At 39.9% G+C, this 57671-nt stretch carries 54 protein-coding genes (1 of these 54 only partly in view); 14 read left to right on the top strand and 40 right to left on the bottom strand.

Annotated elements, in window-relative coordinates:
• The 4 genes from IO68_RS30350 to IO68_RS30335 form a co-directional block, all read right to left on the bottom strand.
• Positions 1–159: the start of an SWIM zinc finger family protein gene (locus IO68_RS30350; RefSeq protein ID WP_023014010.1), read on the bottom strand. 1173 nt of this gene lie to the left of the window's left edge; only the first 159 of its 1332 coding nucleotides appear in the window; it begins with the start codon at positions 157–159; the stop codon falls past the left edge of the window.
• A gap of 187 nt (positions 160–346) precedes the next feature.
• The gene (gene adk, locus IO68_RS30345) at positions 347–1000 is read right to left on the bottom strand and encodes an adenylate kinase (RefSeq protein WP_004880892.1); all 654 of its coding nucleotides are present in this window, start codon (positions 998–1000) and stop codon (positions 347–349) included.
• An 82-nt stretch (positions 1001–1082) separates the two neighbouring features.
• Positions 1083–2396 (bottom strand): hypothetical protein, encoded by a 1314-nt coding sequence (locus tag IO68_RS30340; protein ID WP_004880894.1) that lies wholly within the window; start codon positions 2394–2396, stop codon positions 1083–1085.
• Positions 2397–2454: 58 nt separating this feature from the next.
• Positions 2455–2973, bottom strand: coding sequence for a hypothetical protein (locus IO68_RS30335; protein WP_007483670.1), 519 nt, complete (start codon positions 2971–2973; stop codon positions 2455–2457).
• Positions 2974–3215: 242 nt separating this feature from the next.
• Here IO68_RS30335 and mrdA point away from each other — a divergent pair, with 242 nt between their 5' ends.
• A complete protein-coding gene (gene mrdA, locus IO68_RS30330) occupies positions 3216–5201 on the top strand; it encodes a penicillin-binding protein 2 (protein ID WP_031234908.1) in 1986 nt (661 codons plus the stop codon).
• Positions 5201–5749 (top strand): 16S rRNA (guanine(966)-N(2))-methyltransferase RsmD, encoded by a 549-nt coding sequence (gene rsmD / locus IO68_RS30325; RefSeq protein ID WP_007483661.1) that lies wholly within the window; start codon positions 5201–5203, stop codon positions 5747–5749. Before mrdA ends, rsmD begins: the two co-directional genes overlap by 1 nt.
• Here the strand turns inward: rsmD and IO68_RS0117145 are convergent.
• Positions 5746–6150, bottom strand: coding sequence for a hypothetical protein (locus IO68_RS0117145; RefSeq protein WP_004880903.1), 405 nt, complete (start codon positions 6148–6150; stop codon positions 5746–5748). The two genes, rsmD and IO68_RS0117145, sit on opposite strands and share 4 nt — an antisense overlap.
• Before the next feature lie 268 nt (positions 6151–6418).
• On the opposite strand from IO68_RS0117145, the gene IO68_RS30320 reads away from it, so the two are divergent.
• Together IO68_RS30320 and IO68_RS30315 are read left to right on the top strand one after the other, a co-directional pair.
• A complete protein-coding gene (locus tag IO68_RS30320; protein ID WP_023014008.1) occupies positions 6419–6778 on the top strand; it encodes a hypothetical protein in 360 nt (119 codons plus the stop codon).
• A gap of 27 nt (positions 6779–6805) precedes the next feature.
• Positions 6806–7444, top strand: a complete 639-nt coding sequence (locus tag IO68_RS30315; RefSeq protein ID WP_023014007.1) for a DUF2238 domain-containing protein — start codon at positions 6806–6808, stop codon at positions 7442–7444.
• Positions 7445–7458: 14 nt separating this feature from the next.
• Here the strand turns inward: IO68_RS30315 and blp2 are convergent, their stop codons facing one another.
• The 6 genes from blp2 to IO68_RS30285 form a co-directional block, all read right to left on the bottom strand.
• On the bottom strand, positions 7459–9645 hold the full coding sequence (gene blp2, locus IO68_RS30310) for an Ig-like repeat protein Blp2 (protein ID WP_023014006.1): 2187 nt from the start codon (positions 9643–9645) through the stop codon (positions 7459–7461).
• A 219-nt stretch (positions 9646–9864) separates the two neighbouring features.
• A complete protein-coding gene (sohB, locus tag IO68_RS30305) occupies positions 9865–10827 on the bottom strand; it encodes a protease SohB (RefSeq protein WP_004880912.1) in 963 nt (320 codons plus the stop codon).
• A gap of 147 nt (positions 10828–10974) precedes the next feature.
• Positions 10975–11889 carry a phosphate ABC transporter ATP-binding protein PstB gene (gene pstB / locus IO68_RS30300; protein WP_004880914.1) on the bottom strand — a complete coding sequence of 305 codons (915 nt, stop codon included), beginning with the start codon at positions 11887–11889 and terminating at the stop codon, positions 10975–10977.
• A 14-nt stretch (positions 11890–11903) separates the two neighbouring features.
• A complete protein-coding gene (pstA, locus tag IO68_RS30295) occupies positions 11904–13298 on the bottom strand; it encodes a phosphate ABC transporter permease PstA (RefSeq protein WP_023014005.1) in 1395 nt (464 codons plus the stop codon).
• Positions 13295–14674 carry a phosphate ABC transporter permease subunit PstC gene (gene pstC / locus IO68_RS30290; RefSeq protein WP_004880917.1) on the bottom strand — a complete coding sequence of 460 codons (1380 nt, stop codon included), beginning with the start codon at positions 14672–14674 and terminating at the stop codon, positions 13295–13297. Before pstC ends, pstA begins: the two co-directional genes overlap by 4 nt.
• Positions 14675–14775: 101 nt before the next feature.
• On the bottom strand, positions 14776–15807 hold the full coding sequence (locus IO68_RS30285) for a substrate-binding domain-containing protein (RefSeq protein WP_023014004.1): 1032 nt from the start codon (positions 15805–15807) through the stop codon (positions 14776–14778).
• A gap of 574 nt (positions 15808–16381) precedes the next feature.
• On the opposite strand from IO68_RS30285, the gene IO68_RS30280 reads away from it, so the two are divergent.
• Positions 16382–17434, top strand: coding sequence for an aromatic ring-hydroxylating oxygenase subunit alpha (locus IO68_RS30280; RefSeq protein ID WP_023014003.1), 1053 nt, complete (start codon positions 16382–16384; stop codon positions 17432–17434).
• A gap of 82 nt (positions 17435–17516) precedes the next feature.
• On the opposite strand, the gene IO68_RS30275 is transcribed toward IO68_RS30280, so the two are convergent.
• Entirely contained in the window at positions 17517–19049 is a 1533-nt protein-coding gene (locus tag IO68_RS30275; RefSeq protein ID WP_007483647.1) for a pyridoxal phosphate-dependent decarboxylase family protein, read from the bottom strand.
• Between the two features lie 2 nt (positions 19050–19051).
• Positions 19052–20422 (bottom strand): diaminobutyrate--2-oxoglutarate transaminase, encoded by a 1371-nt coding sequence (locus tag IO68_RS30270; RefSeq protein WP_004880925.1) that lies wholly within the window; start codon positions 20420–20422, stop codon positions 19052–19054.
• Positions 20423–20889: 467 nt separating this feature from the next.
• Between IO68_RS30270 and IO68_RS30265 the strand changes: the two genes are divergently transcribed.
• Positions 20890–21591: an SIMPL domain-containing protein gene (locus IO68_RS30265; protein WP_023014002.1), complete on the top strand. Its 702-nt coding sequence runs from the start codon at positions 20890–20892 to the stop codon at positions 21589–21591.
• 46 nt (positions 21592–21637) lie between these two features.
• Here IO68_RS30265 and IO68_RS30260 read toward each other — a convergent pair whose 3' ends face one another.
• Entirely contained in the window at positions 21638–22099 is a 462-nt protein-coding gene (locus IO68_RS30260) for a GFA family protein (RefSeq protein ID WP_023014001.1), read from the bottom strand.
• Positions 22096–22764 (bottom strand): TetR/AcrR family transcriptional regulator, encoded by a 669-nt coding sequence (locus IO68_RS30255; protein WP_023014000.1) that lies wholly within the window; start codon positions 22762–22764, stop codon positions 22096–22098. The genes IO68_RS30260 and IO68_RS30255 overlap by 4 nt, the downstream gene beginning before the upstream one ends.
• A gap of 109 nt (positions 22765–22873) precedes the next feature.
• Between IO68_RS30255 and IO68_RS30250 the strand changes: the two genes are divergently transcribed.
• Complete coding sequence (locus IO68_RS30250) at positions 22874–23338, top strand: hotdog fold domain-containing protein (RefSeq protein ID WP_023013999.1); 465 nt, start codon at positions 22874–22876, stop codon at positions 23336–23338.
• 45 nt (positions 23339–23383) lie between these two features.
• Here the strand turns inward: IO68_RS30250 and IO68_RS30245 are convergent, their stop codons facing one another.
• Positions 23384–24478, bottom strand: a complete 1095-nt coding sequence (locus IO68_RS30245; RefSeq protein ID WP_023013998.1) for a fatty acid desaturase family protein — start codon at positions 24476–24478, stop codon at positions 23384–23386.
• Between the two features lie 14 nt (positions 24479–24492).
• The gene (locus IO68_RS30240; protein ID WP_023013997.1) at positions 24493–25560 is read right to left on the bottom strand and encodes a ferredoxin reductase; all 1068 of its coding nucleotides are present in this window, start codon (positions 25558–25560) and stop codon (positions 24493–24495) included.
• 138 nt (positions 25561–25698) lie between these two features.
• On the opposite strand from IO68_RS30240, the gene fabR reads away from it, so the two are divergent.
• Positions 25699–26394 carry an HTH-type transcriptional repressor FabR gene (gene fabR, locus IO68_RS30235; protein WP_004880941.1) on the top strand — a complete coding sequence of 232 codons (696 nt, stop codon included), beginning with the start codon at positions 25699–25701 and terminating at the stop codon, positions 26392–26394.
• Between the two features lie 22 nt (positions 26395–26416).
• Here the strand turns inward: fabR and IO68_RS30230 are convergent, their stop codons facing one another.
• Entirely contained in the window at positions 26417–27550 is a 1134-nt protein-coding gene (locus IO68_RS30230; RefSeq protein WP_023013996.1) for a DUF389 domain-containing protein, read from the bottom strand.
• A 249-nt stretch (positions 27551–27799) separates the two neighbouring features.
• Between IO68_RS30230 and dps the strand changes: the two genes are divergently transcribed.
• Positions 27800–28297, top strand: coding sequence for a DNA starvation/stationary phase protection protein Dps (dps, locus tag IO68_RS30225; protein WP_004880945.1), 498 nt, complete (start codon positions 27800–27802; stop codon positions 28295–28297).
• 59 nt (positions 28298–28356) lie between these two features.
• On the opposite strand, the gene rapA is transcribed toward dps, so the two are convergent.
• The 10 genes from rapA to IO68_RS30180 all read right to left on the bottom strand — a co-directional run bounded on the left by rapA (position 28357) and on the right by IO68_RS30180 (position 40342).
• Positions 28357–31194, bottom strand: a complete 2838-nt coding sequence (gene rapA, locus IO68_RS30220) for an RNA polymerase-associated protein RapA (protein WP_023013995.1) — start codon at positions 31192–31194, stop codon at positions 28357–28359.
• 143 nt (positions 31195–31337) lie between these two features.
• Positions 31338–31982: an RluA family pseudouridine synthase gene (locus IO68_RS30215; protein ID WP_171068581.1), complete on the bottom strand. Its 645-nt coding sequence runs from the start codon at positions 31980–31982 to the stop codon at positions 31338–31340.
• A gap of 130 nt (positions 31983–32112) precedes the next feature.
• Positions 32113–32541: a GlcG/HbpS family heme-binding protein gene (locus IO68_RS30210; RefSeq protein WP_023013993.1), complete on the bottom strand. Its 429-nt coding sequence runs from the start codon at positions 32539–32541 to the stop codon at positions 32113–32115.
• Positions 32542–32888: 347 nt separating this feature from the next.
• Positions 32889–34187, bottom strand: a complete 1299-nt coding sequence (gene hemL, locus IO68_RS30205; protein WP_023013992.1) for a glutamate-1-semialdehyde 2,1-aminomutase — start codon at positions 34185–34187, stop codon at positions 32889–32891.
• A gap of 80 nt (positions 34188–34267) precedes the next feature.
• Positions 34268–34879, bottom strand: a complete 612-nt coding sequence (gene thiE, locus IO68_RS30200) for a thiamine phosphate synthase (RefSeq protein WP_023013991.1) — start codon at positions 34877–34879, stop codon at positions 34268–34270.
• Between the two features lie 212 nt (positions 34880–35091).
• Entirely contained in the window at positions 35092–35202 is a 111-nt protein-coding gene (locus tag IO68_RS33955; protein ID WP_161626788.1) for a hypothetical protein, read from the bottom strand.
• A gap of 117 nt (positions 35203–35319) precedes the next feature.
• Positions 35320–36435: an ABC transporter permease gene (locus IO68_RS30195; RefSeq protein ID WP_023013990.1), complete on the bottom strand. Its 1116-nt coding sequence runs from the start codon at positions 36433–36435 to the stop codon at positions 35320–35322.
• Between the two features lie 4 nt (positions 36436–36439).
• Complete coding sequence (locus tag IO68_RS30190; protein ID WP_023013989.1) at positions 36440–37561, bottom strand: ABC transporter permease; 1122 nt, start codon at positions 37559–37561, stop codon at positions 36440–36442.
• Positions 37558–39333 carry an ATP-binding cassette domain-containing protein gene (locus IO68_RS30185; RefSeq protein ID WP_023013988.1) on the bottom strand — a complete coding sequence of 592 codons (1776 nt, stop codon included), beginning with the start codon at positions 39331–39333 and terminating at the stop codon, positions 37558–37560. Before IO68_RS30185 ends, IO68_RS30190 begins: the two co-directional genes overlap by 4 nt.
• Positions 39334–39343: 10 nt before the next feature.
• The gene (locus IO68_RS30180) at positions 39344–40342 is read right to left on the bottom strand and encodes an HlyD family efflux transporter periplasmic adaptor subunit (RefSeq protein WP_023013987.1); all 999 of its coding nucleotides are present in this window, start codon (positions 40340–40342) and stop codon (positions 39344–39346) included.
• 106 nt (positions 40343–40448) lie between these two features.
• On the opposite strand from IO68_RS30180, the gene IO68_RS30175 reads away from it, so the two are divergent.
• Positions 40449–41081, top strand: coding sequence for a TetR/AcrR family transcriptional regulator (locus tag IO68_RS30175; protein ID WP_023013986.1), 633 nt, complete (start codon positions 40449–40451; stop codon positions 41079–41081).
• A gap of 62 nt (positions 41082–41143) precedes the next feature.
• Here IO68_RS30175 and IO68_RS30170 read toward each other — a convergent pair whose 3' ends face one another.
• The 4 genes from IO68_RS30170 to IO68_RS30155 form a co-directional block, all read right to left on the bottom strand.
• Positions 41144–41824: an SDR family NAD(P)-dependent oxidoreductase gene (locus tag IO68_RS30170; RefSeq protein WP_023013985.1), complete on the bottom strand. Its 681-nt coding sequence runs from the start codon at positions 41822–41824 to the stop codon at positions 41144–41146.
• A gap of 10 nt (positions 41825–41834) precedes the next feature.
• The gene (locus IO68_RS30165) at positions 41835–42593 is read right to left on the bottom strand and encodes an SDR family NAD(P)-dependent oxidoreductase (protein ID WP_023013984.1); all 759 of its coding nucleotides are present in this window, start codon (positions 42591–42593) and stop codon (positions 41835–41837) included.
• Between the two features lie 5 nt (positions 42594–42598).
• Positions 42599–43285, bottom strand: a complete 687-nt coding sequence (locus IO68_RS30160; protein ID WP_023013983.1) for a glutathione S-transferase family protein — start codon at positions 43283–43285, stop codon at positions 42599–42601.
• A 322-nt stretch (positions 43286–43607) separates the two neighbouring features.
• On the bottom strand, positions 43608–44639 hold the full coding sequence (locus tag IO68_RS30155) for a LysR family transcriptional regulator (protein ID WP_023013982.1): 1032 nt from the start codon (positions 44637–44639) through the stop codon (positions 43608–43610).
• Positions 44640–44835: 196 nt separating this feature from the next.
• Between IO68_RS30155 and IO68_RS30150 the strand changes: the two genes are divergently transcribed.
• From IO68_RS30150 to IO68_RS30140, 3 genes are read left to right on the top strand one after another with little or no spacing between them, the layout of a single operon-like run.
• Positions 44836–46059: an efflux RND transporter periplasmic adaptor subunit gene (locus IO68_RS30150; protein WP_023013981.1), complete on the top strand. Its 1224-nt coding sequence runs from the start codon at positions 44836–44838 to the stop codon at positions 46057–46059.
• A 6-nt stretch (positions 46060–46065) separates the two neighbouring features.
• Positions 46066–49245, top strand: a complete 3180-nt coding sequence (gene adeG / locus IO68_RS30145) for a multidrug efflux RND transporter permease subunit AdeG (protein ID WP_023013980.1) — start codon at positions 46066–46068, stop codon at positions 49243–49245.
• A 12-nt stretch (positions 49246–49257) separates the two neighbouring features.
• On the top strand, positions 49258–50727 hold the full coding sequence (locus IO68_RS30140) for an efflux transporter outer membrane subunit (protein ID WP_023013979.1): 1470 nt from the start codon (positions 49258–49260) through the stop codon (positions 50725–50727).
• Between the two features lie 191 nt (positions 50728–50918).
• On the opposite strand, the gene IO68_RS30135 is transcribed toward IO68_RS30140, so the two are convergent.
• Entirely contained in the window at positions 50919–51137 is a 219-nt protein-coding gene (locus IO68_RS30135; RefSeq protein WP_004880972.1) for a hypothetical protein, read from the bottom strand.
• Positions 51138–51933: 796 nt separating this feature from the next.
• On the opposite strand from IO68_RS30135, the gene IO68_RS30130 reads away from it, so the two are divergent.
• The gene (locus IO68_RS30130) at positions 51934–52848 is read left to right on the top strand and encodes a LysR substrate-binding domain-containing protein (protein ID WP_023013978.1); all 915 of its coding nucleotides are present in this window, start codon (positions 51934–51936) and stop codon (positions 52846–52848) included.
• 61 nt (positions 52849–52909) lie between these two features.
• On the opposite strand, the gene madM is transcribed toward IO68_RS30130, so the two are convergent.
• From madM to IO68_RS30095, 7 genes are read right to left on the bottom strand one after another with little or no spacing between them, the layout of a single operon-like run.
• Entirely contained in the window at positions 52910–53671 is a 762-nt protein-coding gene (madM, locus tag IO68_RS30125; protein WP_023013977.1) for a malonate transporter subunit MadM, read from the bottom strand.
• Positions 53672–53699: 28 nt separating this feature from the next.
• The gene (gene madL, locus IO68_RS30120; RefSeq protein WP_004880978.1) at positions 53700–54101 is read right to left on the bottom strand and encodes a malonate transporter subunit MadL; all 402 of its coding nucleotides are present in this window, start codon (positions 54099–54101) and stop codon (positions 53700–53702) included.
• Between the two features lie 47 nt (positions 54102–54148).
• Positions 54149–55078 carry a malonate decarboxylase subunit epsilon gene (gene mdcH / locus IO68_RS30115; RefSeq protein ID WP_023013976.1) on the bottom strand — a complete coding sequence of 310 codons (930 nt, stop codon included), beginning with the start codon at positions 55076–55078 and terminating at the stop codon, positions 54149–54151.
• Between the two features lie 12 nt (positions 55079–55090).
• Positions 55091–55696 carry a malonate decarboxylase holo-ACP synthase gene (locus IO68_RS30110; protein WP_031234906.1) on the bottom strand — a complete coding sequence of 202 codons (606 nt, stop codon included), beginning with the start codon at positions 55694–55696 and terminating at the stop codon, positions 55091–55093.
• Entirely contained in the window at positions 55687–56514 is an 828-nt protein-coding gene (gene mdcE, locus IO68_RS30105) for a biotin-independent malonate decarboxylase subunit gamma (RefSeq protein ID WP_023013974.1), read from the bottom strand. The genes IO68_RS30110 and mdcE overlap by 10 nt, the downstream gene beginning before the upstream one ends.
• Entirely contained in the window at positions 56511–57362 is an 852-nt protein-coding gene (locus IO68_RS30100) for a biotin-independent malonate decarboxylase subunit beta (RefSeq protein WP_023013973.1), read from the bottom strand. The genes mdcE and IO68_RS30100 overlap by 4 nt, the downstream gene beginning before the upstream one ends.
• Positions 57355–57654 carry a malonate decarboxylase subunit delta gene (locus tag IO68_RS30095; RefSeq protein ID WP_007481304.1) on the bottom strand — a complete coding sequence of 100 codons (300 nt, stop codon included), beginning with the start codon at positions 57652–57654 and terminating at the stop codon, positions 57355–57357. Before IO68_RS30095 ends, IO68_RS30100 begins: the two co-directional genes overlap by 8 nt.
• Positions 57655–57671: the final 17 nt, after the last annotated feature.

Below are 57671 nucleotides of genomic sequence, written 5' to 3'. Positions count from 1 at the left end.
ATAAATCGCACTCCCCTGAATTTCCCCCCAAATCCATTGATCAGTAGAACCTGAAATATTATTCCAAGCTTCGAACTTTGCCAGTTTTTTTGCAGATTTTGCCGAACTTGCATCAGGAGTAATCTGCTCTACTTGATCGAACTGAATCGTCAACAACATAAGCAACCCTTTAAAATAATTTTTTATTTTCAATATTTTGAAGTATGAGCATCACAAACTATAACGCTTTTTATTTTATCTGCATATACATCAATTAGCATAAGCGACAGATTTTGTCGTATGGAGTTACAGCTATAAAAAAAACCGCCTTGCTAAATACTCGGCGGTTTCTTTTTACAGCAATAGATTATTTATCTAAAATTGCAAATAAATCTTTTTGAACTTCATCAATCGCACGTAAGCCATTTAACTTATCGTAAGTTGGCGCATTTTCACCAGAAGCAGCACGACCTTGGTAGAATCCAACAAGTTGCTCAGTTTCGCTATGATAAGAACCTAAACGCTTACGGATTGTTTCTTCTTGATCATCAGGACGTTGTACAAGCTCTTCACCAGTCTCGTCATCTTTACCTTCCACTTTTGGTGGATTATAAACGATGTGATATACGCGACCAGATGCTGGATGTTGACGACGACCAGACAAACGTTGAACAATCTCTTCATCAGGAACATCAATTTCAATCACGTGATCAATTGAAATACCAGCTGATTCTAATGCTTCAGCTTGTGGAATCGTACGAGGGAAACCGTCAAAGATACAACCGTTTACGCAGTCTGGTTGAGCAATACGCTCTTTAACCAAACCGATAATTAATTCGTCTGATACTAAACCACCTGACTCCATGACGCTTTTCGCTTTTAAGCCGAGATCAGTACCTTCACGAATTGCAGCACGGAGCATATCACCGGTTGAAATTTGTGGGATATTGTAGCGCTTACAGATCAACTGAGCTTGAGTACCTTTGCCTGCCCCAGGTGGTCCGAGTAAAATAATGCGCATAAAGAACATCCTCATTTAAAAACAATAAATCTTTAATTGAGCAATATCATACAGACTTATTGCCCAACCAACATCAAATTAATTATAAGAAAGCTACAAATAAGTGGATTAAACCTGCAAAAAAGCCAGTTACCCCACCCAGTACAATTAAAATCCACTCATCCTCTTGGAACGCTGGTCGTAATAGGTTTTGGAACTCTTTCGGTGTTAGCTCACGGATACGGTCTCTAAACATTTGAAAGATCTTTTGCGCACGACTAGCATTCAAGGCTGGGTCACATACTGGCCCCATAGTAATTTCAATTGAACGATCAATCAAGTCGGTCTTGAGTCTAGCATATTCTCTAGGGCCCAATGATAGTTGCAATGATGTTCTAACCAGTGGAGTTTCCATAATTTCATTAATATGGCGCTTGACAATACGACGGGTTTTATCTTTTTTGCTGCCGTACATCATTTCAGTCATAATCGACTTCAATGTGATTAAGTCCTCTGTTACCACACTCGCAAATACATCCGAAACCTCTTCCTGACGCTTCATAAAAGCGCCTTGTACATTGTAAGTACCGATCTTTAGAACAGGTACAATCCAAGGGAATTTACGGTCTTTGGTTAAGCGGAATATTTGTGGATAACGGATATAATGCGGCTCGATTGGGTTAAATACCATCCAAATTGCAATCCAGTTGGTCAAGAAACCCCAAATCGATGCCCAAAATGGAACGGTCCAATGCCAAGGCACTACAAACCAAACAATCATTTGGAAAACACCAAAGAACATCCCAATCAATGCACTGATATGCCAAATAAAGTTAATTTCTTTTTGTCCAACTTTGAGGAACATTCGCACCATTAAACGGCGATCACCTTCCATTTGGCGAACAACCATTTCACGCATATCAACAAGTGACTCGACGTTCATGGTCAGCTCAGTCACAAGTTCTCTTAATGTATTTGGGAGTTGTTTATGTGCTTGAGCATAAATGCGGCGTTTAATCGAATAGGGTAAATTTTCCCATAGCACTGCATTACGGTCGATCATAACTTCATCAATTAAGTGCTCAAGTTCAAAACCAACTTGTTCACCAATGATCATCGCCATATCTTCTGGGTCCATTGCTTCTAAAAACTCTCGCAATGAACCAAGTTTAGTTAATGTATTATCAGTAATGATGCCTGAAATACGTCCAGCTTTACGTGGAACAATCCCTTGCCAACCTACAGGTAATGGTCCTAAATGGAATCCCCAAAAGTTAATTGGGTAAAACACCATTTTTAAAGCCATCCACACGTGAGCCCAAGTTACAAAGGCTGTCACAGGAATAATACTTAAGACCGCCAGATGGTCTGGTCGATTTAAAAAAATCTGCCACAATTCATTGACGTAATCAAACATGCATGACTCTCAAAATTATTAATACATTATGGCTAACAGGACAAAGAGCAAATATCTCCTATAGACCAAAACTTAAAGTGTAAGAAAACTGAATCGTTGGCTCTGTCTTTTCAATTACGTCGCCACGGCTATTCTTGAGTCGCTCACCAGCACCAATCCCAACACTAAAAGTGCTGATTCGCTCTGAGTTTAGCCATACAAAAGCTAAATCAACACCTGCTCCTAAACGTGCTTTTTCTTCACCATCAATCTGTTTACTTTCAATATGCCCTGCATAAGCACCAATGTAATAACCATTTTTGTCAGTGCCTGTTAAATAATATGGATAGCGAAAACCAACTTGACCACCAGCAGGATTATCATCATTTAAAAATGCACCAGCTTTTGCATAAGCAATACCATAAGGATTAACCCATTCTAAATTGGCATGTAGTAATTTTTTTGTAAAACCTGCACCAATATTCCAAGTCGAAACATTAGCATCTTTTAATTTTGGCTCTGGCATATATGGATTTTCATCCGCATGCACCAAACCATTACATGTTAAAACCGCTAGCAAAAGGTAAAGTTTTCTCATTATTCTCTCCATTTTCCTTAAGAGTGCGTATTGGACAATCCTATTTCAAACCGTTTGTGACTTTAACAGAATTATTTTGCTTCTAATATACAAGACCCTACAAATTTAATGTCTGCAAAGTCAAAAACTGTCGCAGCTTCATTTATATGAAGTATTGAAAAATCTACAGTATGATCATGCAACTTACGTTAAAATAAGTCACCCATACCCTCTTTCAATCTTGTAATTTAAGTCGACTCCGTATGAAACAGCACTTTCCTTTAAAAAACATGCAACAAGAAAAGCGCATTTATAGGGGTCGAATCTTTTTTGCAATTTTTCTAGTGATGACGTTTCTTCTTTTATTGATCTGTCGTTATGCATATTTACAGATTGTTCATTACGATGATTTTACAACGGCATCAGATAAGAACAGAATTCGCTTACAACCTCTTCCGCCTGCCCGTGGTTATATTTACGATCGTAATGGTATTTTACTTGCAGATAATTATCCTGTTTTTAGTGCAACATTAAGTCGTGCAGATGTCACCGATATTGATGGAACACTTTCTCGTCTAATTCCAATATTAAGTCTGACACAAGAAGACGTTGATCGTTTTAACAGCCGTGTTAAAACTGCTCGAAAAACTGAGCGTATCGCGATCAAGCTCAACCTGACTGAAAATGACATTGCAAAGTTCAGTGAAGTTAAATATGCCTTTCCTGGAGTCAAAATCGAAACACAGATGACTCGCTACTACCCTCACGGTGAGTTATTTGCGCATGTCATCGGTTATGTTGGTCGAATTAACGATAGAGAACTTAAAAAGATCGATAAGGATTTATATGCTGGAACTAACCTTATCGGCAAAATTGGTGCAGAAAAAAGCTATGAGGATTTACTGCACGGCACACCGGGCTATGAATCTGTCGAAGCCGATGCACATGGTAATGTGCTCAGAAACTTAGGACGTCAAGATCCTGTTCGCGGTAATGATCTCTATTTATCCATAGATTATGGCTTACAAACCATTGCGGCTAAACAATTAGCTGATCGTCGCGGCGCGATTGTTGCGATAGATCCCCGCACTGGAGAAATTTTAGCACTGGTTTCTAGTCCAAGTTTTAATCCCAATTTATTCGTAACGGGGATCAGTACCAAAGACTATAGCGCTCTGCGTGATAACTTAGATCAGCCACTTTATAACCGTGCAGTTCAAGGTTCTTATCCACCGGGTTCTACGATTAAGCCAATGTTCGGTCTAGGAGGGATTCACTATGGACTCGTCGATTGGAATACCGCTATTTCTGATCCCGGCTATTTCTCTCTTCCTGGGGATTCACATAAATTCCGTGACTGGAAAAAATCAGGACATGGTTCAGTCAACTTACATAAAGCTCAAGTCGTCTCTTGCGATACTTATTTCTATATCTTGTCCTATCGTATGGGCATAGAAAAAATGAATGAGTGGATGCGCCAATTTGGTTTTGGTGAGAAAACAGGGGTCGATCTACCTAGTGAAAGTTCAGGCTTATACCCAAGTCCACAATGGAAAATGCGTACTCGTAAAAGCAAATGGCTAAAAGGTGAAACAATTTCCGTCAGTATTGGACAGGGTGCATTTACAGCAACACCATTACAGCTCGCTATGGCAACTGCAATCACCGCGAACAAAGGATCACATGTCACACCGCATGTATTACGAGATACCAAAGGTGCAAAACAATTCACTGTGCATAATGCACCAGATGGAAAAATCCAATTTAATGGAACCGCACAAGATTGGATGAATATGCACGATGCCATGGTTGATGTCATTCAATCTGGTACAGGTCGTGGAATTAAAGGCGGTTTGCAATATTCAATTGCTGGTAAAACTGGTACGGCACAAGTTAAAAGTATTGCCCAAGGGAAACGTTATAACGAAGCAGCACTTTCTTCAAGACAATGGGACCATGGTCTATTTGTTGGATTTGCTCCAGCAGATAACCCTGAAATTGCAATCGCAGTCGTATGGGAAAATGGTAAACATGGTGGTTCAGCAGCTCAACTCGCACGTCCAATTTTTGATTACTGGCTTGTTACTCGTAAGAAAAATCCGATTCGCCCAGCAAATCATCAAGTCAGTGGCGGCCTGATGACAGCAGGGATTAAACCGGGTGAACTACCAAGTGGTGGAGCAGCATCTACAGTGCAAGCACAATCAACAACCACAGCTCCTTTACCTGCTGATGAGGTCACTGAATAATGAAAAATCAATTACGGATCATTGGTGGGGAATGGAAGCGTCGTACTTTACCTTTTGCGAATGTAGACGGTTTACGTCCAACGCCTGACCGTGTACGTGAGACATTATTTAATTGGCTCATGTGGGATATTCAAAATGCACAGGTTTTAGACCTTTGCACTGGCTCAGGTGCATTAGGTTTCGAAGCACTTTCTCGTGGAGCTGCCAAAGTTGTAATGATTGAACCCAATACGACTCAAGCAAAATTTTTAAAAGAGAATATTGCTTTATTAAAAGCAGAGAATTGTCAGCTACACCTAACAACAGCACAACAAGCGCTCAAGAAACTGAATCTTAGTTTCGACGTTGTCTTTCTTGATCCACCCTATAGTTTAGACTTATGGCAAGAACTTGCTGAGTTATCAGATCCGATGATTGCAAACCAAGCCTTCATTTACGTTGAAGCAGATCGAGAATTATCACAGCTCAAACTACCAGCATCTTGGCAAAAAATTAAAGAAACTAAAGCAGGTGTAGTTCGAGCAGGCTTATACCAAAAAATTACTTAGAAAATTCTTAGCCAAAACAGTCTAATGAGTTGCCCTCGATCAAACGGAAAGCTCGACAAATACTCATAGCCGATTCGGTTGCTTGAGTTAAGCTGATAGACAATACCGTAGCCCAGTGAGATCGAGAAATCATCCAAACTCAGATTTGAAGTATCACCTGTTAACATCTTATGGTTGAATTGATTGGTCTGGTACGCAGTATAGTTGTATACACGCCACCTCTCATCTTGAAAAAGCTGATTATGCAAAACTGAATAATCTGTTTTCATTTCAGGATATGCAGCATCAAACATTTCCTCAGAATCATCTTCAAATCCAGCAAAGAAATTATAGTTCTCCGCATTTGCAAACGTTGTTAGACAGGACAGTAAACAAAAAAAGAAAATGTGTTTAAATCGCATAATGGCGTTTATTGACAATCTTGACGATTAGCATAACTCTAAAACTCATTTTGCATCAATAAATTAATGATATATTTCAAACACTAATAGAAGATCATAATCTAATAAAGACGCTATTATTATCCCTTTACAAACACTGTTTAGATTTTGGGCATATAGCTTAACGTACTATTAAGTTTTCAATTGTTGTTCTGTTAGACATAAATACTTAATTTATAGCAGGATTTTAGATACAATGAGCCGATCTACAAACTCAACATAATTCCCCATGAAAGTTTTACTCCTATTGGTCACATGCCTCAGCCTAACAGCGTGTATTTTTGGTCAATCTAGTGAGGTCAAACGTGCTGAGAAAATTTTACAAAATTTTCAGTGCAACAATATCGAATCAAATCAGTTAGCCACGTCTTCGATCACCAATTTTCACCAACAAGCCCTTGCTGTGAATAAAGAAAAGGCCACGACATATATTGAACAATATAAAAATGGTGAAGATCTCTTTGACATCCCATTGGATGAAGTAGTACAACAAAAATATCAATTATATAAACAAGCTTGTCAGGCACTTGGCGGAGTCGCATCTGCTAAAGAACAAATTGTTATAGGTGCGTCTGACGAGAATAAATAGAGTGACAAACTCTATCTAGGACATTAAATGATAGAAAAAAAATTGAGCTTAAAACATTATATTGCTCTTATGCTCATTTTAGTTACCGCGATAATCGCAAGTATTAATCCTTTAGAATTCGATTCATATTTATTGCATCAAGCAGGTACAGTTTTCATGCTGATTGCATTGCTTGTCATCATGCGAAAAATTGGCATTAACTTTTATAGCTTTTGCTTATACCTGCTCTTTTTGTTTATTCATATTGTTGGCGCACACTACCTCTACTCTTATGTTCCCTACAATGAATGGTTCAATTCCCTTTTTCATTTTGACTTAAATCAAAGTATGGGATGGACTAGAAATATGTATGATCGTTTTGTCCATTTTGCATATGGATTTTTACTCTATCCCTTATTCTATCGTTGTTTTCAAGTTTGGTTTCCCACAGCTAAACTAGGAGCTTTATTGTTCTTGGTCATACAATTTGTTATGGCAACAAGCTTAATATATGAGTTCATTGAATGGTGGATTGCGATGGGATTATCGCCTGAAGATGCGGAAAATTATAATGGTCAACAAGGCGACATGTGGGATGCCCACAAAGATATGTTCCTTGCAACAGTTGGGGCAGTCCTGATTGGTTTCATCCAACTCAGCAAAGAAAAAACGCTTATTCAGAAATAAGCGTTTTTTCTTAGTTAAACAATTGAATGCTGTAGCAGCATAAGGTCATCCCAAGGATCAGATTGCACCACTTGAGTTTGCTCAAAATTCGTCAAATTAGTATTTATATTACCATCAGTTTGAGGAGTCGAGGATTCGGTAGAAACCAACTGATTAAGCAAGTCTTCAATTTCACTCGTATTAGAAGTCGAAGAAGTTAATAACTCATCGACAGTAACTGCTTGAGTTGTCTGTGTCGGCGTAGCTTCATATTGTGGACTCAGCAATCCATTGAGATCTACATGATCAACCAAACTCATTTGTTGTGCACTTTCAGTTCCAGCATCCATTTCATTACTCAGCAATGAACTCATTGTCGTCGGTGCAATCACATTAAAACTAAATGAGTTACTGATCTCACTGGTATTTCCTGATAAATCAGTCTGTGTAAAAGTCAACGTATGACTGCCTAATGCTAAATCATGGGTGATATTAAAACTCCATTTTCCATTGTCACCCACTGTGACTGTTCCGATTGGCTGTCCATTGTCATAGATTGTTAGTGTCGCTTTCGCCTCACCTAGACCAGTCAAGCTAGGTTTACTATCATCTGTTGAGCCGCCAGCCGAGATATTCCCTTTAACATCTCCAATATCATCCGTTACGGTCTGCAAAATAGGCTTGTTCGGTGCAATGGTATCTTTCGTTCCTAACACATCCGTAGATTCAGAACGATTACCTGACGCATCAATCACATACACTTTCCCAACGGTCTTATCCGTTAATGCAGCAGATAAGTCGATTGTAAATTTTCCATCTGCGCCTGCTGTTCCTGAACCAAGCACAGTTTTTCCATCTGCTGAGCGAATTTCAATTTTACTATTTGCTTCGGCTGTTCCAGTGATCGAGTCTCCATCCGCATTTAACTGCGCTACAGCTTTTTCTGGTGCAATCGTGTCTTTACCAGCTGTAATTTCTAATGGTTTAGACTGGTTACCTGCTGCATCTTCAAGGATAAGAGAGCCTTTGTGATCACCAGTTAATGCAGGTGAAATTGTGATTTGAAATTTCCCTTGTGCATCTGCAACACCACTTCCAATAATATTGCCATCAGCATCTTTGATTTGCACTTTTGCATTTGCCTCAGCTTTACCTAAAACTGATGTACCTGCTTGGTTTACTTCAATCAATGGCTGATCAGGGGCTAACGTATCTTTCCCAGCAAAAACTTTGGACGGATCAGATTTATTACCCGCCGCATCTTCCGCTACTACTGTTCCACCTTTATCGCTCGTTAATGGCGGTGATACTTTAATTGAATAAAGTCCCGAACTATTTGCATTAACAGAGCCTAATAATTTTCCATCTGCATCATAAACTGATATTTTAGCATTCGCTTCGGCCTTACCTGAGACAATCGTACCATCTGCATTTAATTGTGCACTTGGTGCATCAGGCGCGATCGTATCTTTTGTTCCCGTAACTACTGTTGCTTTAGATGTATTACCTGCACTATCAATCGCGATAACTGCGACTTTATTTCCATTCACCAAAGGGCTATCTAGTTTAATACTATAGTTGCCCTCATTATCCGCGTAACCACTCGCAATCACTTTCCCTGTGGTATCTTTGATCTCTACTTTAGCTTTAGCTTCTGTTTTACCTGTAATGGTTTGTGTATCGGCATCTAATACAGCGGTCGGGGTTGCAGGTGCAGTAATATCTGTCGATTTATCATTATTATTTTTATCGTTATCATCATCCTTCACTGCCCAGAGATAAATACCTTCAGCAGCTAAAGCAACCAAACCTGCTTTTACTAACTGCGATTTACTCACACCAAAATCATCACTGCTATCTGAATGCTCAGCAGCTTGAGGTGGAACTTCGGCTGAAGCAAATTGCGTTAATTCTGTGGCAGGAGAATAGCGAACAAATTTTCCTGCAGCGTCAAATTCAGCAATTGCATAAGAACCATCTTCTCGGGGAATTGCGAGCGTATGTTCCGTATTGTTCATTTCATTAAAGAAATCATTAATAATAATTTTCTCACCATTTTTCAGTGTAATGACAAGATCATTACCTTGCTTGATGATCGATTTTATATCGCCTTGCGCAACTCCGATTTGAACAATGGATGGTTGATTCAGTATCACACCTTGCATTTGTCCATCTTGTAAAACAGTAAAATTTTTCTTCGATGAAACGACAACTCTTGTCATTATTATGCTCACATATCAATTATAGTTTTAGATATTTTTCAATTAATGGAAAATATAAGTATTTAATCTCGCGATTAAAATAGCAAATGATAGATAGGACGACAATCCAGTTCATCGCAATTTTGTTAGCTTTATTTAATTTACTATTTGTTCAAATACTTTAATTATCGAAATAAAAAAAACCAGTCATATGACTGGTTTTAAATAACATACGATGAATTATAGTTTTGGATCACGTAGCTGAACCAAACTGCTATTTGCTTTGGTCAATCCATCTGTAATTTTCCCCAACACTGCTGGAATTAAATTCTCAGCCATTTGCGCAGCTTGTAAACCTAATTTCTCACCAAATGTCGGACGCTTACGCGTATTAATCACATAAACATCATGTTTTGGTAGCAAGCTAAGTATGTATTCATCCGAAGTTTGTAATTTATCAACCAAGTTGAGTTCGCGTGCATCTTCACCATACCAATGCTCACCTGTTGCAACTTTTGCTACTTCTAACTGTGGACGGTATTTTTCAACGAAGTGCTTAAATAAAGAATGCGTTTGTTGTAACTCTTCTTCAAATTTCGCTTTACCTTCAGGTGTATTTTCACCAAACATGGTGACTGTACGCTTATATTCGCCAGCAGTATAAAGTTCAAAGTCAACATTATGCTGTTTCAATAAACGATTGAAATTTGGAACCTGAGCCACGACGCCAATCGAACCAACAACAGCAAATGGCGCAGAAATGATTTCATTTGCAATACAAGCCATCATATAGCCACCGCTTGCAGCAACTTTATCAACACAAATCGTCACATTAAAGCCCGCATCTCGTAGACGAACTAACTGAGCAGCTGCAAGACCATAGCCATGTACCATTCCACCAGGACTTTCTAAACGAACCACAACACGGTCATGCCCCGCTTTTGCTGTCGCTAAAATTAAGGTAATTTCCTCACGAATCGTATCTACAGCGGAAGCTTGAACATCACCTTTAAAATCGAGAACATAGATTTTTTGATCATTCTTTTTACGAATTTTTGCTTCTTTCGCAAGCTGCTGAACAAGCTGTAATAGTTCCAAACGAGATGCTGTTGTTTGCGCGATTCTTTTTCTTTGTTCATTCACACGCGCATTTAAATGGCTAATACGAATCTCAGCAGGAAATTTAGGTAAATGGAATAACATAAAGTAAGTGCTCTATAAGTTCGGCTTTATTCGTCTAAGATGTGGTCTGCTCAATAAAAATTCAATAGAGATTTTGAAAAATAGATTCATTTTCATTTATACAATAAAAAAAAGAGCCCGAAGGCTCTTCTTATCACTGAAATAATCTTAGCCAAAACGACCTGTAATATACGCTTCAGTTAACTGATGATCTGGCTGAGTAAATACTTTCTCAGTTGAGTTCACTTCGATCAAATCACCTAAATGGAAGTAAGCGGTACGATCAGATACACGAGCTGCTTGTTGCATTGAGTGCGTGACGATTGCAATCGTATATTGCTCAGATAGTTCAGAAATTAATTCTTCAATCTTAGCTGTTGCAATTGGATCAAGCGCTGAACACGGCTCATCCATCAAAATCACTTCAGGACTTACTGCGATGGTACGCGCAATACACAAACGTTGCTGTTGACCACCTGAAAGACCTGTTCCCGGCTGACTTAGACGATCTTTCACTTCTTCCCATAGACCAGCTTTACGCAGACTGTTTTCTACGATTTCTTCTAAATCATATTTGTCACGCGCTAGACCATGAAGTTTAGGTCCATACGCAACGTTATCAAAAATTGATTTAGGGAATGGGTTTGGCTTCTGGAACACCATGCCCACTTGAGCACGTAACAATACAACGTCTAGGCTTGGATCATAGATGTCTTGATTATCTAAAGTTACTTTACCCGTCACACGACAAATATCAATCGTGTCATTCATACGGTTCAAGGTACGCAAGAATGTTGATTTACCACAACCTGACGGCCCGATAAATGCAATAACTTCATTCTGGTAAATATCAAGGTCAATCCCTTTGATTGCCTCAGTTTCACCGTAGTAAACATGAACATCTTGAGTGCTAATTTTTACTTCATTTGTTTTTGGCTTTTTGTTTGATGAAGCCGTTTCAAACTGAGAGACAAATGCAGTATTAGATTGCTGAACTTGCGCTTCAGATGAGGTAAATTCTGTTTGCTGTGGATTCACTGACTTATCCTTTTCTACGGCGTTCATAATATCAATCGTATTCATTGTACTCTCCTCTATTACCAACGCACTTCAAATTTCTTACGAAGCCAAATTGCAAGGCTGTTTAAACCAATCATTAACGCAAGTAACACAATAATCGCAGCTGCGGTACGCCCTTCAAAGAAGTTACGCAATTCATTACCTTGCCATAAATACACTTGTACAGGTAATGCAGTTGCTTGATCAAGTGGTGTCGTTGGAACACTTGCAACGAAAGCACTCATACCGATCAAAAGCAATGGTGCAGTTTCACCTAATGCCTGAGCAACACCAATAATTGCACCCGTTAAAATACCTGGTAAAGCTAAAGGTAAAACATGGTGGAAAACGGTTTGTACTTTTGATGCACCAAGACCTAAAGCAGCCTGACGAATCGAAGGTGGTACAGCTTTTAATGCGGCACGTGTCGTAATAATCACAGTTGGTAAGGTCATTAAGCTTAATACCAGACCACCGACTAAAGGTGCTGAAAGGGGTAACTGCATCCAACCAATAAAGATCGCCGCACCCAACAAACCAAATACAATCGAAGGAACAGCAGCCAAGTTGTTAATATTGACTTCAATAATATCCGTCATCACATTCTTTGCTGCAAATTCTTCAAGATAAATCGCACTTGCAACACCGATTGGAATCGAAATGATGATCACGATGAGCATCATGAACAATGACCCCATGAAAGCACCAGCCAAACCACTAATCGCAGGTGAACTACGAGAGTCTGGACTTACGAATAAGTTGGTATTGAAGGTATTCTTGATAATGCCTTCTGCTTTCAATTGATCTGCAATCTGACGAACTTCTGGATCTAACTGCTGTTGATCATCAGGTAATGAGCGATCAATATTGCCCGCTAACCATACATCAACATTTGCATCTGCTAAGAATTTAATGTCTTTCTTAGTTCCAATCAGAGATGGATCAGCCAACACCATATCACGTAGACGATATGACTCTGAGCTAGTGTACAAGCCGCTGAGATAATCACGTTGAGACTCCAATGCTTTGTCTTTTGAAACAATGCCATTTACGATCAACGCATCCCAATCAACCATACCCATTTCAGTTTGCCAAGCGATCATACGCTCTTCAAAATGCGCTGGAGTCTCACCTGCGGTTTGTTTAGGTTTCGCGCCTACATCAATAATTGTTGGATCGAAATATACTGGAACTGTGATACTGCTCTGCCAAAATGCAGGCAAGCCTTTTGATAAAATACTTCCAAACAACAATGCTACAAACGCAAGGCCAATCATGACTGCTGAAAAGCCAGCAATACGGAATGCCTTTTCTTTGCGATGACGCTTTGCCAAAGAACTTTGAATCTTACTTTTGCGCTGTTCACGTTGTTCAGCAGCAACTTGAGGATCAAATGAATTTGGATCCAAAGGAGATGTCTTTGATGAACTCATTCGTATTGCTCACGATATTTGCGCACGATGTACAGTGCAATAATGTTTAAACCCAAAGTAATGACAAACAGCGTTAAACCAAGGGCAAATGCAACCAACGCTTGAGGGCTGGCAAAGTCAGTATCACCTGTTAATTGCTTAACAATCGTGACCGTCACAGTCGACACCGCTTCTAATGGATTTGCGTGGAGTAATGGACTGTTACCCGCTGCGAGCACCACGATCATCGTCTCACCGATCGCACGAGAAGCTGCCAATAAGAATGCACCAACAATCCCTGGTAACGCTGCTGGAATGACAACCTGACGAATCGTTTCAGATTTTGTTGCACCTAAACCTAATGAACCATCACGTAAAGCACGCGGAACCTGTGTGATGATGTCATCTGATAACGAAGATACGAATGGGATAATCATAATACCCATCACGAAACCAGCAGTTAATGCACTGGTTGCATTGATATTTACACCAACCGTTTCACCCACCATTTTAAAGAATGGCCCGATGATCATTAAGGCAAAAACACCATAAACGATTGTAGGAATACCTGCGAGCACTTCAATTGTTGGTTTCGCCCAAGAGCGCAAACGAGGAGATGCATATTCAGCTAAATAAATTGCAATCATTAAGCCAACTGGCACAGCTACAAGTAGCGCGATACCACTTACCATTAAAGTACCCCAAATTAATGGTAGGATGCCGTAGCTTCCCTCTGCACTTCCTGTCGTACTAAAACCTGGATCCCACTCAGTTCCAAAGAAGAAGTCAACTGGACTTACAAATTTGAAAAAGTGCAATGCTTCGCTCAGCATTGAAAGAACAATACCGATCGTTGTAAGGATCGCAACGCCTGAACAAAGAATCAGACCTACATTAATTGCTTTTTCTACTTGATTACGTGCACGGTATTGCTGGCTCACATGACGTTTTGCCCAAACCAAACCAGCTAAAGCAACACTCACAACCACTGCAAATTTTGCAAATGACCCAATCGTTTGGAATTTTGCAAGTTGTTGAGCTGCCGCAACTTCATACGCTGCTGGTTGATCAGTCACCCCGAATCCAGAAGCAATCGCTTGGACACGATCAATTAAAACATCACGACCAGCTTCATCTAAATTTGCACTGATTGATGCTGGGATATTGTTAAAAATAATATGGTGTAAAACACTCGGTTCAACCAAGTTCCAAATCATCAAAATTAAAAAAGCAGGAATACCACACCACAAAGCAACTAACGCCCCGTAATACACTGGACGCGAATGTAGTGTTACTGAGTTATTTCCCTTACCTGCTAGGTTACGGCTTTTACTCAGCCCGATTTGATATGCAATTGCCACAAGGGCTAACAACACACCGATAAGTAGCAGATTCATGTAATCTCCACTGTTTTCTCAATTTTCATCATTTGAAAAAACTTAGCTAGACAAAAAGGCTGATGAACACACGTCTCACCAGCCTCCGTTTTCAAATAAACTTATTTAACTGATTTACCAGCTTTGAAATCAGCTAGGATTTTTGCACGCTCTTTATCGTTCATTGCAATCAAACCAGCTTTTTCTAATTTAGAACCTTTACCAGATACTTTCTTGTTCAAGAAGTATTCTACGTATTGTGGTAAACCTTTAATTGATTTTAAGTGCTCGCCTTTCACGTAGAAGAACAATGGACGAGAAACTGGGTATTGACCGCTCAAGATTGTCTTTTCAGAAGGTACAACGTTATTAACAGTTGCAACGCGTAGTTTGTCACGGTTCAAATCATAGAAACCCAGACCGAATACACCAACCGCACTTGGAGATGTTTTTAAACGAGCAAGAGTTTCTGTATAGTCACCCGCGATTTCGATTACACGACCATCTTTACGGAATGATGTACATGCTTTTTTCTGCGCGTCTTTGTCTAAACCTTTGATGTAATCATAAGCTTCACAACCTGCATCAACCATTTTCTCTTGGAATACTTCACGAGTACCATGGTTAGAAGCAGGAATTACTAAAGTAATTGGTTCGTTTGGTAAAGCTTTGTCAATTTGGTTCCAAGTTGTATATGGGTTTGGAACCATTTTACCGTTTGATGGTAATTCAGCAGCTAAAGCTGTAAATACGTGATATGGCTTTAATTTATAAGCAGCTTTTTTCACGTTAGATGCGAAAACGATCCCGTCGTAACCAATTTTGATTTCTTGGATTTTGTTTACGCCAGCTTTTTTACAAGCATCAATTTCTGATGATTTAATTGCACGAGATGCGTTTGCGATATCAATTGTGTTATCGCCAACACCTTGACAGAATTGCTTCAAACCACCTGAAGAACCGCCAGAACCAACAACTGGTGCTTTGAATTGTGGGAAAGTATTACCAAACTCTTCTGCAACAATACTTGCGTATGGTAATACAGTTGAAGAACCAGCAATTTGAATCGTATCACGAGCTGCGTTTGCAGTCGTTGCTACAGTTGCCCCAGTTACAGCTAATGCAATTGCGAGATTACGTGGATTTAAGCGCATTCTGTTTTCTCTCATTTATACAATTTGATTTACAACTCTTTTAAATTCAAGTGTTGTACTTTGGTTAACTGCATTTTGATTAGATAATATGACAAATAAGTTACAACTTTGTGACGCTTTGATGATAATTGATATACTGCATCAAATTTAATTAAATATTATTAAATATCAATATGTAAGATGAATGAAAATATTCTTCTAAATCCTGCAATCACCATTGAAATTGCAATATTTATTTGAATTATTACAGCTTACATTTGATTTTTTACAGAAAAACTCATCTTTGATGATAAAAAATTATAGTGAGTGGAATACTGATGATTTTTCCATCAACTTATAGTATGACATATTTATTAAAATGAACATCCATCCTCACGTAACATCGTTTTTTAGATGATTTGGGTATTTAAAAGAAGAATATAAGAGTATGAAAAACTAGCTTTTTATCAATGATATATCATTTAAGTTTTTTTAATTGTGTTCTAAAAATATCGATAGTTCATTCAGTTTATTGAAATTTCTTAGAACAGATGATTGATCTATATTTGATTTGAATAGATAGAAAGATCAGATCATGAATACCAAAACCATCGCAACATTTAATCCAGATTTGCCCGTTCATATGACATTTTCAGAGCATGATTGGCACTTGCTCGCTCAACACTGGTATCCAATTGCATTAGCCCGTGATATTTCAGAACAACCTACTGCCGCAATGTTGCTCGATATGCCGCTGGTCATCTATAAAATGGCCGATCAACTGGTTGTCGCCAAAGATGCTTGTCCTCATCGTGGAGTTCCTCTGAGTTTAGGGCATAATGATGGTAATGGTATTGTTTGTCGCTATCATGGTTTACGCTTTGGTGAAAATGGAAAATGCAACCGTATTCCAGCCCACCCTCAACACAAGATCTCTGAACGCTTTCATTTAAAAACTTATGCTGCACTAGAAAAATATGGGCTGATCTGGTGCAATCTCACAGCCGCATCTGATGCTTTAGCAAATATTCCTGAAATGCCTTACTGGGAACATGCTGATTTTCAGCAATTGGTTTGTCCGTCTGTTGATCTAAATTGTTTTGCAGGTCGACAACTTGAAGGATTCATTGATGTCGCACATTTTGCATGGGTACATCCTGATACTTTTGGGGATCCAGAGAATGTCGAAGTACCTGATTACACGACAACGGAAACAACATATGGTTTTGAAGCAGATTACATTAGTAGTGTCGGGCGTTATCCAATAGGTACAGATCAACGTGGCAAAGAAGGCTTTCAATGGTTGAGACATTTCGAAATCAGCCTACCTTTTACAGCCACGCTGACAATTCATTTTCCTAACGAGACTAAACAAGTAATTATGAATGCCGCATCGCCAGTATCTGCCCGACAAACACGTCTGTTTGCGCCGATCTGTCGTAATTATGATAAGGATTTACCAATTGAGGATGCTTATAAATTTAACCTAGAAATTTTTGAAGAAGACCGACTGATTGTTGAAACACAAAAACCTGAATATTTACCATTAGACTTATCCATGGAAGCTCATTTTCCAGCTGATCGCAGTTCAAGCATGTATCGAAAACTATTGCGAAAAATGGGATTCAGTCCCATTTTTGCAGCCTAATATAATTTTCTAAAAATTTATAAATAAAAAAGAGGTCTTTCAAAGACCTCTTTTTTTATTGTCATATCAAATTAAATTGCAATTAATCAATCGCAGGAACATAAGTACCAGCAACAATTGCATCTTTAATACGATCTGCTTCTGCTAGCACAAGCGCAAGCAAGTTTTGAACGTTTTCAAGTGTCGCAACTGGGCTTAAAGTCGTCATCTTCAATGATTGAACATTACCCACTTTTGTTACACCGATATTTGCTTCACCACGTGCAAATAATTCATCTGCAACGTTTTGGTTCAAGCTATCAATAAACTCTGTAGGATAACCTTCTGGCACCACACGGAACAACACTGAAGCGAATTGTGGTTCGATCAACAATTCGAGACCCGCAGTAGCTTTGATATAATCAGCAACTTCACGCGTTAACTTCACACCGTGATCAATCATTGAACCATAAAGCTCTTCGCCTAATGCTTCTACAGTCATCCACAATTTCAATGCATCAAAACGACGAGTCGTTTGCAATGATTTAGAAACTAGGTTTGGAACCCCGTGTTCTTCATCATAAGCAGAGTTAAGATATTCTGCTTCATAATGCATAAAGCGATAGTTTGCCTCGTCTTTCAATAAGAAAGCGCCACAGCTAATGCTTTGGAAATAATGCTTATGGAAATCCAGTGTAATCGAATCAGATAACTCAATACCATCTAGCATTGCACGATGATCATTTGAAAGAATCAGTGCACCGCCCCAAGCTGCATCAATGTGCATCCATGAACCATATTTATTGGTAATTTCACGGATTTTCTTGAGTGGATCAATCGCACCAGCATCTGTTGTACCTGCGGTCGCAACGACACAAGCAACAATTTTGCCCTCAGATTGAAGATGAGCCATGGTTTTTTCTAGCGCATCAACATCCATTTGAGCATTTTCGTTTACAGGTACTGTAACTACTGACTGGAAGCCCATGCCCATCATCGCCATGTTCTTTTGCACAGAAAAGTGTGCATTTTCAGAACAGATGACTTTGACGTTTCTCATTGCTTCAGCTGGAACACCATCACGCTGAACAGACCATGGTTTACCATTTTCGTCTTTCCAGTTTTTCGAGATGCACCAGTCACGAGCTAGTAACACACCCATTAAGTTCGACTGCGTACCGCCAGAGGTGAATACACCTGCTTGACCTGCACCATAACCCACTTTTTGACGAAGCCAATCGATGAGTTGAACTTCCATCAATGATCCAGCAGGGCTTTGGTCCCAAGAATCCATTGATTGGTTAGTCGCATTGATTAACACTTCCGCGATTTGGCTCATCACCATAGTTGGGCAGTGTAAATGTGCGAGTGAATGTGGATGATGTACTTTTAAGCTTTTGTTGAGAAAAAGCTCAACCATACGTTGTAATGATTGCTGTACACCTAGACCTTCTTTTGAAGGATTAAAAGAAATTGCTGCTCGCAAATCTTTAATGCTTCCGCCCGTATACATTTTGTCGTTTTGCAACCATGCTGAAACGGCATTCACCGCCTCGCCCATTGCTGACTGATAGTCAGCAATAGATTGAGCATCATTGCAGAGTAACGCTTTACGATGTTCTGCAAAATCAACCATGGTTAGCCTCGTACTGCTTTTAATGCTTCAGCAATCGCTTTCTTAAAGCGAGCAATGACTTCAACACATTCGTCTTGATTGATGATTAACGGGCAAAGTAAACGAATGACTGTACCGTTACGACCACCTTTCTCAAGCAATAATTTATTGTTGAAACATGCTGCCTGAATTGCTGCTGCTAACTGAGCATCAGCAGGATGAGAACCCATATGATCAGCAGGTTTACGCTCATCAATGATCTCAATCCCGATCATTAAACCGCGACCACGAACATTACCAATACATGGGAATTCTTGAGCAAGTTTTTTCAACTCAGCTTGTAAGAAATCACCACGCTCTTGTGCATTTTGAGCAAGGTTTTGTTCTTTGATAACTTGCAATGAAGCTAAGCCTGTACCCATTGCTAATTGGTTACCGCGGAATGTACCTGAATGTGTACCTGGCTGCCATGCATCAAACTTACGTTTAATACCTAATACTGCCAATGGTAAGCTACCGCCAACCGCTTTTGACATCACTACAACATCAGGCTCGATTCCAGCATGTTCAAAGGCAAACATTTTACCTGAACGCGCGAAACCAGCTTGAACTTCGTCCAAAATTAAAACGATGTTGTGCTTTTCAGTCACTTCACGGATTTTCTTCAACCATTTAACAGGCGCAGTAACAACACCACCTTCACCTTGAATTGCCTCAAGGATTACAGCAGCAGGTTTTGTTACACCGCTTTCAACATCTTCAATGAAGTTTTCAAAGAAGTAAGTTAAAGCATCAACACCAGCTTCACCACCTAAACCAAGTGGGCAACGGTATTCATGTGGGTATGGCATAAACTGTACGCCTGGCATTAAGCCATTTACCGCATTTTTTGCGTTAAGGTTGCCTGTCATAGACAAAGCGCCATGGGTCATACCATGGTAACCACCAGAAAAACTGATTACTGAACTACGGCCAGTATATGTTTTTGCAAGTTTAATTGCTGCTTCTGTACCATCTGCACCTGTTGGGCCACAGAATTGTAAGCAATACTCTTCTTTACCGCCTGGCAAATAAGCCAAAAGCGCTTCAGTAAACGCATCTTTTAAAGGTGTCGTTAAGTCTAAAGTATGTAGAGGCAAACCACTTGCCAATGTATCTTGAATACTTTGAATCACCGCAGGATGATTATGACCTAAAGCCAATGTCCCTGCCCCAGCTAAACAATCAAGGTACTGTGTACCTTCAACATCAGTAACCCAGCAGCCTTGTGCTTTCGCTATCGCTAACGGTAATTTACGTGGATAACTACGAACATTTGATTCCATCTGACTTTGGCGAGTCAAATAATATTCGTTAGTTGCATTTGCGGCAGGGTTTACGGAAGTAACGCTCATATCGAATTACCATCTCTGATATGGGTAAAAGAAATAAGTCTGGTGACTTGTGGTCGTTTGACTCGGTGCTTTTTAGATTCTAGTACAGACACAATGTTTTATATCTTTTAACTAGGTGCGAGATGATACCTAATTTTTAAAGAAAATAAACACTTTTTATGCCCCACATTCATCTAATATTATTGAAAAAATGTTTCTTTCAATGAACTATGATGAATTATCATCATACTATGTGACAAGCTTAAGAAAGTAAGCTTTTTTTATCTGGGTCTTGGTTTTTAGATAAATGGTCAAATAAATAAATATAACCATATAATTATTAATGTTTTTTATTTTAATTTTATGTTGCAAAACATAGATAATCTCTTACAAAGAAACCACAAAATATGCAGAAGTTCCCCATCAGTTCATTTTAGGATCAAAGCTGTAAAAATAATTTTTTTAATAGAAATTCTAAGGAAAATTTTATGCGTAATTTAGCACTCGCGACGTTGATGATTGGCGCAACCCTTAGCCCAAAACTTTTTGCTCAAGAGACCAACGATTTGAACTATAACGTTGTAAATATTCAGGCAGATGCTTCGCGCCAAGTTGCCAACGATGAAATGCAAGCTGTTTTATATATTGAGAAAAGTAATAAACAACCTGCTGAACTTTCTAATCAGATCAATCAGCTGATGAACCAAGCACAAGCGATTGCTCGTAAATATCCTCAAGTTAAGGTGGAAACAGGTGCTCAAAGCACATATCCAATTTATGACAATGACAGTAGAAAGCTAAAAGAATGGCGTGCTCGTGCAGAAATTCAACTTGAAAGTAAAGATTTCAAAGCAGCAAGCCAATTGGTCAGCGAATTGCAACAGAACTTCCAGACCCAATCTATCAACTTTACTGTATCTGACGAACAACGAAAGAAAGTTGAAAATGAATTGATGATTGAAGCTTCAAAAAACTTTCAACAACGCGCGCAAGCCATTACTCAGGCTTGGAATAAAGCACAATACAATTTGGTCAGCCTTAATTTAAATACCAGTAATTATTTCCCACAACCCATGATGCGTGGTGGTGTCGCTAAATTTGCAATGGCCGAGGCAGCACCTGCACAAGATATGGCAGCTGGTGAATCAAAAATCACTGTGAATGCGAATGGTTCTATTCAATTCAAATAAATACAATAATTTATCTAAAAAGCAGAAGACTGTTGTCTTCTGCTTTTTATTTATTCAACTCAAAGTAATCTTGGAACTCCGCACCCGTTGGCAGTTCATCAAATTCAAACGGCACGGTATGATTTTTAGACCAATTGGCTTGTGAGTTCGTGCAAAAGTTCAATTCTTTCTCAGGGACAAAATCTTGTTCAATCAAACCTAAAGGAATCCACATAATTTTTGGATTACTGCCTAACGCATTAGGTACAGGCGAACCACATTCTGTACAAAATGAACTGGTAAAGCCTGTTGCTTTGACATACGTCCGAATGAATTGCTGACCTTGTTGCCAACCAAACTGTTCTGACAAGATGAAGGTCGCCGTGTTCGAGGCTGCTCCACTCTGCTTACGGCATAAACTACAATAACAACGACAAATCGTTTTAATTTTAGGGATATGAAATTGAAATTTGATTGCCCCACATAGACAAACGCCATTAAATAGTTGCTTTTGCTCTAATGCTGTCATAACGTTTCACCCGAATGATGTTTCTCAATCGTTTTATATTGATTGCTTAAACCCTGCAAAGAATCCCACGCTGCTTGTGCCAACATTTCCCGATACGCTTTCGGATCAGCAACCACTTTTTTAGACAACCAAGCACGACAATAACTCTCAGATGCACCAATCACCAATGACATGATTAGCTCAATCGGTATATTTTTAAATGATTCAAAATCTAAATAGCGTGAAACATGAGCCATAATTTTTTGATTTCTTGTTTTATTTTTTTCGCTTAATACCTGTTTATACTCACTTTGCATGACACTGAAATGTGCTAATAATAAAAACTTTGCGAATTGCGGTTGCTCAGAGACCCAATCAACATAACTATAAATCAATGCAGAAATCACATCTTGTAATGATTTTGCCTCATCTAAATATTGCTCGCGTAAGCAAGCTTGATCATCTAAAGCAGCGAATACCAATGCTGCAATGATGCCTTCTTTATTTTTAAAATGATGATAAATCGCACCCACACTACTTTCCGATTTGTCCCGAATCATCTCAATACTGGTGGTATCCAAACCGAACTCAAGAAAACATGACAATGCATCCGACAAAATTTTCCTTTTGAGCAATGATCTTCGTTGAGGATATAAACGTTCTAATAATTGCTGAGCCATAAGCATAATAAATTTTAAATAGCCAACCGTCGGAACTATTGTGTATGACTTGATCATTATTTGTAAACAGAATTATATTCTGTATTAGAGTTTAATTCTATTTGTGAGAAATTTAATGGCTTCAACTTTAGAATTATGGAATAAAGTATCGGCGTTACCTGCTGGAAAGTGGATGTTCACTCGAATGCTCTGCTTAAAAGCACCTTATTTCAGTAGCATTTCCCCATTATTTGAAGAGCTAAAACCAAGCTCTTGTAAAATATCGATTAAGAAAAAGCGCTCAGTGCTCAATCACATCGGCACAGTTCATGCGATTGCAATGTGTAATATGGCAGAACTCGCAGGTGGAACAATGACAGAAGTGACTGTGCCTGAAACTCATCGCTGGATTCCGAAAGGGATGACCGTTGAATATTTAAAGAAAGCAGAAACAGACTTGATTGCTGTAGCAGCACCTGTTGAAAGTCATTATGACTGGGATAAGGCTGGAGAATATCTGGTGAATGTCGATGTACTTGATCAACTCAATGAAAAGGTTTTCCACGCAACAATCACAATGTGGATTTCTAAGAAAAAATAATAAAAATCCCCGAACATTTAGTCGGGGATTTTCACTATTCTGTCTTTACTTTTTAAATGGTAATGCATATTTAAAAATACGCCCGACCACTTCACCGAACTGTTTTACAAAACTGGCATTATTATAATGCAAACCATATTTCTCACAGACAGCTTGCACTTTAGGTGCAACTTGGCGATAACGACGTGCAGGAATATCAGGGAATAAATGATGTTCAATTTGATGACTTAAATGCCCTGTCAAAATATGAAATGCTTCCGAACCCGTCAAATTTGATGAACCGCGAATTTGACGCATATACCAATGTCCACGGCTTTCATCTTGTATTACCGATTTCGGGAATACTTCAACTTCTTTGGTAAAGTGACCACAGAAAATAATGCTGAAAGTCCACACATTACGAATGCCATTCGCCACTAAATTACCTGTAAATACAGGAAGTGCCGAAGGTCCAGCGATCAATGGGAAAAACACATAATCTTTAAAAAGTTGCTTTGCTATTTTCTTTTGGGCTGGCTGCCATTCACGCCTAAATTGCGCCATCGTTTTGCGTTTATACAGCACTTTACCCAATTCAAGATTTTGAATGGCAACGCCCCATTGGAATAGTAAGCTGAACGGTACGATATACATCGGTTGGATTAAAGTAAATTTGTTCCAACGTTGTTCTGGAAATAGACGAAATACCCCATAACCCACATCATCATCCATACCCTTTACATTGGTATAAGTATGATGCTTAAAGTTATGCGTTTGTCTCCAGTTGTCAGAAGTTCCGACGGTATCCCATTCATAGGTTTGACCATTAAACTTTGGATCATTCATCCAATCATACTGACCGTGCATGACATTATGCCCCAACTCCATGTTTTCCATGATTTTGGCGAAGCCTAATAACCCCGTACCTAATAACCATGCTGGTGGGAACCATCCAGCAAATAGCAAAGCACGGCCTAAAAAGCTGCTATAACGGATCGTAGAGTAGACACGGCGGATGTATTTTGCATCTTTTTTACCCAAGTCATCTAAAACATCTTGCTTGATCTGATCTAATTCACGAGCGAAAGCATCTAACTCTGCGGCAGTTAAATCACGATTTTTTGGATTTTTAAAAAATTCAATTTTAACAGGCATATTCATCGTTAATTTCTCTCTTATAGATCAATCACAAGATCTGATTGAGCTGAATTCACACAAATTTTTAATAACTGAGTGGGTTCTTGATTGGCAGCACCGTTCAATAAATTTCGTGTCGCACCTTGAGCTTTATTACATGCACATTTATTACAAATACCCATACGGCAACCATGATTTGGCTTGATACCTTGCTGTTCTAAACTTGATAAAATTGACTGTCCTTTCGGAATCGCAACTGTTTTATTCGATTTCGTCAATGTGACATTAATAAAGCCTGTATCAGTTAAATCTGCATCAAATTGGCTCAAACTAAAGGCTTCTGTTTGAATCTCAGCAGCATGGCTCAATAACGCTTCAGCTGTTACCGCAAACCCTGATGGGCCACATGCATAAACAGTTGTGTTATCTAAGTTTTCAAGTTGATCTACATACGCTTGATTCAAACGTTGATCTTGGGCTTGAGTATAGAAAACCTGATAGCTAAAATTAGGGAAATTTTCTGTAATTTCAGTCAAATAATCGATATAAGCAGCATCTTCATTGGTTTTAACCCAGTACATGAGTTTGACCGTTGTTGTTTGAAGTTGCTTTGACTGGCTCAAACCTTCAACTAGACTCAACATCGGTGTAATACCACTTCCCGCTGCAAGCAATAACAAATGAGGGGTTTGAATATATTGTTGCATATCCCCGTAAGGTTGACCCAAACGTAAAATATTTCCAACTTGACTCTGCTCGACCAACCATGAACTGACCACACCTTGGTCTACTTTTTTCACAGTTAAACACAAATGATCATGATCTAACTGCATCATGCTATAGGTGCGCTCATAATGGCGACCAGCAATCTCTACAGTGACAGGATGATGTTGCCCTGCTACGCCATGTTTAACATGCCGATTGCATTGCAAAATAAGACTAACCGTATCTTTTGCCACAATTTGTTTTTTTACGATTTTGGCAAGTGGCTGATTTACAGACCATAAAGGATTAATTTTCTGTAACCAAAAATTGGTGTCATGACTATTCATTACGCTTTGAGCTAATGAATTGAATAGAGAAATTCTCTTTTCGACTGCTTGCATGAGCGATAACTCTGATCGTTTTTTAATTATTATACATATGTATATATATTTGTATATACACTCGTATAAAAATTTACATTTCACAAGTTCATCGACTACAGCTATAATCCCGACTAGCTTACTTATTTTTTGAAAACAATGGTTCATTCTTCTTTTTTACCGCTCGGCTCAGACACATTAAATGAACAAGATGTCATCGCGATGAAAACACCTGTACGTTCAGTTGGCAGAAAAGCAACAATTACGAAAGAAGAGTTATTCCAAGCAACTTTGAATCTAATTGGTCCGCAAAAAAGCATTGCTTCATTGAGCTTACGTGAAATTGCACGTGAAGCTGGTATTGCCCCGAATAGCTTTTATCGTCATTTCAAAGATATTGATGAACTAGCCATTGCTTTGATTGATCGTTCTGGTTTAGTACTACGTAAAATTATTCGTGAAGCACGCTTACAGGCATCAATGCAGCAAAGTATTATCCGCAGCTCAGTTGAAGTATTTATTCAACAACTTGATGCGGATGAAGGAAATTTAAGTTTATTACTCCGTGAAGGCTACACAGGTTCGACCTCGTACAAAGCTGCGGTTGATCGTCAGCTTAATTTCTTTCAACAAGAACTCCAAGAAGATTTAATTCGTTTAGAACAAATGAATGATAGCAAAATTAGCCATGCTGACCTTGTTGCCAAAGCAATTACGCAACTCGTATTCAACATGGGCGCACGCGTTATTGATATTCCTTCTGAGCAACGCATGGAAGTCGCAGAACAAACCATGATCATGATTCGAATGATCTTAGAAGGTGCTCGTCATTTAGACGAGGCGAGCATTCGCTAATTTCTTCACTCTTTTAATATACTTACTGTGTGATTAAGCGCTTCGCCGCTTGATCACTCAAATTTAATGCTTGCTTATCCCCTGCCTGAATAATGTGTATCGGTATAAATCGAACCTGAACAATAGTGGGTTTCTTTTTAGTGTCTTTAGGCAAAACATCATTTAATTTTTGAATTTCAGCTGAACTTGGCACCGTATCCCCCTCGACCACCACACGGGCTAAGGTATATTGACTTTGAGCATCAAACTGTATTTTATCAATAATATTATTATTTTTATTTAGTGTTGAAATGATTGTGGTACGTGCTTTGGTTTCGTAAATTTGCTTTTGAATCATATGCAAAAAGTTTGCAGTTAAATACACACCGAGAACCAGCAGAAATAGTAAGCTCACAAAGTTTCGTTTAATAAATTCTATTACATTACTTTGTACCTCCTCATCTGATCCACGTCTAAAACCAGCAATCCATAACACCAAAGAAGAACTAATTTGAATCGCAATAATATTGGTAAATGCCAATAACATAGCATTCGCAGAGAGACGTAAATCCCAATGTGCAAGCAAAATACCACTTGCAACCAAAGGCGGAACAAGTGCTGTAGCAACTGCGACCCCAACCACGGCAACCGATAATCGTGGTGAAACTGATGCAAATGCTCCTGCAGCTCCCCCAGCCAGTGCAATCATTAGATCAATCACATTCGGTTGAGTACGGGATAGGATTTCATGTGTCAGTGGCATATTAAAATTAATAAGGCCCAATATCACTCCAATCCCAAAAATCATTGCCACACCAAGTGCTAAGGTCTTCAATGCCGTGACGAATAAGATCCAACGATTATCAATGAAAGAGAGTGCAATCCCCGAAATTGGACCAAGCATCATTGCTACAAGCATCGCACCAATCACCACAGCAGAAGAATCAGCGAGTAGACCATAACCTGCGATCACAGCAGCCAAAGCATTCATAATGAAAAATGTTTTGGTGGGTAATGCATCTGCCTGAATATTGAGACGTACGAGCTTATGATCTATCTTTTTAGAATTTTCACGTAATGCTTGCTTATAGCGTAACTTTTCTTTTAAAACCTCAATCTTCTCTTGTTCTGGATGATCATTAATAACAATGGTTGCTTTATCTTTTTCATTTTCCATTTGTTCTATCTCTTCATTTGAAAGTCAAATTGGCTACCATTTTATCGGTGCTATTTAACATTTATCTTAGATCAGTCTACTTTAACTTAAGATGCTGTAATCACTTCAAAAAAGGTATTTAAACTCACTATAATTTACAAAAGGCTTAACAATTCGAACACTCATCTGGCCACTCAAGGCTTACTCTAAATGTGAAATAAATAGTTTTTATTCACTGTGTTTCACAAACGATAACTGAATGAGGTAACTATGAATTCTTCAGCAGCGAAAAATTTAAAAGTATATACACGTAATAATTTAGATGATTCGATTAAAGAAGCGACTGTAAAAATATTAAATCAAATTCTTGCCAATCTTATCGATTTATCATTATTAACCAAACAAGCGCATTGGAACATGCGTGGTAGTAATTTCATCGCAGTACATGAAATGTTAGATATGTTCCGTACTTCGATTATTACTCACTTAGATAATGTCGCTGAACGTGCAGTACAAATCGGTGGTACAGCTTTGGGTACAACTCAGACAGTTTCTGAAACGTCGCATTTAAAGCCATATCCTGTGGCGATTCATGCAGTTCAAGATCATCTAAAAGAGCTTGCTGATCGTTATGGTGTCGTTGCGAATCATTTGCGCGATACGATTGATGAAATTAAAGATCCAATTTCGGAAGATATTATTCATGCAGCTTTAGAAGACCTTGATCAATATTTATGGTTCTTGGAAGCCAATATTGAGCAAAGCTAATTATTTTTAGCTAATAAAAAAGAGGACTCAATTGTCCTCTTTTTTTGTTTCTATCTCAGTTAAGGTTTAACTACAACCAAGACCTGAATCGCTTCTGGAGTCACAGACAAACTATCGAGTAAGCCTAGCCCTTCTTTTTGGAACTTCTGTAAACGCTCGATTTCATCTTGGCGAATACTTGGGTTAAATTGCTTGAGGTAAGCTAAACGGTCAATTTCATATTGCCATTTTCCACTGTAATGCTCTTTCGCTTGTTGCATTAACTCTGGCAATGATTCTTTTGCAATATCCAAAGCCTGTGCATAACGTGACTCAATTACTTCACGACGCGCTTTCACCACTTGGCGACAGCTATTGCCATCTAAATGATGCAAGTATGGACGCAAAATGCTTGGATCAATCTTCGCAGACAAGTCTTGACCATTTTCACTGAGTAATACACGGATCAATTGCTTTGGCAAACTTGCTGGTAAATTCAAAGCTTTTGGTGCAACTACATCAACCTTAAACCAAACCTCAAGTAAGACTGAACCCTGCTTCAATGCATTTGATTTCAGCAACGCAACATTGGTACTACCAAATGACTGTGTACGGATCATTTCCATCACACTTTCAATAAATGGGTGTTCCAAGGTCAAATACTGAGCATCTTCACGAATCTGTGCCTGATCACGATAGAAAGTCGCCGTCATGCCTTCTTCATCCAAAGTCAAACCTTGAACTTGCATTTGATCCGTTGGTTTGATGATCACTGTACCGTTACTTTGCTCATCAAAATCAATATTGGTTGATGACATGAAACGCTTCACAAACATTGGCAAAGTGGTGTTGTCATCATAATCTTCAAGCGCTTGAACAATGCCTTGCGCTACAACAGGACGGCAAGAGTTGTACTCAAGCAAACGATCACGACCTGCTTGTAATTCGGCTTCCAATGCTTGACGTTGTACATTCACTTCTTCAAGTAAATCTTCAAAGGTCTGACCTTGATCTGCGAGTAAGCAATCTTTCAGCTCAACAATAAAATTCTCTTGTAGCGTTTGTGCCGTTGGAGAAATATTGCTGAAAATATTGAGTGCTTCGTTATACCAACGGAACATACGCTCTTGCGCTGTACCCATGAGATAAGGCACATGAATTTGAATACGGTTTTCTTGACCGATACGATCCAAACGACCAATACGCTGTTCAAGTACGTCAGGGTTTGCAGGTAAATCAAATAAAATCAAATCACTGGCAAACTGGAAGTTACGTCCTTCCGAACCAATTTCCGAACAAAGAAGAATCTGTGCGCCATAGCTGTCTTCTGCAAAATATGCTGCAGCTTGGTCACGCTCTAATAAGCTCATGCCTTCGTGGAACATCGCGGTACGAATGCCCGCATGTAAACGCAAAACATTTTCCAGTGCTTCGACGACAGGACCACTACGTGCAATCAACAACACTTTTTTATGTTTTAAATCTTTACGCAGAACTTCCATCAACCAAGGCACACGCGGATCATTTTCCATCCACGCGCCATCAAGTTGACCTTCTTCTGGCCACATTTGCTCACGCATTTTGCCATCAAACGACCAGTCATCTGGTGCAGCTAAAGGTGCAGGTTGGCAATCACGACCAGGGAAACCTTGAATCGCTTCACGGGTATTACGGAACAAAATACGACCTGTACCATGACGATCCAATAATTCGTGAATCGCACGCATACGCTGTTCGGGCTGATCATCAATACGATGACCCAATAAGCCATCCAATGCAGTAAGATGCTCTTCTGTTAATGGATCATCAGACATCAACACTTCAGCAACTTTTGCTGTTTGTTGATATTGCTCCTCTTCATCAAGGAAACGATCTAAGCTACTAAAACGTTGCGGATCGAGTAAGCGTAAACGTGCAAAATGACTTTCTACACCTAACTGTTCAGGTGTTGCAGTGAGCAGCAACACACCTGCTGTCTGTTCTGCCAATTCTTCAACGAGGTCATAACGATCATTGCCGCCTTCTTCTTCACTCCACATCAAATGATGTGCTTCATCGACAACCAATAGATCAAAACCAGCTTCCATCGCCTGCTCACGCAAGTCATCATGGTCAACCATCAGGTCAACGCTAGCAATAATGCATTGTTCAGTCAAGAACGGATTCAAATCAGGATCATGTTCTTTGATCGAAGCACTACGGGTTAAATCAAACAATGAGAATTGCAGATTGAAACGGCGACGCATTTCAATCATCCACTGATATTGCAGTGAATCAGGCACTAAAATCAGAATACGTTCTGAACGTCCTGTTTTCAGTTGTTGATGAATGATCAAACCTGCTTCAATGGTTTTACCTAAGCCCACTTCATCGGCCAATAAAACACGTGGCGCAAAACGCTTGCCGACTTCATGCGCGATATAAAGCTGATGCGGAATTAAACCGACACGCGCACCCAGAAAACCACGTAAAGGACTAGTGTGCATTTGCGCCTGCAATAACATGGCTTCAATGCGGAGGTCATACCACTCTTTATAATCGACTTGGCTGGCCAACAGACGTTCTAAAGGTTTTGACAATTGGATTTGCGCACCGATACGAGTTTCATTCAGTGATTTGCGCTCTTGTTCGCCATTTTCCAGTGTACGAACTACATCATAACGAAGTACACCATGACGGTCTTCAATCGACTCAACAATCCACTTGACGCCTTCTTGGTCTTGTACTTCATCATTAACGTTAAAGATGATGCGAGATAAAGGCGCATTGTTTCGTGCATAGACACGAGTTTCATCACTTTTAGGGAATAAAATGCTGATAGAACGTTCATCGACATCAATAAGAACACCTAAACCAAGTTCAGTTTCTGTATCTGATAACCAACGTTGACCAATAGCAAACTGCTGCAATTTTTCCACCTTTATCTCAAGTTAGCCCACATATTGTATTCCTTAAATCAGATTAAATTTAAGGCATTTTATGTAGTTTTCAACAATGTATTTTGACACAAAGCACGATCAAATAGCGTGCATCACATCGTGTTTCATAAAAAAGTTTTAGACTAAAACGGCACGGCACAATCAAAGCTGAGTTGTGCACCAGTTTTAGGATGAGCGAAACTCAATTGTGTTGCATGTAAACACAATCGATCGTAAAGCTGCTGCTGTTCAGGTGTGGCATATAGGGTATCACCGAGAATCGGATGACCTAGATACTGCATATGCACACGAAGCTGATGTGAACGTCCTGTAATCGGAATCAATTTGACTCGAGTTACAGCTTGTCCTTGAATTTCTAGATGTTCGATCACTTGCCATTCTGTTAATGCAGGTTTGTGATGATTAGCATCAACGATATGTAATGGCGGGCGACTTGGATCATAAATCACAGGAATATCGACAGTGCCCTGACCTTCTAAATGTCCTGCAACCAAAGCTTGATAAATTTTTGAGGTTTGACGATCTTGGAATTGGCGTGAAATATTACTCTGTCCAAATTTAGACAAACCAAATACTAAGATGCCAGAGGTATCACGATCTAAACGATGAATTAGTAAAGTTTTTGGTTCTAGTTCTAATAAGCGATTGATTAAACAATCTTGTAAATCAGGTGTTTTCCCTGGTACGGTCAGTAAGCCTGCTGGTTTATGGATGACCATAAAATCTTCATCACGATGAATCAAATGTTCACTTAGAAAATCACTCAAGGTAGCCTTCCAACGACTGGATGAAAACAAGCGGGCAATCATAAAAAGCTTGGCGCTGAATTACAATGCATGACACGTATTTTTACTCTTTTTTTTCGTGTTTCTCTCGATATTTCATCCAGAATTGAATTTAAATGATGATATAGGTCTGTTGCTCTAGGAATCGTTGAATCGCATGCTGAGCAATTTCTGCATCTTGAAAAGATTGTACACCTGAAATACCAACAGCCCCTACTACCTGCCCTTGATAAACAATCGGCTCACCACCTTCTAACATGCCGTTTGCAGCATTTATGGTTAAAAAGCCAATTTTACCATCACGGATCATATCTTCTGATACTTTGGTTGCTCTACGGCTAACCGCAGCAGATTTCGCTTTTTCTTGACAAATCTCGGTCGATAATACCGATGCACCATCCATACGCTTCATCATCAGCAGCGTTCCACCTTCATCAACCACTGCAATACTGACATTAAAGCTATGTTCTGTTGCATATTGTGATGCTGCATCAACCAGAATTTCTACATCCGCAGCAGTTAAATAATGTTTAGTTTTCATCCGTTACTCCATTCCTATGAGTTTCTTATAAAAAGTTTGTTTAAAATTATATTATCAGCACTATCTTACAGCCTGCCTAAGCCCATATATCCACGCTTTGGAGCAGTTAAAGACAAACACAAAGATAGTGGATTATTCAAGCATATTTTACTCAATGGTACAGTAAAGATTCTTTATATTTATTGCTATTCTTAGCTTAGTTTTATCGTACAAATAAATGAGACTTCAGTAAGATTCCGTTGCGATCAAGCATTATTTTTAAACCTGTTAAGCTCTATATTCAGCTCAATTAAAATGCATCCATAAAAAAAGCCCGAATAAATCGGGCTTCTGTATGCATCATAGCATTATTTCATTTCTGCAAAAGTTTCTTTTGCTGCCTGAATAGTGTCTGCAATATCTTGATCTGAATGCATAGATGAAATAAATCCAGCTTCAAATGCTGATGGCGCAAGATAGACACCACGCTTTAACATGCCATGGAAGAATTTCTTAAATGCTTCAACATCACAGGCCAACATTGAATCAAAGCTGGTAATGTCCTCTTGATCGGTGAAATACAAGCCGAACATGCCACCCACTTGTTGAGTTTTAAATGGAATACCCGCTTCGTCTGCCGCAGCCTGTAAGCCTGCAAGTAATTTTGCGAGCTGTGCAGCCAGCTTGTCATAAAACTCTGGCTCACGTAAGTGTTTAAACATTGCAATACCCGCGCGCATAGCCAATGGGTTGCCTGACAATGTACCTGCTTGATAAACACCACCTAAAGGGGCGATGCATTCCATAATTTCACGTTTACCACCAAAGGCGCCGACTGGTAAGCCCGCACCAATGATTTTACCCAACGTGGTCAAGTCAGGTTTAACGTTATAGACCGATTGAGCACCACCTAAAGCGACACGGAAACCGGTCATCACTTCATCAATGATAAAGACCGACTTATATTCATCACAAGCATCACGGATCGCTTGCAAGAAACCGTCGATTGGCGTTACCAAGTTCATGTTGCCTGCAACAGGCTCAATGATCACGCCTGCAATTTCATGACCAAATTTGCTAAAGCATTCTTTCAATGCTTCGATGTTGTTATATGGCAGCGTTAAGGTATGCTTTGCAAAATCAGCAGGCACACCTTTTGAGGTTGGTTCTCCTTCCCCTAAAGTCAATAAGCCTGAACCTGCTTTCACTAATAATGAATCCGAATGACCGTGGTAGCAGCCTTCAAACTTTACAATCTTGTCACGACCTGTGTAACCACGAGCCAAACGAATCGCCGTCATGGTTGCTTCAGTACCTGAACTGGTCATACGCACCAATTCGATTGAAGGCATGATCTCGCAGATGGTATCTGCCAAAGTGGTTTCGTGTACCGTTGGCGCACCAAAGCTTAAGCCATCTTCCGCAGCAGTTTGTACTGCTTGAATAATATCTGGATGCGCGTGACCCAAAATCATTGGCCCCCATGAACCGACATAGTCCACATAGCGCTTACCATCAACATCCCACAAATACGCCCCTTTTGCCTTTTCAATAAAGACAGGCGTACCACCAACACCGTTAAATGCACGTACAGGTGAATTGACACCACCTGGAATATGTTTATTTGCTTGTTTAAATAGCTGTTCTTGCTTTGGAGATAAGCTCATAAGACTCAACCTAAAATCGAGGACGAGGAACGTTGTCGTTCCGAGAAACAATAAAAGTTCCGCAAAACGGATACATATAATTAGTCAAATAACGTTGCCCATGCAGTTACACGAGCAGGAATTTCGGCTGTTGATCGCCCTAATATATCACTAATTACCGCACAAAGGCTTGCACCAGCCTTAATCACCACTTGAGAATTTTCAACGGTCAAACCGCCAATCGCACAAATTGGTACAGAGAATTTTTGTTTGGCTTGTTTAATGACTTCGATGCCGACATTACCCGCCTCTGGTTTGGTTGAAGTGGCATAAACTGCACCAAAGGCTACATAAGTTGCACCATCAGCAATCGCCTTTTCAGCCAATTCCAGTGAGTTTAAGCAGGTACGACCAATAATCACACCTTTCGGTAAACGCGCAGCAGCATCACTTATTTCACCATCAGATTGTCCAAGATGTACACCTAAACTAAACTGTTCAGCCAAGTCTAAATCATCATTAATGACAAACGGGACTTGATGCTTTTCACAAAGTGCTTTGATCTGTTGCACTTCTAATGGCTGATCTAGTTTTGCTATTTTTTTACGGCGATACTGTAAAATGGCAATCTGCCCAGTCGATAACGCAACATCTAATTTTTCTAATAATAATTGTATTGGATCATCATTGGTGATGAGATAAAGACCGCGCATAAATCACTCGATAAAGATATTTTCGAGTGATACTTTAGTCAATCTGTTTATTGGAATCTATACTCAATTTATCCAATGTTCAGAATATCGACACGATATTTTTAGCACTCAAGCTCACTGTCTTTTCGCACACATTTGTTAATGACACATTTAATATCTTACGCTTTTTAAAGCCGCCTACGATTTTTCAATGAGAAACTAACCATTATAAATCAGAGAAAATACTCCCAAATGATATAACCCAAACCAAAACCCAAAAAGGCATAGAGTGTAATAATAAAAAAAACAAAGCTCGCATTATTTTTCTTTCTTAAAAAGCTCACTTTCACACCTCAACATAAAACTAGCTTATGTTTATTGTGCCCATTTCAATATCCAACCTGTAGGTACAGAATCTGATTAAAAAGCTATAACAGACAGCCAATCATTTTTCAAAAGACCTAAGACAGACGATTTCTAAACAGCCATGCAGCTAAAGGTAATGTGATTATCGCGAGTACAAACATCGGTACAAAATCCCACTTCACTTGTGAAAACGTTGCCCCCTCTAAATACACTCGCTGTACGAGATCAATTCCAAAACGCAGTGGGTTCGCATAAGTCGCAATCTCTAACGCATGTGGCATATTCTGAACTGGTGTCAACAAACCAGATAACAGCATTAATGGCATGATAATAAAGAATGTAAATAACATTGCTTGTTGCATATTCAGGGAAATTGCTGAAATAGATAGCCCAACGCCAACAACAGCAATATTAAAAAACAATAAGCCAAAATAAAGCAGAGTGAAGGAGCCATTCATTGGAATTTGAAACCAAAATAAAATGATGCAAAGAATAATAGTCGATTGCATCAAACCGACAAAAATAGGCGGTAAAGCCTTACCGATCATGATATGAATAGGTGTATAAGGCGTTACCAATAATTGATCAAAAGTTCCTTGTTCTCTTTCTCGTGCTACCGAAAGTGAGGATAGCAGTAATGTTTGCATCATACTTAATGCGGCAATTAACGATGGCATGATCCCCCATCGTGATTCCTGATTTGGGTTATACCAAGTTCGTACCTCTAAGCTGACTGATGCTTGCCCTAAGCGCTCCTGATTTACTTTTGCAACCACACTATTGATATAAGACCCGGCCATACCTGCCGTTGATGAATTTCGACCGTCTAAGATAACCTGTATCGGAGAAACTTCGCCTTGAGCCAGTTTGTCTTCAAAATCTGAAGGAATACTAATTACGGCCAAAGCAGTACGATCATCGACTACAGTTTTGATCTGAGTAGCATTATTGAGCGTGGCCGTTCGATTAAAAATACCCGAACCATCAAGATGAGATAATAATTGCTGTGAAACTTGTCCTTTGCTTTGATCTAAGACGGCATAGTCCACATGATTGACATCATAACTTGCAGCATAGCCAAACAATAAAGCCTGCATCAGCGCTGGCACAAATAAAATAATTCGATTTGCAGGATCACTAAAAATAGTGAGGAATTCTTTCTTCACTAAAACCAAGAGATAATTCAACCACACGACTATTTTTTGAATCATGTTATTACCTCAATCTCTTTTTTAATGACAAACACGATGCAAAGGTGAATAGCACAACATAGAGCATTAAAATTACACATTCTTTTGTCCACAAATGCCAATCATCACCACCTAGAAACAACGTTTTGATCAAGGTCATAAAGTGCGTTGCAGGAATAATTTGACTAATGAGCTGTACTAAAAAAGGTAAGTTTCGCGTATCAAATACAAATCCTGAGAGCATCATGGCAGGCATAAAACTTGCCAATAAAGCAATTTGGCTGGCTTGAAATTGGCTTTTAGAAGCGCCTGAAATCGTCAGTCCCATTAACAACGAAACCAATAAATATAAAAATGAAGCACTGATAATTGACGTCAATGAAGCTCGAATCGGCACATCAAAAATAAATGCCGCTGCCAATAAACACACGCCAATATCTATCATGCCAATCATGATATAAGGCGTTAATTTGGCAAGTACAATTTCTAGTGGTCGTACTGGTGTGACAAATAATGCCTCTAACGTTCCCCGATCTCTTTCTCTTGCGATTAATAAACCTGTTAAAAAAGCACCAATTAAAGTGAGGATCAGAACAATCAAACCTGGAACTAAAAACCAAGTGCTATTTGCAGATTCATTAAACCAAATCCTTTGTTCAACACTGATCACTCCATTTGAAACCTGCATATTTTGACGATCAGACTGGATCGCTTGGGCTGTTGTTAGGGCACCAGAAATATAGCCTTGCAAAGTTGAAGCAATACTGGTCGATCGCCCATTAGTAATGATTTGAATGGTCGCAGCTTGATTTGCACTGGCTTGAGCAAAGTCAGCAGGAACATTTACAATCGCATCAATATCAGCCCGTCCCATCGCTTGTTCAGCTTGGGCAAAACTTGTATAAGGCACTGCTGTTATATATCGCGTTCCATTCAAGCCTGAAATTAACTGATTACTTTGTGGCGTTACGTTCTGGACGACCACACCGACACGTCCGTTATTTAAATCGAAAGATAAGCCATAACCGAACAGTAAAATCAGGATAATCGGTAAAATCAGTCCTATCGCTAAACTACTTTTATCTCGTAATAATTGATGTGTTTCTTTTTTGATTAATGCCATCAAGCGAGCTACAGAGATACTCATTGTGTATGCTCCTGCTTACGAGAACGTGCTTGTTCCACAATAGACATAAATGCACGATTCATATCACTATGGCTCGTTTCACCTGCCATTTGCCGAACTTGTTTTGGTGAACCAAGTGCTAATAATTTTCCAGCATCTTGAATCGCAATTCGATCACAATATTCAGCCTCTTCCATAAAATGCGTTGTAATAATAATGGTAATCCCTTGATTGGCGAGCTCTCCTATGCTGTACCAAAAAGAACGCCTTGCCAAAGGGTCAATCCCACTAGTAGGCTCATCTAAAAAGATAATCTCAGGCTGATGCAATAAAGCCGCAGCCATCGACAAACGCTGTTTAAATCCATTCGGTAAATCACCACTTTTAGCATGTGGCTGTAATTGAAATTGATGCAGTGCTTTGTCTATTTGTTGGTTAAGCTTCTTTCCAGATAAACCATAAGCGCCACCAAAAAATTTTAGATTATCAAGTACCGTTAAATTGCTATATAAAGCGAATTTCTGAGAGACATAACCAATTTTTGCCCTCGCCTGTGCACGTGCTGTGCGTAAGTTCATTCCAGCAACTTCTAAAGTGCCACTACTTGCAGGCAATAAACCGCACAGCATTCTAAAAGTTGTTGTCTTCCCTGCGCCATTTGGCCCTAATAACCCAAAAATTTCACCACTTTGCACATCAAAGGATGTATTTGCAACTGCGGTAAAATCACCAAATTTTCGTACTAAGTCTTTGACGATAATTGCTGATTGCGGTGTTTCAGCTAACTGCTTTTGGGATTCAAGCAAAGCATTATCATTGCTATTTTTAACTTCAATTCTTTGTTGTTGAGCTTGATGTAAAAAGCTCATAAATGCATCTTCTAACTCAGGTTTTCTAGGTGTAACCACTGCATTTGAAGGTAAATACTCTATTGGCAATTCAGGATATGTAGGTTGAGTAATAAAACGGACAACATCGCCTTTAGGAACAGCATCTACAATATATTTATGATTATCTAATAACTGGGCTTGTAAGACCCTTGCTTTCATTTGTTTTGGTGGTTCAACCTGCCAAGTTTGGCCTCTGACTTTTTCACTAAGCTCAGATGGCGTACCTTGTTGTAAAATTTTACCTTCATACATCACATACACTTCTGAACAACGTTCTGCTTCATCCATATATGCCGTGCTAATGATGACACTTAAATTTTCTTCCTGAACCAACTGTTGGATAATGATCCATAGATCCCTTCTCGATAAAGGATCAACACCGACACTCGGCTCATCGAGTAATAACAGTTCTGGTGAGCGAACTAAGGTGCAAGCTAAACCTAATTTTTGCTTCATTCCACCTGAAAGTTTCCCTGCTGGGCGTTCAGTAAAATGGGTTAAATCGGTAATTTCTAATAAACGAGCAAATCGTTGTTTCCGCACAGCATGAGGTACGCCATGCAAATCTGCATACAAATCTAAATTTTCTTGAATACTTAAATCTTCATATAAACCAAACCGTTGTGGCATATAGCTGATTCGGTCTTGTACTGATTGAGGATCTTTAGCAACATCAATTCCAAGTACTTCCAAAGAACCTGAACTTGGCTGATACAAGCCTGCAACCAACCGCAAAAAAGTTGTTTTACCCGCACCATCGGTTCCAACCAATGCCGTAAGCTGTCCTGCTTTGACTGTAATATTTAAATCTTGGAGTGCATTTATGTCTTTCCCTTTTTTATTTTCAGACGGAAAGACTTGTGTTAAGTCACGCGCCACCACCACTTGAGACAAGGTATTCATTAGCGTTCACTCACTTGTCCTTGGCAATTTTAACGGTGACAGGCTGCCCCATTTTTAATTGATCATTTGGATCATTTACATAAACTCGAACCTCATACACCAAGGTTGTTCGGATGTCTTCTGTTTGCACTGTTTTAGGGGTAAATTCTGCAACAGATGAGATATAGCCAATTTTTCCGTGGATGGGTTGATCGGGCTTAGAATCACGAATGATTTGGGCAACTGATCCCATTTTAATCCAGTCTAAATCTTTTTCATTTACATACACTCTCACCCACTTCGGATCAGTCAGCGCCAAGGTATACACTGCTTTCTGAGGGTTAGTCATATCTCCCGCTTCTTGCAACCTAGCACGCACCACTGCATCTACTGGTGAGCGCAACTCACTTTGTGTAAGTTGGTATTTGATTAAATCTAAATTTGCTTGTGTTGCCTGATATTGCGCCTTAGTCGCAGCACGATCTTCAGCACGCGCTCCTTTTTTTAGTAATGCTAAATTCGCTTCACGCTCTTTCACTGAAGCTGCTGCTGTAGCTTGATTACTCTGTGCAAAATCTAGTTCTTGTTTGCTAATCGCTTGGCCAGAGGTACTTTTATTCAAAATCTGTAAGCGCTGATAATCTTTATTTGCTTTGTCTAGTTGGGCTTGGGCTGATACCAGCTGGGCTTTTGCCTGTGTAATTTGTTCAGGTCGAGTTCCTACTTCTTGCTCAATCATTGCCTGCTTTTGTACATTCAACTGCGCTTCCGCTTGCTGTTCTTGAATCTTCAAAGCATCTGTTTTTAATTCTGCCAATACTTGCCCTTTTTTAACTTTATCTCCCTCTTGCACTGATAAGGACTGGATTCTTCCTGTTTGTTCAAAAGCGAGTGAAATCTGGCGAATATCGACATTTCCATAGAGTGTGAGTTCCTGTTCAGTATTTTTATCTTTATTAAAGAACCAAAGCACAACTGCTAAGAGAACAATGATACTGACCACAGCAACAGCAATAACTTTCTTGTTCATGGAATCAGACCTTTTTTATTAAAGTTTAAATTCAATTTAAATTTAAACTATATCAATTTAAGGAAAAAAGATATACTTAAAATTAAAGTTTGATTCAGAGTAAAAAATGTCTAGAGCTAGGCGCAGTGATGGTGATATTACCAAATCAAAAATTCTTGAGGCAGCAGGTCAATTAATTGCCCAAAATGGTTTTGCTCAGACAACAAACAAAGAAATTGCCAAATTGGCAGAGGTCGATTTAGCTGCGATTAACTATCATTTTGCTGGTCGTGATGGTTTATATAGCGCTGTGTTGGCTGAAGCACATACACATTATATCAACGAACAACAGTTATTGGCGCTCGTGGATAGCCCTCTCCCTCCGACACGAAAACTTGAAACATTTTTTGCAACGCTGGTGAGTAAGCTCGTTGAAAAAGATGTCTGGCATAGTAAAGTTTTTATTCGCGAATTATTTTCCCCTACATCGCATCTGCAAGCATTTATGCAAAGTGATGGTGCTAGAAAGTTTCAAGCCGTCCGAAAAATTATTAGTCAGGTTTCAGGGCTAGATGAAAATCACCCAGCGCTATTACCTTGTGTTCTAAATGTCGTTGCGCCATGTATGATGCTACTGATCGTCGGAAGTAATCTCCCTGCACCCATACAAGATATTTCAAAAATGAATGCTCAACAATTGGTTAAACACCTGATGACCTTTTCCTTAGCAGGTTTAGAAGCGATTAAACAACAGCAGTAAATTCAAGCGAATGTAGCAAAAACAAACTGATTTAAAGCTTAAAATATTTTAGCTATAAGATGCTATATCCCTAAACTCAATTCCTGACTCCACGTTGAATTCGGTTGCTGATGCAAATGCAAACAAGCTTTTTTAACCGAATTCACGAAATCTTCGCGATGACCTTGCCATTGCTCTAGCATGCAATAACACACATGAATTCCCTTGGGATGAAACTCTCTTGCTAATGACTGAGAAAGTGCTCGAATCGCAGCAAATGAACTCTGGCTGAGAGGATCATAATATGCCGAAGTCTGAGGCTGTGAACCTAGAAAAATCATAGTTCCGCGTTGTTGCATCAACATTTCACGCACTACACCTTGAGATAAACTTACAGCACTCAAGCCATTATTGTTCCATTCATGCTCAGCTTCTTGAGATAACAAAGTATCCATTTCACGAGCATGACTAAAGCAGGCTTGGAAAATACACAATTCAATTTGATGCTTTGAACTTGTGATATGCGAAAGTAGTTTCTTTAATGCATGCGAATCAATCAAATTTATGCGGACTACGGTCAATTGATTGTGCAATTTTTCAATATGAATTTTTTCTTGATTTAAATCATTCACAACGTGATAAACATGCAAAGCATCGATCAGATTTGTCTCAGCAAAACTTTGGCTGAGCTGTTGAATGTCACTGCCAACAACTAGCATACAACCTGTTGCTTTCTTGCCCCATCGAAATAGTTTATTGCTCATGATGATCATCCTAAAATTTTTCTTGATGTGGCCTAAGATCCAACTCATGCGTCCATAGATCAGCCGTCTGTTGATAGAGCATCCAATAATTTTCAGCAATTGCATCAATATCCAAACCACCAGTCCCACGCGTCATTCGAGCCAAACGACCTAAACCGAACAGTGCTTTATTGACCCGATCCCCATCCACCATGCCATCAATCACAACATGAGCAATATGAATATTTTGAGCTTTATACTGCTGAGCAAGGTTCAAAGCATAAGCTCTCAAAGCAGATTTACCCATAGTAAAAGCAGCAAAAAATGGCTTACCACGCAACGAGGCACTTGCACCCGTAAAGATTAATGTGCCCGCTTGTTGTTGCTGAAAAATTTTTAAACTACTCTGCGAAACCCAAAATGCTGATAAAAAAGTTGAATGCCACATTTTGCTAAAAAATTTCAATGATGACTGCAAGAAAATTGAAGGTACATTTCCACCCACATTATGAATCACTGCGACCAACTGCTCTTGGCTAAGCGAAATCGATTGAAACAATTGTTGTACCTGTATTGGATCTTCAGCATCTAAACAGTAAGCCATGGCGTCACCATGATTATTTTTGATCTCGATAGCTATCTGCTCTGCTTTCTCCAGTGTGCGACCCACAACATAGACTTTTAAACCTTCTTGAGCAAAACGGCGGCTCACTGCAGCTCCAATACCTTGCGATGCACCGACACCAACCACCACAACACATTGCTGTCTTTCTGAAAGAGAAATGGTCATAGCGATTACTCAGCTTGCTTGTCATACCAAGCTTTAATTGCAGGTCGGCTTAATATTTCTTTACCAAACTGACGGCTCGTGCGAATCACTTCGCCTAACTGTGAGACCACAGCAATATCTGCAATTGTTTGGCTATCCCCAACTAACCAACCTGTCGCTGAAAGCACCTGTTCGATTCGATCTAAGTGCCGTCTAAATTCTGCATGAACATCTTCAGCTTTCATTCGACCAGTGCCCTGAAAAAACAATTGAGTTTTGAGTTCCGCTAAAATAAAGCCTTTAACCATCACTCGTTCATAAGCTGGACGACCTTCGCTACTGATCCGAATAGCCTCCGCCAAAGCCTCTGAATCATTGACACGCAAATAGACCTCATAAAAATACAAGGATTCATCAGCCCAATCTTCCCATAATTCAACCAAAGCTCTTTGTGTCGGATCTTTGGGATAAAGTAAAGCTTGGTCGGGAAAAGCCTCATCTAAGTAGCGCGCAATCCGAGTACTATCTTGGATGCGTTGCTGATGAATATCTACCACAGGAACTTTGCCAACCTTACTCAGCAATGGCACTTTTGCCCCTAAAATTCCATTGTAGTTTATGGTCTCAAAATCAATTCCTTTGAAGCGAAGCATTCTCGCTGCTTTTTGGCAAAACGGCGAAATTTCCCATTGATGCAGAACAACTGAACTCATTTCTTGTTTCTCTTTTATATCTATTTAAATAATAAATTTGATGGATTTTTGATTAGCCAATAACTAGCTCACTCCATCTCCTCACTATTTCCCATAAATGCTTTACATCTTAAATGATGGGAAGCTAGTCAGTCTCAAAAAAGAACTAACTAAGCAAGGTAGCGATGAATCAGAAAACTGTCAATCAATTGACTAAGCTTAAATCTAAAGTTGTCCTGAAATGACAGCATTTACCCCTAAAAGATAAATGAAGAAATTGATCAATATAATTATTGAGCTTTAGAATAATATCGATAAAAAACAATGTGACATTGTTTTTAAATTAAGTTTTCAATGCTCTCGCTTCTGCAATATTATGCTGCTCCACTAAAGTACGAATCGTATATTCGTGATTAGTCTTTTGATCACATGCAAATTTACATTTCTGATCGAGTGGCATCGCACTGCCCCCCAATAACGGACAGGCAGCAAATAACTCTGCAACCCAATCAACAAAGACTCTAACCTTGTGTGATAAATGGCGGCTTTGTAAATATACCGCTGAAATCGGCATCGGCGCAGGTGTCCACTGCGGGAGTACTTCTGTTAATGCTCCAGACTCTAAATGATCAGTAAGCATATAACGAGGCCCCTGAATCACTCCAAATCCTTGTAACGCCAAATCAATATAGGCATCTCCATCATTGACCGACACGTTCCCATTGACACTGACACTTTTAATCAAATCATCAACCATGAAATCCCAGTCAAAATTACGACCTGTACGGCTTGAAAAGAAATGAATCGCTTGATGATTTTTCTGTAAATCCTCAATCGAGGTCGGAATACCCTTTTTATTTAAATAACAAGGTGATGCAGCTGTTGCACATTGGAAAGTTCCGATACGTCTTGCGATTAAACTAGAGTCTTGCAACTCACCAACTCGAATTGCACAATCGACAGCTTCGCCGACCAAATCAACTGGACGATCATTCAACCCAATCACAAGATCAATGTCAGGATAACGTGCATGGAACTCACGTAGTCGAGGAATCAAGATCAGTCGTCCAATCGAGACAGGAACATCAATCCTTAATCGTCCGCGTGGCCCTCTCTCAGCATCATTAAAAGAAGATTCAACATCTTCAACATCCGCTAAGATTCTCACGGTACGGTCATAATACACAGCACCATCTGGGGTTAAACTCAGCTTACGCGTTGTTCGATTAAGCAAGCGAACTTGTAAATGTTTTTCTAAAGATTGAATCGTTGTGGTCACAGAAGCTCGTGGCAAACCCAGCGTATCGGCAGCCAAACTAAAACTGTTGGTTTCAACAACTTTATTAAAAACTTTCATCGCATGAAATAAATCCACAAGCCCACTCCCAATCCAATAATCTAAACAATTATCTAACGATTATTATAAAAATACGAATAGTGTTATCAAATTTAATGTATTTATTCATTATTGACAAACTTTTATGCTCCTTTCATTCCATAAATCCTGTTTCTCCCATACAGACCATAACTAAAAGTCTGAAAACAGGGATCCAAATAACTAGGAGCACCTCATGTCACTTTCTCGCAAACAGCTGACGCTGTCTGCTGTCATTATTGCCATTTTTGCTACAGGTGGCAGTTTTCTTCTCTTTCAAGAAAATGCAGATGCAAAAGCTACCCCAGCAGCGAATTCTCAACCCGCAACCACAGTAGATGTAGCCACAGTTGTCAATAAAACCATTACCGATTGGCAAGAATACTCGGGACGTTTAGAGGCGATTGATCAAGTCGATATACGCCCACAAATTTCAGGTAAACTGATTGCTGTCCACTTCAAAGATGGCAGCTTGGTTAATAAAGGCGATTTGCTATTTAGCATTGATCCTCGACCATTTGAAGCAGAACTCAACCGCGCCAAAGCTCAACTTGCCTCTGCCGAGGCACAAGTAACGTATAGCTCCGCAAACCTCAGCCGTAACCAACGCTTAATCGAAAGCAATGCCATTGCTCGTCAAGAGCTTGATCAAGCTCAAAATGAAGCCCGCTCAGCAAATGCGAACTTACAAGCGGCCAGAGCTGCCGTAGAATCTGCTCGATTAAATCTGGAATATACCCGAATTACTGCACCTGTCAGTGGTCGAATCTCTAGAGCAGAAGTGACGGTTGGAAACGTAGTTTCAGCTGGAAATGGTGCACAAGTGTTAACTCGACTCGTCTCTGTTTCGCGCTTATATGCCTCTTTTGATGTAGATGAGCAAACCTACCTAAAATATATCAGTAACCAAAGAAACTCAGCTCAAGTACCAGTGTATATGGGACTTGCAAATGAATCTGGTTTTTCTCACGAAGGTTATATCAGCTCCATCGACAATAACCTTGATAGCACTTCGGGCACTATCCGTGTTCGTGCTACTTTTGAAAATCCTACAGGCATTATGCTCCCAGGGCTTTACGCTCGTATTCGTCTTGGTGGAGGACAACCTCGCTCAGCCATTCTCATCAATCCGACTGCAATTGGCGTAGATCAAGACAAGCGCTTTGTGGTTGTGGTAGATGCCAAAAATCAAACTGCATATCGTGAAGTTAAACTGGGTGCTCAACAAGATGGCTTACAAATCGTTGATGGCGGTTTAAAAGCTGGCGAACGTATCGTGGTCAATGGTCTACAACGAATTCGTCCCGGAGATCCAATTACACCACACCTTGTTGCTATGCCAAACGCGCAAATTATTGCAGAGAATAGCTCCTCACAACCTCAGCCTGCAGACAAAAACTCAACTTCGGCCAAAGGTTAATCCAATATGAATATATCTAAGTTTTTCATTGATCGGCCGATCTTTGCTGGCGTGCTGTCAGTATTGATTTTGCTGGCGGGTCTACTTTCTGTCTTTAAGCTTCCAATTTCCGAATATCCCGAAGTTGTGCCACCCTCAGTTGTGGTACGTGCCCAATATCCAGGGGCAAACCCTAAAGTGATTGCAGAGACCGTGGCTTCTCCGTTAGAAGAATCTATTAACGGCGTTGAAGACATGCTGTACATGCAGTCTCAAGCAAACAGTGACGGCAATCTAACGATTACAGTGAACTTCAAACTAGGTGTTGATCCTGATAAAGCACAACAACTGGTACAGAACCGTGTTTCGCAAGCGTTGCCCCGTCTCCCAGAAGATGTGCAACGTTTAGGTGTTACAACACTAAAAAGCTCTCCCACTTTAACCATGGTTGTGCATCTAACATCTCCAGATAACCGCTACGATATGACCTATCTGAGGAACTATGCAGTCCTCAACGTCAAAGATCGTTTGGCTCGTTTGCAGGGTGTTGGCGAAGTTGGGCTGTTTGGTTCTGGCGATTATGCGATGCGAGTTTGGCTAGATCCACAGAAAGTCGCTCAACGAAATCTCACCGCCACTGAAGTCGTCAATGCAATTCGTGAACAAAACATTCAAGTTGCAGCGGGAACTATCGGGGCTGCACCCAATGATTCACCCTTGCAACTTTCTGTGAATGCTCAAGGTCGTTTAAGTACTGAACAAGAGTTCTCCGATATTATTTTAAAAACAGCTGCTGATGGTGCTGTGACCAAACTCGGCGATGTCGCACGCGTTGAACTTGCAGCATCTCAATATGGCTTACGTTCATTACTGGACAATAAACAAGCAGTCGCAATTCCAATTTTCCAAGCACCGGGTGCTAATGCCTTACAAGTTTCTGATCAAGTGCGCAGCACCATGCAGGAACTTTCTAAAGATTTTCCATCCTCGATTAAATACGACATTGTGTACGATCCAACCCAGTTCGTACGTGCCAGTATCAAGGCTGTTATTCATACCTTACTTGAAGCGATTGCTCTGGTTGTCGTGGTTGTAATCCTATTTCTACAAACATGGCGAGCATCCATCATTCCTTTACTTGCCGTACCTGTTTCGATTATTGGTACATTTGCACTGATGCTGGCGTTTGGTTATTCCATCAATGCACTTTCGCTATTCGGGATGGTTCTCGCTATCGGGATCGTGGTCGATGATGCGATCGTCGTGGTGGAAAATGTTGAGAGGAATATTGAAGCAGGATTAAGCCCAAGAGATGCGACTTATCGTGCCATGCGTGAAGTGAGCGGCCCGATTATTGCGATTGCCCTGACTCTTGTTGCCGTATTCGTCCCTCTTGCATTCATGACAGGTTTAACAGGTCAGTTTTATAAGCAATTCGCAATGACGATTGCTATTTCAACTGTCATTTCAGCATTCAACTCACTTACCCTTTCGCCTGCCTTAGCTGCAATGTTGCTGAAAGGTCATGATGCCAAACCTGATGCATTAACACGTTTTATGAATCGTGTCTTTGGACGCTTCTTTGCATTATTCAATCGTGTATTCTCTCGTGCTTCGGACAAATACGGTCGAGGCGTGAACCGCGTCATTTCCCATAAAGCTTCAGCAATGGGTGTCTATGCTGCATTACTTGGTCTGACCATTGGGATTTCATATATCGTTCCCGGAGGATTTGTTCCTGCTCAAGATAAACAATACCTGATTAGTTTTGCCCAATTACCAAATGGCGCTTCACTCGACCGCACTGAAACTGTGATCCGAAAAATGAGTGATGCCGCGCTCAAACAACCCGGCGTCGAAAGTGCCGTGGCATTCCCCGGTTTATCCATCAATGGCTTTACCAACAGCTCAAGTGCAGGGATCGTCTTTGTCACCTTAAAACCATTTGATGAACGTAAAGGCGCTGATCTTTCAGCCAATGCGATTGCTGGTGCATTAAATCAAAAATATGCTGCGATTCAAGATGCTTATATCGCGGTATTCCCACCACCACCTGTGATGGGCTTAGGTACGATGGGTGGCTTTAAACTACAACTTGAGGATCGTGGTGCATTAGGTTACTCGGCCCTAAATGATGCAGCGCAATCCTTTATGAAAGCAGCACAATCCGCACCCGAATTAGGGCCAATGTTCTCGAGTTATCAGATCAATGTCCCACAATTAAATGTAGATTTAGATCGTGTTAAAGCCAAACAACAAGGTGTTGCAATCACCGATGTATTTAATACCATGCAAATCTACTTGGGTTCGCAATACGTCAATGATTTCAACCGTTTTGGTCGTGTCTATCAAGTGCGTGCTCAAGCGGATGCACCGTTCCGTGCCAATCCAGAAGACATTTCACAGCTCAAAACACGAAATGATGCTGGGCAAATGGTTCCACTCTCTTCATTGGTGAAAGTCACACAAACCTACGGTCCAGAAATGGTCGTGCGATATAACGGCTACACTGCGGCAGATATTAACGGCGGTCCTGCGCCGGGATATTCTTCAAGCCAAGCAGAGGCCGCTGTTGAACGCATTGCAGCAGAAACCTTGCCGCGTGGGGTAAAATTTGAATGGACAGATTTAACCTATCAAAAAATCTTAGCGGGTAATGCAGGATTGTGGGTATTTCCAATCAGTGTCTTACTCGTGTTCTTGGTTTTAGCTGCACAATACGAAAGCCTTACCCTTCCTTTGGCTGTTATTTTGATTGTTCCAATGGGTATATTGGCAGCACTGGCTGGAGTCTGGTTCACGGGTGGCGATAACAACATCTTTACCCAAATTGGACTCATGGTGCTCGTCGGGCTGGCCTGTAAAAATGCGATATTAATTGTCGAGTTTGCCCGTGAACTAGAAATGCAAGGTGCTACGGCATTTAAAGCAGCTGTTGAAGCAAGTCGTTTACGTTTACGCCCAATTTTGATGACCTCGATTGCCTTCATTATGGGTGTAATTCCACTCGTAACATCGACAGGTGCTGGTTCAGAAATGCGCCATGCCATGGGTGTAGCGGTATTCTTTGGCATGATCGGGGTCACGTTGTTCGGTCTATTCCTCACCCCAGCATTTTATGTCCTGATTCGTACATTGAATAGCAAACATAAATTGCATTCTGCTGCGGTACACGAAGCACCTTTACATAATCCGAATCATCAATAAGGAGGACATTTGATGAAAGCATCTACGCCAAAATGGTTATTGTCCTCACTGATAGGAAGCCTGCTGCTCGCAGGCTGCTCCCTTGCGCCTGAATACCAACCAGCACAAGTGATTATTCCTATCAAATTTAAAGAAGCAAATTCAGCACTTGAAAACGAACAATGGAAGATTGCTCAACCCGCCGATGAACACATTCGAGGTGAATGGTGGCGTGTCTTTAATGATCCTCAACTGAATGGACTTGAACAGCAAGCTATTTCAGGTAATCAGAATCTAAAAAGAGCGGCAGCAAATATTCAATCATCGCGTGCACTAAGATCAGCAGCACAAGCCGAGCGCTTACCGAGTATTGGTGCAGGTTTTGGACCGACACGCCAGAAACCATCTCCTGCATCATTAGAACTGGATGCGGATGCACAAACCTCAGCACGTACTCTATGGCGAGCACAAGCAAACGTTTCATACGAATTAGATTTATTCGGACGGATCGCAAGTAGTGTGAATGCTGCAACAGCAGATGTTCAGCAACAAGAAGCGTTGTATCACTCTGCTCTACTTGCACTTCAAGCAGATGTTGCTCAAACCTATTTTTTGATTCGACAATTGGATACCGAGCAAGTGATTTATCAGCAGAATATCCAACTGCTCACTGAAACACGCGATTTAATGCAACTTCGTTATCGCAATGGCTTAGTCAGTGAATTGGACTTTTCTCGTGCCCAAACCGAATTATCAACTGCGCAAAGTGACGCATTAAATATTACGCGTAGTCGAGCGACAGCTGAACATGCACTCGCAGTATTGTTGGGTAAAACACCAGCGGAATTCAGTTTAACAACTCAATCTGTTAATTCGGATCTCGTTGTTTTGCCTGCTGGACTTCCATCCTCTCTGCTTGAACGTCGTCCTGACATCGCTGCGGCAGAACGAGCTATGGCAGCAAATAATGCACGTATTGGTATTGCCCGCGCTGCATTTTTCCCCAAATTAGATCTCACAGGTGCACTCGGATACGAGTCAGCAAGTTTAGGGAACTTAGGGAACTGGTCAAGCCGAACCTTTTTATTAGGTCCTGTTGCGGGCACGATTTTATCTTTGCCTTTGTTTGATGGTGGACAACGTAAGGCTGGCGTTGCTCAAGCGCGTGCAGCTTATGAAGAAAGTATTGCTGGTTATCGGCAAACCGTCTTAAATGCATTTCGTGAAGTTGAAAATGGCTTGTCTGATCAACGCATCCTAGATCAACAAATACAGGCTCAACATTTAGCACTAAAATCGAGTAAGCATGCCAATCAACTGGCACATTTACGTTATCGTGAAGGTGCTGTGAGCTATTTAGATGTGATTGATTCCGATCGAAATCTATTACAACAGCAACAACGCGCTGCACAACTGAATGGAAATCGTATGCTTGCAAGCGTAGATTTAATCCGTGCTTTAGGCGGTGGTTGGGAATCTGTACCTGCTAAAACAGCTTTATAATCTTTTTAATCGATGGCACTAGATAAGTTTTAGACTCGTCTAGTGCTTTTTTATAAAACGTCCTACTTGAACGACGAAAACCCCACAACAATTATAGTTATGGAATTTCTTTTAAATTACTCAAAATAAATGTATCAAATCGATTGTGCAAAACCGACAACAAACCCAAAAGTCAGTTCTTTACACTCAAATTAATTTGAATGAACGATATCAATAAAACGATAGATACGGCCATCTTTTGGATTTTCATAGAGCAATTCCATATTCGGTCGCAAAATCTCACCTTCAATTTCAATATGCTCAATGCGTTTAAATAAAGGAATCTCTAGATCATTTACCTTGCTAATTAAAGCAATTGCAACATTTTCGGTTTCAAACTGATCCTTTACTTTGATTTGTATATTTTTCATTGAAAAAACTTCCATTTTAAAAATTTGAAAAACACAGCTGAACTAAGGTTTAAATGAAAAAAGTGACAATAAAGTGAAAATAAAAGCAGCTGTGCGATGTAAGGTTAAGTTGATTCCATAAAGGAGTCTTGTGCTAAATTTTGCAAAGAAAATATGGCAAATTACAGCTAAACTTGTCGACAAAATGGTTGTAACAAAAAATATTAACCATAATTTATATATTAAAAACATAATCTTAAACAAGAACTCGCGAGTTCAACACATGATGTCAACCTTTTTTAAAATGCATACTAGATCACATATTTATATAAATTTTTCAATTATATGTCTCTGTTTTTCATTCTAAAAACTTATAGATTTTTTAAATTCTTATTTGATTGTAGTGGCTAAAAGTATCTCAATCACTTTTTAGATGTTCACAATAGTAAGACTGAGATTAAGTGATAAATATAAAAAAAGCCACATCTGGAGAATGTGGCCAAGGGTATTGCTTTGCTTGCTACGGTGTTTGCCGTATCTTTAAATTAATGTACGAAACTTAAAGAAATCTGAATTTTTAAAGTTTTTGATTTTAATGAGCGGTTTAACTCATTTATATGCCATCATCAAGCAGCCGATTAATCATCAATACACGCTAAAACCCTGAATATTAAGGCATCTAATTTTTTGACAGATTTTAGTCTAACATGGGACATTGAGTTAAATTTTACCCTTAATATGAACTGAAGCTTAGAAACGTTTAAATACACCGAACTATTTTTCAATTCATACATCATCTGGTACAGGCATTATTGATATGGAAATCGATGAAGATTTAACTTTACGGAAAATTCAAATATTCCTCGCATTTATGCGTTATGGCAACCTTTCAAAAACAGCCGCCGAAATGCAAATCAGTAACGTCAGCGTACATAAAGCATTGCACTCTTTAGAAAATAGTCTGCGGTGTCCTTTATTCAAAAATGAAGGACGGAATTTAATTCCCCTAAAAAGTGCATATGTTTTACAAGAGAACTCACAAAAAATTGTTCAAGACATTGTTACCGCTGTAAATAAAACCAGAGAAGCAGCAGGTTTCGCAGCAAAAGTATTGCATTTAGGTTCGTTATATTCACTTACGGTCAATACCATTCCCAACGTGATTAGTGGTCTGAAGTTGAGGCGTGGTGAGTTGGATATTCAACTCTTGCTAAGCTCTAATCTTGATTTAGTTAAAAAATTAAAAACGACTGAATTAGATGCCATTATCGTTGCTTTAAATGAAACAACATCTGATGCTGATTTTGAAAGTTTAGCAATGTTTCAAGATGATATTTATTTAGCTGTGAATAAGAACTCTCCGCTTGCAAGTCTCGAAGAAATCGACCTAAGCACTTTAAAAGATGAAACGTTTTTAACCCTATCCAAAGGCTTTGCAACACGTCATGACAGTGACGTCGTATTTGAAAAAGCAGGCATAGATCCTAAAGTCTTTTTACAGGTTAGCGACATTTTCACCTTAATCAGTATGGTGAGTACAGGAGTGGGTTTAGCCTTATTGCCCGGTCGTATCTCAACCATTTATGAAAGCTCAGTCAAGTTGATTCCTTTACAAGCACCGTATCAAATCAAACAAGAAATTGGCTTGGTCTTTTTAAAGAGTAAGGAGCGAGATCCTAACCTATTGGCATTAATTGCTGAATGTCGAATGTTCGCAAGACAATACCTATAAATATTGAGGGGAGATGATTCTGTCTGAATCACCTCCCCTCATCGATTAAATCAAAATTTGTTTAACTAAAAATCGCATTTACAGTCAAGAAGAATATAGACGGTCCGAGCAAACATCCAAGTCCTGTATAAAATGTTGCAACCAATGCACCATAAGGAACTAATCTAACATCTGTACCCGCCAAACCTGCTGCTGTGCCGCTGGTAGTACCCGCCAACCCTCCAAAGACCATCGCAGAACGCGGACTTTTGAGATACATAAACTTTGCAAGCAAGGGTGTGCCAATCATAAAAAATACTGATTTAATTAGACCAATCGCGATAGATAATGCAATCACATCTGAACTCGCTCCAATAGCCGAACCCGTAATTGGCCCAACGATATAGGTCATCGCACCCGCACCAATCGTCGTCATAGACACAGGATCTTTGTATCCCAAGAACCAAGCAACCACAACGCCGATTGCAAATGGCACAACACATCCTAAAAGCAAGGCAACTAATCCAACTTTACCCGCCTTTTTTACCTCTTTAACATCAACCTCGAAAGCTGTTGAAGCAATCGCGAGATCACGAATCATTGCCCCACCCAATAATGCAAATCCCGAGAAAATTGCAATATCAGATATACCCTTTGTCCCGTTCGTATAAACACCTGCAAAATAGGCAACCACCAATCCCAAAGTGATCGCAATCGCTGAACTCTGCAATTTTCCTTTGGTTAAATATTTAGACAGTAAGTGTGAAACAAACATCATTAGCCCAGTTACCGCAAGTGCTGTTACAAGTGCATTTTTACTGAGAACCGCTATTAAAGTTTCCATCTCATAATTCCTTTATGATTTTATCGTTTTAAGCTGTTTTTTCCGTTGTTTCGATAGACCATTCATAAGTTTCATAGTCGCCACTAATACGATTTAAATATCGAATTACAAGTACTGTTCCGATTAGTGAGGCAACAGACACAATGATGCCGAGTAAACCACCAGATAGTGCCGCAACGACATTTTGACCTGCTGACATTGCCACTACGATTGGAATGTACATACCAGACCAATATAAAATTCCGAATTGAGTGACTTGTGGTAAATAGCCTTTTTTTGCCAATAGTTCTTTGGCCAATATCAGTAAAAGCATGGAAATCGCCACACCACCAACATTGGCTTTTACGCCGAGTAACATACCCAACGTATTACCAAAGTAATCACCTAATAAATGACAAATCGCTAAAATAGCTGTTCCATATATAATCATTTTAAATTTCCTCTATCCTTTGAGTTACATCATTTTTTGATTAGGCTTTATACAAAATCGTTGTCCTTTTGCATTGCCATAATCAGACTTTCAAGTTGTGTATTTTGAAAGGATAATAGTGTTCCTTCTTTAAATACTTTACGTGCTAAACCTGTTAAAACCGTTCCTGGTAAAGCCTCAATCTGTAAGCGCGCGCCTCGTTCCCAAGCTGCTTGAACAGTGTTGTGCCAATCAATCATCCGACTCATATTAAAAACAAGATCATCAATAATCTGAGTATCTGTTCTCAGTAGCCGTGCAGATGTACCACTTAAATATTGAATTGTAGGTTGCTGTGAATTGATTCCCTCCACGAAGCAAGCGAGCTGCTGTGCTTGTTTTTCCAATAACACACAATGTGATGGCACACTGATCTCTACTTTTTTCGTTATTGCACCTTGTTGGTTTGCTAATAATGCAACCCGTTGCATAGCATCCAATGATCCCGAAATTACGATTTGATTTTCGGCATTTAGATTTGCGATAAAAACTTCTGCATCTTGCTCATGAACCTCTGAAACCCAGTTTTCAACCTGAGAGCGATCAGCTCCAATAATCGCAGTCATTCCATAACCACTTGGATAAGCTTGCTGCATCAACTGACCACGTTTCGCCACTAAGCGCACACCATCTTCAAACTGAATGACATTGGCTACTGTTGCTGCTGCCCAAGCCCCAATGGATAAACCAGCGACAAACTTGGGTTGAAATCCTTGTTCCTGTAACAATGCAGAACTCACAACACCCGCGATATATAAGCAAAGTTGAACTGAATAAGTAGACTTTAAAGCCTCAGCTTGATCTAATAACATGACGTTTTCTTTTAAAACATCAGAGGCCTGTTCAAAGTACTGATTAACCAAAGGATGTTGCGGAAGATCGTGCAACATATTGGCCTTTTGAGCACCTTGCCCTGGATATACCCATATCGAGCTCATTTTGCTATTCCCTTAGCTCCAAGGATTGTCTATCAAAACAGCCTTATCATTGCGTTTTAGTAAGACATTCCCTGTTGTCCCTGCCCATTCTCTCAATGCAACACCACCTTGTGGGGTTTGTAACTGCACATCGAGTTTCATATTCAGTTCATCTAATAGTCCTAAGATATTTTGAGCATCCAACTTTGAAACTGGTTCTTGAGCACGGATTAATAAATCAATATCACTATTTTCATTCACCGTTTTCAGCCCAGTTGCCAGTTCAAAACCCACGCTTCCTGTGTATCCCCATGACAAATTGAAACCTTGCATCAAGTTATAAACAGCGGCTAATTTCCCCTGAAGATGTGGAAATTGGCTCAAATCTGTATCAATTAAACTTTCAGGTTTCACGCATTTGGTTATGGCGTTTACTGGCATTTCTAATGCCAACCGATGGCTCCGTTGCTTACCGCGTATCCCAACCGCAATATTTCTAGGATTGGTCACTGCACGTCTAACCACCACGGGTCTTTGCTCAGACACAGCTTCAACCACCCATTGCGACACATTATCTGGCAAGAGTTCTGGAGTCATTCCCCACAGCAAATCGTGAGGCTGGAAAGTGGTCATGACCATTGCTCACGTAACAGTTCACGCACGCGTTTGGATGCACTACGATTTTCAGCATTCAAGCGATGTTTTAGATCATGGGTTCCTTGCTGTTTAATATCCGCAAATGCTGCTGTTAATGCCTGTTGTATGTACTGAATATCTAAAACAGAAGGTTGATCCGCATTACTCACTTCCAAAATGTCTGATAACAATCCTAAAGAGTTATAACTCTCGATGTCATACGCCATTGGTGGAATATTGGCTGCTAATCGTTCTAACTCCTCAACGGTCCGTAAAGTCACGCGTGCCGCAGACTCTTTGCCCATCGCATGTACCATCACACCTTGATCTTTTAAGGCGAGAATACGATTTGCTTGATAGCCATGTGCTAAAAATGCACCTGACATTGATTTTCCAACCAGCAGACTAACAATCGGATGACCTGCTAAACGGGCACGCGCATAGCTATCTACAGCTCCCGCAAGCGCTTGATGAATACCGAGCACTTCCTCTCTACGACCATAAGCCTGACTTGGTACATCAACAATACATAGGATTCCGCGTTTTTCTGCACGATCTCGATCAGCTTCAATGACCTGATCAACCGCACGAGCTAATGACCATCCTTCTAATAATCCAACCTCACCTTGACGTGCCCTTGGATATAGATTCTGTTCATTATTCACGACACAAAAAACACGAGTCGGTTTACCATTTAGTTGTCCATCAGCAATAAGCAACGATGCTATTCCGCTATCAACTGCCTGAAACTGATCTGTTAAAGCACCAAACCAGTGTCGTCCTCTTGATGAGTTCTTAATTGCATTTACATCCATGTTCATGCTTTTTCTCCTCGATATAATTCTTGGACTTCAGTCGGTGAAATCTGTTGAGAGGTATCCACTTGAGTAAGCTTAGATAGATAAAATTCAGCTTGTGTACTGCGTTGCACAGCTGGAATACCTTGCGCTATAAAACTAATAATTTGTTGCTTAATTTGCTCACGATCATCTTCAACAAATGCATCAACAAGCCCACTCGCAAAACGTTGTTCACCACCCGTGATACTCCAAATAAATGGTCGATCTTTGGCGTTATACTCATTGCTACCAGCTTCTTGTTCAATTACTTGGGGGCCATTCAGACCTAAACGACCTTCTTGCGTGATGACCAAGTAACTACATAAACTTGCTGCAATTGACATTCCTCCGAAACATCCCACACTGCCAGCCACAACGCCTATCACAGGTTGATATTGTCTGAGTTCCACAATCGCGGATTGAATTTCAGCAATCGCGGCGAGTCCTAAATTCGCTTCTTGCAAACGAACGCCACCTGTTTCAAGTAACAAAATCGCAGTAGTAGGAATATTATTTTGGTTATCTTCTATCGCCAATTCCAAAGCACCAGCGATCTTAGCACCACCAACTTCACCTAAACTGCCGCCTTGGAACATGCCTTCAATAGAAATCACTACCACAGGTTTTTGCTGAATCGTTCCTTTAATAACAACTACACCATCGTCGGCTTGAGGAACAATATTTTGCTTCGGTAGCCACGGCGACATCATACGACTAAAAGGATCAAGTAACTCTTTGAAGCTGCCTTGATCAAACAAAGATTTAGCCCGTTCACGCGCATCTAGCTCAATAAAGCTTTGCTTGCTGAGTAAGTAATCAATATCAACCACGTTGCACCTCCTCAAAAGCCTGCTCTAAACGTAATCTCACCACACCAGGCGTCGCACCAAAATCATGAATATCAATATGAACTGCGGGTGTATTTGATTCTAAAAAAATTCGATCGAATAAATTTTTCCACCGTTGTTCACTGCCATCAACCGATGTCATCACTTGAATGGTGGTTTTTCCTGAATGACTTGGTTCCATCAAAATTTCTAAATCACCAGAGCCAACACAGCCCACTAAAGCTGATTTGTCTGGCGAATGACTCGCTGTAAATTCAAAATTAAGTATTTCCATTGATATATTCCCTGTTA

Origin of the sequence: Acinetobacter sp. COS3 (assembly GCF_000475335.1) — a bacterium.
In the GTDB taxonomy this organism is placed as follows: domain Bacteria; phylum Pseudomonadota; class Gammaproteobacteria; order Pseudomonadales; family Moraxellaceae; genus Acinetobacter; species Acinetobacter venetianus.
The sequence above is the reverse complement of the archived record's forward strand: the minus strand, read 5'-3'. Positions and strand labels throughout refer to the sequence as shown.

Excerpts from the sequence above, each read along its gene's own strand:
- pstA (WP_023014005.1), bottom strand. The coding sequence starts at position 13,298 with ATGAGTTCATCAAAGACATCTCCTTTGGATCCAAATTCATTTGATCCT.
- pstB (WP_004880914.1), bottom strand. The coding sequence starts at position 11,889 with ATGAATACGATTGATATTATGAACGCCGTAGAAAAGGATAAGTCAGTG.
- IO68_RS30260 (WP_023014001.1), bottom strand. The coding sequence starts at position 22,099 with ATGACAGCATTAGAGCAAAAGCAACTATTTAATGGCGTTTGTCTATGT.
- IO68_RS30140 (WP_023013979.1), top strand. The coding sequence starts at position 49,258 with ATGAAAGCATCTACGCCAAAATGGTTATTGTCCTCACTGATAGGAAGC.
- IO68_RS30255 (WP_023014000.1), bottom strand. The coding sequence starts at position 22,764 with ATGCTTATGGCTCAGCAATTATTAGAACGTTTATATCCTCAACGAAGA.
- IO68_RS30240 (WP_023013997.1), bottom strand. The coding sequence starts at position 25,560 with ATGCAAGCAGTCGAAAAGAGAATTTCTCTATTCAATTCATTAGCTCAA.
- mdcH (WP_023013976.1), bottom strand. The coding sequence starts at position 55,078 with ATGAGCTCGATATGGGTATATCCAGGGCAAGGTGCTCAAAAGGCCAAT.
- IO68_RS30170 (WP_023013985.1), bottom strand. The coding sequence starts at position 41,824 with ATGAGCAATAAACTATTTCGATGGGGCAAGAAAGCAACAGGTTGTATG.
- adeG (WP_023013980.1), top strand. The coding sequence starts at position 46,066 with ATGAATATATCTAAGTTTTTCATTGATCGGCCGATCTTTGCTGGCGTG.
- IO68_RS30230 (WP_023013996.1), bottom strand. The coding sequence starts at position 27,550 with ATGGAAAATGAAAAAGATAAAGCAACCATTGTTATTAATGATCATCCA.
- IO68_RS30150 (WP_023013981.1), top strand. The coding sequence starts at position 44,836 with ATGTCACTTTCTCGCAAACAGCTGACGCTGTCTGCTGTCATTATTGCC.
- madM (WP_023013977.1), bottom strand. The coding sequence starts at position 53,671 with ATGGAAACTTTAATAGCGGTTCTCAGTAAAAATGCACTTGTAACAGCA.
- IO68_RS30095 (WP_007481304.1), bottom strand. The coding sequence starts at position 57,654 with ATGGAAATACTTAATTTTGAATTTACAGCGAGTCATTCGCCAGACAAA.
- blp2 (WP_023014006.1), bottom strand. The coding sequence starts at position 9,645 with ATGACAAGAGTTGTCGTTTCATCGAAGAAAAATTTTACTGTTTTACAA.
- IO68_RS30320 (WP_023014008.1), top strand. The coding sequence starts at position 6,419 with ATGAAAGTTTTACTCCTATTGGTCACATGCCTCAGCCTAACAGCGTGT.
- IO68_RS30195 (WP_023013990.1), bottom strand. The coding sequence starts at position 36,435 with ATGATTCAAAAAATAGTCGTGTGGTTGAATTATCTCTTGGTTTTAGTG.
- mrdA (WP_031234908.1), top strand. The coding sequence starts at position 3,216 with ATGAAACAGCACTTTCCTTTAAAAAACATGCAACAAGAAAAGCGCATT.
- IO68_RS30135 (WP_004880972.1), bottom strand. The coding sequence starts at position 51,137 with ATGAAAAATATACAAATCAAAGTAAAGGATCAGTTTGAAACCGAAAAT.
- IO68_RS30265 (WP_023014002.1), top strand. The coding sequence starts at position 20,890 with ATGCGTAATTTAGCACTCGCGACGTTGATGATTGGCGCAACCCTTAGC.
- IO68_RS30110 (WP_031234906.1), bottom strand. The coding sequence starts at position 55,696 with ATGGTCATGACCACTTTCCAGCCTCACGATTTGCTGTGGGGAATGACT.
- mdcE (WP_023013974.1), bottom strand. The coding sequence starts at position 56,514 with ATGAACATGGATGTAAATGCAATTAAGAACTCATCAAGAGGACGACAC.
- sohB (WP_004880912.1), bottom strand. The coding sequence starts at position 10,827 with ATGTTATTCCATTTACCTAAATTTCCTGCTGAGATTCGTATTAGCCAT.
- pstC (WP_004880917.1), bottom strand. The coding sequence starts at position 14,674 with ATGAATCTGCTACTTATCGGTGTGTTGTTAGCCCTTGTGGCAATTGCA.
- IO68_RS30335 (WP_007483670.1), bottom strand. The coding sequence starts at position 2,973 with ATGAGAAAACTTTACCTTTTGCTAGCGGTTTTAACATGTAATGGTTTG.
- IO68_RS30285 (WP_023014004.1), bottom strand. The coding sequence starts at position 15,807 with ATGCGCTTAAATCCACGTAATCTCGCAATTGCATTAGCTGTAACTGGG.
- thiE (WP_023013991.1), bottom strand. The coding sequence starts at position 34,879 with ATGCGCGGTCTTTATCTCATCACCAATGATGATCCAATACAATTATTA.
- IO68_RS30165 (WP_023013984.1), bottom strand. The coding sequence starts at position 42,593 with ATGACCATTTCTCTTTCAGAAAGACAGCAATGTGTTGTGGTGGTTGGT.
- dps (WP_004880945.1), top strand. The coding sequence starts at position 27,800 with ATGAATTCTTCAGCAGCGAAAAATTTAAAAGTATATACACGTAATAAT.
- IO68_RS30210 (WP_023013993.1), bottom strand. The coding sequence starts at position 32,541 with ATGAAAACTAAACATTATTTAACTGCTGCGGATGTAGAAATTCTGGTT.
- fabR (WP_004880941.1), top strand. The coding sequence starts at position 25,699 with ATGGTTCATTCTTCTTTTTTACCGCTCGGCTCAGACACATTAAATGAA.
- IO68_RS30180 (WP_023013987.1), bottom strand. The coding sequence starts at position 40,342 with ATGAACAAGAAAGTTATTGCTGTTGCTGTGGTCAGTATCATTGTTCTC.
- IO68_RS30185 (WP_023013988.1), bottom strand. The coding sequence starts at position 39,333 with ATGAATACCTTGTCTCAAGTGGTGGTGGCGCGTGACTTAACACAAGTC.
- adk (WP_004880892.1), bottom strand. The coding sequence starts at position 1,000 with ATGCGCATTATTTTACTCGGACCACCTGGGGCAGGCAAAGGTACTCAA.
- hemL (WP_023013992.1), bottom strand. The coding sequence starts at position 34,187 with ATGAGCTTATCTCCAAAGCAAGAACAGCTATTTAAACAAGCAAATAAA.
- IO68_RS30275 (WP_007483647.1), bottom strand. The coding sequence starts at position 19,049 with ATGGTTGATTTTGCAGAACATCGTAAAGCGTTACTCTGCAATGATGCT.
- IO68_RS30160 (WP_023013983.1), bottom strand. The coding sequence starts at position 43,285 with ATGAGTTCAGTTGTTCTGCATCAATGGGAAATTTCGCCGTTTTGCCAA.
- IO68_RS30340 (WP_004880894.1), bottom strand. The coding sequence starts at position 2,396 with ATGTTTGATTACGTCAATGAATTGTGGCAGATTTTTTTAAATCGACCA.
- IO68_RS30130 (WP_023013978.1), top strand. The coding sequence starts at position 51,934 with ATGGAAATCGATGAAGATTTAACTTTACGGAAAATTCAAATATTCCTC.
- IO68_RS30175 (WP_023013986.1), top strand. The coding sequence starts at position 40,449 with ATGTCTAGAGCTAGGCGCAGTGATGGTGATATTACCAAATCAAAAATT.
- madL (WP_004880978.1), bottom strand. The coding sequence starts at position 54,101 with ATGATTATATATGGAACAGCTATTTTAGCGATTTGTCATTTATTAGGT.
- IO68_RS30315 (WP_023014007.1), top strand. The coding sequence starts at position 6,806 with ATGATAGAAAAAAAATTGAGCTTAAAACATTATATTGCTCTTATGCTC.
- IO68_RS30245 (WP_023013998.1), bottom strand. The coding sequence starts at position 24,478 with ATGAATATGCCTGTTAAAATTGAATTTTTTAAAAATCCAAAAAATCGT.
- IO68_RS30190 (WP_023013989.1), bottom strand. The coding sequence starts at position 37,561 with ATGAGTATCTCTGTAGCTCGCTTGATGGCATTAATCAAAAAAGAAACA.
- IO68_RS0117145 (WP_004880903.1), bottom strand. The coding sequence starts at position 6,150 with ATGCGATTTAAACACATTTTCTTTTTTTGTTTACTGTCCTGTCTAACA.
- IO68_RS30250 (WP_023013999.1), top strand. The coding sequence starts at position 22,874 with ATGGCTTCAACTTTAGAATTATGGAATAAAGTATCGGCGTTACCTGCT.
- IO68_RS30270 (WP_004880925.1), bottom strand. The coding sequence starts at position 20,422 with ATGAGCGTTACTTCCGTAAACCCTGCCGCAAATGCAACTAACGAATAT.
- IO68_RS30280 (WP_023014003.1), top strand. The coding sequence starts at position 16,382 with ATGAATACCAAAACCATCGCAACATTTAATCCAGATTTGCCCGTTCAT.
- rsmD (WP_007483661.1), top strand. The coding sequence starts at position 5,201 with ATGAAAAATCAATTACGGATCATTGGTGGGGAATGGAAGCGTCGTACT.